At 34.1% G+C, this 57671-nt stretch carries 47 protein-coding genes (1 of these 47 running past the window's edge); 44 read left to right on the forward strand and 3 right to left on the reverse strand.

The window, feature by feature from the left end; all coding sequences use genetic code 11:
* Nucleotides 1-420: 420 nt before the first annotated feature.
* The 14 genes from ACTTG8_RS01590 (at nucleotide 421) to ACTTG8_RS01655 (ending at nucleotide 23052) form a co-directional block, all read left to right on the forward strand.
* Complete coding sequence (locus ACTTG8_RS01590) at nucleotides 421-5352, forward strand: sacsin N-terminal ATP-binding-like domain-containing protein (RefSeq protein WP_442560371.1); 4932 nt, start codon at nucleotides 421-423, stop codon at nucleotides 5350-5352.
* Complete coding sequence (locus tag ACTTG8_RS01595; RefSeq protein WP_442560372.1) at nucleotides 5343-7019, forward strand: hypothetical protein; 1677 nt, start codon at nucleotides 5343-5345, stop codon at nucleotides 7017-7019. Before ACTTG8_RS01590 ends, ACTTG8_RS01595 begins: the two co-directional genes overlap by 10 nt.
* Entirely contained in the window at nucleotides 7019-9163 is a 2145-nt protein-coding gene (locus tag ACTTG8_RS01600) for a DEAD/DEAH box helicase (RefSeq protein ID WP_442560373.1), read from the forward strand. Before ACTTG8_RS01595 ends, ACTTG8_RS01600 begins: the two co-directional genes overlap by 1 nt.
* Nucleotides 9164-9240: 77 nt before the next feature.
* A complete protein-coding gene (locus ACTTG8_RS01605; protein ID WP_442560374.1) occupies nucleotides 9241-9531 on the forward strand; it encodes a hypothetical protein in 291 nt (96 codons plus the stop codon).
* 16 nt (nucleotides 9532-9547) lie between these two features.
* The gene (locus ACTTG8_RS01610; protein WP_442560375.1) at nucleotides 9548-10243 is read left to right on the forward strand and encodes an HAD family hydrolase; all 696 of its coding nucleotides are present in this window, start codon (nucleotides 9548-9550) and stop codon (nucleotides 10241-10243) included.
* 6 nt (nucleotides 10244-10249) lie between these two features.
* Nucleotides 10250-10846 carry a histidine phosphatase family protein gene (locus tag ACTTG8_RS01615; RefSeq protein ID WP_442560376.1) on the forward strand — a complete coding sequence of 199 codons (597 nt, stop codon included), beginning with the start codon at nucleotides 10250-10252 and terminating at the stop codon, nucleotides 10844-10846.
* A gap of 18 nt (nucleotides 10847-10864) precedes the next feature.
* A complete protein-coding gene (locus ACTTG8_RS01620; RefSeq protein WP_442560377.1) occupies nucleotides 10865-13465 on the forward strand; it encodes a tetratricopeptide repeat protein in 2601 nt (866 codons plus the stop codon).
* Nucleotides 13458-14390, forward strand: a complete 933-nt coding sequence (locus ACTTG8_RS01625; RefSeq protein WP_442560378.1) for a 1-phosphofructokinase family hexose kinase — start codon at nucleotides 13458-13460, stop codon at nucleotides 14388-14390. Before ACTTG8_RS01620 ends, ACTTG8_RS01625 begins: the two co-directional genes overlap by 8 nt.
* Before the next feature lie 247 nt (nucleotides 14391-14637).
* On the forward strand, nucleotides 14638-15492 hold the full coding sequence (locus ACTTG8_RS01630) for a hypothetical protein (RefSeq protein WP_442560379.1): 855 nt from the start codon (nucleotides 14638-14640) through the stop codon (nucleotides 15490-15492).
* A gap of 82 nt (nucleotides 15493-15574) precedes the next feature.
* Nucleotides 15575-17254, forward strand: coding sequence for an AAA family ATPase (locus ACTTG8_RS01635; RefSeq protein ID WP_442560380.1), 1680 nt, complete (start codon nucleotides 15575-15577; stop codon nucleotides 17252-17254).
* A gap of 130 nt (nucleotides 17255-17384) precedes the next feature.
* Complete coding sequence (locus ACTTG8_RS01640; RefSeq protein ID WP_442560381.1) at nucleotides 17385-19139, forward strand: AAA family ATPase; 1755 nt, start codon at nucleotides 17385-17387, stop codon at nucleotides 19137-19139.
* 17 nt (nucleotides 19140-19156) lie between these two features.
* A complete protein-coding gene (locus tag ACTTG8_RS01645; RefSeq protein ID WP_442560382.1) occupies nucleotides 19157-19678 on the forward strand; it encodes a metallophosphoesterase in 522 nt (173 codons plus the stop codon).
* Nucleotides 19679-19692: 14 nt separating this feature from the next.
* The gene (locus ACTTG8_RS01650; RefSeq protein WP_442560383.1) at nucleotides 19693-21195 is read left to right on the forward strand and encodes a hypothetical protein; all 1503 of its coding nucleotides are present in this window, start codon (nucleotides 19693-19695) and stop codon (nucleotides 21193-21195) included.
* A gap of 21 nt (nucleotides 21196-21216) precedes the next feature.
* Nucleotides 21217-23052: a leucine-rich repeat protein gene (locus tag ACTTG8_RS01655; RefSeq protein ID WP_442560384.1), complete on the forward strand. Its 1836-nt coding sequence runs from the start codon at nucleotides 21217-21219 to the stop codon at nucleotides 23050-23052.
* Here ACTTG8_RS01655 and ACTTG8_RS01660 read toward each other — a convergent pair.
* The gene (locus tag ACTTG8_RS01660) at nucleotides 23037-24275 is read right to left on the reverse strand and encodes a helix-turn-helix transcriptional regulator (RefSeq protein ID WP_442560385.1); all 1239 of its coding nucleotides are present in this window, start codon (nucleotides 24273-24275) and stop codon (nucleotides 23037-23039) included. The two genes, ACTTG8_RS01655 and ACTTG8_RS01660, sit on opposite strands and share 16 nt — an antisense overlap.
* Before the next feature lie 84 nt (nucleotides 24276-24359).
* Between ACTTG8_RS01660 and ACTTG8_RS01665 the strand changes: the two genes are divergently transcribed.
* From ACTTG8_RS01665 to ACTTG8_RS01770, 22 genes are all read left to right on the forward strand, one after another.
* Complete coding sequence (locus tag ACTTG8_RS01665; RefSeq protein ID WP_442560386.1) at nucleotides 24360-24749, forward strand: hypothetical protein; 390 nt, start codon at nucleotides 24360-24362, stop codon at nucleotides 24747-24749.
* Nucleotides 24750-24820: 71 nt separating this feature from the next.
* Nucleotides 24821-25204, forward strand: a complete 384-nt coding sequence (locus ACTTG8_RS01670; protein WP_442560387.1) for a hypothetical protein — start codon at nucleotides 24821-24823, stop codon at nucleotides 25202-25204.
* Nucleotides 25205-25216: 12 nt separating this feature from the next.
* Nucleotides 25217-25843: a methylated-DNA--[protein]-cysteine S-methyltransferase gene (locus ACTTG8_RS01675; protein WP_442560388.1), complete on the forward strand. Its 627-nt coding sequence runs from the start codon at nucleotides 25217-25219 to the stop codon at nucleotides 25841-25843.
* 40 nt (nucleotides 25844-25883) lie between these two features.
* Nucleotides 25884-27041, forward strand: a complete 1158-nt coding sequence (locus tag ACTTG8_RS01680; RefSeq protein WP_442560389.1) for an exonuclease SbcCD subunit D — start codon at nucleotides 25884-25886, stop codon at nucleotides 27039-27041.
* Entirely contained in the window at nucleotides 27031-30201 is a 3171-nt protein-coding gene (locus ACTTG8_RS01685) for an AAA family ATPase (RefSeq protein WP_442560390.1), read from the forward strand. The genes ACTTG8_RS01680 and ACTTG8_RS01685 overlap by 11 nt, the downstream gene beginning before the upstream one ends.
* A 9-nt stretch (nucleotides 30202-30210) precedes the next feature.
* Entirely contained in the window at nucleotides 30211-31710 is a 1500-nt protein-coding gene (gene glpK / locus ACTTG8_RS01690) for a glycerol kinase GlpK (RefSeq protein WP_442560391.1), read from the forward strand.
* Between the two features lie 50 nt (nucleotides 31711-31760).
* On the forward strand, nucleotides 31761-32387 hold the full coding sequence (gene gmk, locus ACTTG8_RS01695) for a guanylate kinase (protein WP_442560392.1): 627 nt from the start codon (nucleotides 31761-31763) through the stop codon (nucleotides 32385-32387).
* Nucleotides 32388-32482: 95 nt separating this feature from the next.
* Nucleotides 32483-32734 (forward strand): DNA-directed RNA polymerase subunit omega, encoded by a 252-nt coding sequence (gene rpoZ / locus ACTTG8_RS01700; RefSeq protein ID WP_442553612.1) that lies wholly within the window; start codon nucleotides 32483-32485, stop codon nucleotides 32732-32734.
* A gap of 104 nt (nucleotides 32735-32838) precedes the next feature.
* Nucleotides 32839-35064: a replication restart helicase PriA gene (gene priA, locus ACTTG8_RS01705; RefSeq protein ID WP_442560393.1), complete on the forward strand. Its 2226-nt coding sequence runs from the start codon at nucleotides 32839-32841 to the stop codon at nucleotides 35062-35064.
* Between the two features lie 160 nt (nucleotides 35065-35224).
* Nucleotides 35225-35752: a peptide deformylase gene (def, locus tag ACTTG8_RS01710; RefSeq protein WP_442560434.1), complete on the forward strand. Its 528-nt coding sequence runs from the start codon at nucleotides 35225-35227 to the stop codon at nucleotides 35750-35752.
* The gene (gene fmt, locus ACTTG8_RS01715) at nucleotides 35752-36693 is read left to right on the forward strand and encodes a methionyl-tRNA formyltransferase (protein ID WP_442560394.1); all 942 of its coding nucleotides are present in this window, start codon (nucleotides 35752-35754) and stop codon (nucleotides 36691-36693) included. The genes def and fmt overlap by 1 nt, the downstream gene beginning before the upstream one ends.
* On the forward strand, nucleotides 36680-38047 hold the full coding sequence (rsmB, locus tag ACTTG8_RS01720) for a 16S rRNA (cytosine(967)-C(5))-methyltransferase RsmB (protein ID WP_442560395.1): 1368 nt from the start codon (nucleotides 36680-36682) through the stop codon (nucleotides 38045-38047). Before fmt ends, rsmB begins: the two co-directional genes overlap by 14 nt.
* A gap of 1 nt (nucleotide 38048) precedes the next feature.
* A complete protein-coding gene (gene rlmN / locus ACTTG8_RS01725) occupies nucleotides 38049-39092 on the forward strand; it encodes a 23S rRNA (adenine(2503)-C(2))-methyltransferase RlmN (RefSeq protein ID WP_442560396.1) in 1044 nt (347 codons plus the stop codon).
* 27 nt (nucleotides 39093-39119) lie between these two features.
* A complete protein-coding gene (locus ACTTG8_RS01730; protein ID WP_442560397.1) occupies nucleotides 39120-39842 on the forward strand; it encodes a Stp1/IreP family PP2C-type Ser/Thr phosphatase in 723 nt (240 codons plus the stop codon).
* A 1-nt stretch (nucleotide 39843) separates the two neighbouring features.
* Nucleotides 39844-41943 (forward strand): Stk1 family PASTA domain-containing Ser/Thr kinase, encoded by a 2100-nt coding sequence (gene pknB / locus ACTTG8_RS01735; RefSeq protein WP_442560398.1) that lies wholly within the window; start codon nucleotides 39844-39846, stop codon nucleotides 41941-41943.
* Nucleotides 41943-42815 carry a ribosome small subunit-dependent GTPase A gene (gene rsgA / locus ACTTG8_RS01740; RefSeq protein WP_442560399.1) on the forward strand — a complete coding sequence of 291 codons (873 nt, stop codon included), beginning with the start codon at nucleotides 41943-41945 and terminating at the stop codon, nucleotides 42813-42815. Before pknB ends, rsgA begins: the two co-directional genes overlap by 1 nt.
* Entirely contained in the window at nucleotides 42816-43490 is a 675-nt protein-coding gene (gene rpe / locus ACTTG8_RS01745; protein WP_442560400.1) for a ribulose-phosphate 3-epimerase, read from the forward strand.
* Complete coding sequence (locus ACTTG8_RS01750; RefSeq protein ID WP_442560401.1) at nucleotides 43453-44142, forward strand: thiamine diphosphokinase; 690 nt, start codon at nucleotides 43453-43455, stop codon at nucleotides 44140-44142. Before rpe ends, ACTTG8_RS01750 begins: the two co-directional genes overlap by 38 nt.
* Nucleotides 44143-44276: 134 nt before the next feature.
* Nucleotides 44277-46529: an ATP-dependent helicase gene (locus ACTTG8_RS01755; protein WP_442560402.1), complete on the forward strand. Its 2253-nt coding sequence runs from the start codon at nucleotides 44277-44279 to the stop codon at nucleotides 46527-46529.
* Nucleotides 46530-46592: 63 nt separating this feature from the next.
* Nucleotides 46593-46865: a DUF4366 domain-containing protein gene (locus ACTTG8_RS01760; RefSeq protein ID WP_442560403.1), complete on the forward strand. Its 273-nt coding sequence runs from the start codon at nucleotides 46593-46595 to the stop codon at nucleotides 46863-46865.
* Between the two features lie 6 nt (nucleotides 46866-46871).
* Complete coding sequence (locus ACTTG8_RS01765) at nucleotides 46872-47513, forward strand: DUF1836 domain-containing protein (RefSeq protein WP_442560404.1); 642 nt, start codon at nucleotides 46872-46874, stop codon at nucleotides 47511-47513.
* Complete coding sequence (locus tag ACTTG8_RS01770) at nucleotides 47510-48583, forward strand: endonuclease/exonuclease/phosphatase family protein (RefSeq protein ID WP_442560405.1); 1074 nt, start codon at nucleotides 47510-47512, stop codon at nucleotides 48581-48583. Before ACTTG8_RS01765 ends, ACTTG8_RS01770 begins: the two co-directional genes overlap by 4 nt.
* A 47-nt stretch (nucleotides 48584-48630) precedes the next feature.
* Here ACTTG8_RS01770 and aguB read toward each other — a convergent pair whose 3' ends face one another.
* Nucleotides 48631-49503, reverse strand: a complete 873-nt coding sequence (gene aguB, locus ACTTG8_RS01775) for an N-carbamoylputrescine amidase (RefSeq protein ID WP_442560406.1) — start codon at nucleotides 49501-49503, stop codon at nucleotides 48631-48633.
* Complete coding sequence (gene aguA, locus ACTTG8_RS01780) at nucleotides 49503-50639, reverse strand: agmatine deiminase (protein ID WP_442560407.1); 1137 nt, start codon at nucleotides 50637-50639, stop codon at nucleotides 49503-49505. Before aguA ends, aguB begins: the two co-directional genes overlap by 1 nt.
* A 157-nt stretch (nucleotides 50640-50796) precedes the next feature.
* On the opposite strand from aguA, the gene ACTTG8_RS01785 reads away from it, so the two are divergent.
* The 8 genes from ACTTG8_RS01785 to fumC all read left to right on the forward strand — a co-directional run.
* Nucleotides 50797-52146, forward strand: coding sequence for a DegT/DnrJ/EryC1/StrS family aminotransferase (locus ACTTG8_RS01785; RefSeq protein WP_442560408.1), 1350 nt, complete (start codon nucleotides 50797-50799; stop codon nucleotides 52144-52146).
* Nucleotides 52147-52417: 271 nt separating this feature from the next.
* On the forward strand, nucleotides 52418-52666 hold the full coding sequence (locus ACTTG8_RS01790; RefSeq protein WP_442560409.1) for a helix-turn-helix domain-containing protein: 249 nt from the start codon (nucleotides 52418-52420) through the stop codon (nucleotides 52664-52666).
* A gap of 108 nt (nucleotides 52667-52774) precedes the next feature.
* Nucleotides 52775-54211 (forward strand): ATP-dependent Clp protease ATP-binding subunit ClpX, encoded by a 1437-nt coding sequence (gene clpX, locus ACTTG8_RS01795; RefSeq protein WP_442560410.1) that lies wholly within the window; start codon nucleotides 52775-52777, stop codon nucleotides 54209-54211.
* An 11-nt stretch (nucleotides 54212-54222) separates the two neighbouring features.
* On the forward strand, nucleotides 54223-54699 hold the full coding sequence (locus ACTTG8_RS01800; RefSeq protein ID WP_442560411.1) for a hypothetical protein: 477 nt from the start codon (nucleotides 54223-54225) through the stop codon (nucleotides 54697-54699).
* Between the two features lie 85 nt (nucleotides 54700-54784).
* Entirely contained in the window at nucleotides 54785-54991 is a 207-nt protein-coding gene (gene rpmE, locus ACTTG8_RS01805) for a 50S ribosomal protein L31 (protein ID WP_442560412.1), read from the forward strand.
* 110 nt (nucleotides 54992-55101) lie between these two features.
* A complete protein-coding gene (locus ACTTG8_RS01810) occupies nucleotides 55102-56184 on the forward strand; it encodes a DUF1385 domain-containing protein (protein ID WP_442560413.1) in 1083 nt (360 codons plus the stop codon).
* Complete coding sequence (prmC, locus tag ACTTG8_RS01815; RefSeq protein ID WP_442560414.1) at nucleotides 56184-57032, forward strand: peptide chain release factor N(5)-glutamine methyltransferase; 849 nt, start codon at nucleotides 56184-56186, stop codon at nucleotides 57030-57032. Before ACTTG8_RS01810 ends, prmC begins: the two co-directional genes overlap by 1 nt.
* A gap of 15 nt (nucleotides 57033-57047) precedes the next feature.
* Nucleotides 57048-57671, forward strand: the beginning of a protein-coding gene (fumC, locus tag ACTTG8_RS01820; protein ID WP_442560415.1) for a class II fumarate hydratase. 741 nt of this gene lie beyond the right edge of the window; 624 of the gene's 1365 nt are visible here — the first part of the coding sequence; its start codon is at nucleotides 57048-57050; the stop codon falls past the right edge of the window.

Genomic DNA, 57671 nt, shown 5'->3' on the forward strand with positions numbered 1-57671 from the left:
AATAGGGTGTTATTAGGATCTAAGAGGATAGATATTTTGAGGGAAAAGTTGGCAGATGATGCTGATGCAATATTTGGAAGTAAATATGTTGCAAATAATGAAAAAAAGGTGAGAGTTGATATAGCAGTAGCTTAAATGACAGATGTGGTATGATAACCAGAGAAGAAGCCGTATCTTATGGACTTACATTTTTATCACGAAAATATAATTAAGTTTGCGAGTAAAATTCATCTGATGTCAAAGGATACTCTGCTGATGATTTGGTTTGAAGAACATAAACTATAAGGTTGAATCAAAGGGGGTGAGGTAGCGGATCAGAGGTGTATTCTTTAGCCTTGAAATTTAGATACTTTGTAATGAGTATAATGAAAAATATTAACTTGATATTTAAAAAGAAACTAGAGATTGGGGATGCTTGATATGGAACATTATGGTTGGTTAGCTGATGAGAAAGATGTTGAAGAATATAAAGACAACATAAGAAAGACTAAATCATCTGAACTACAATTAGATGATTTTGAAACTATTAAGAATGAGTTTATTAATAATCAATTTGAAATAACAAAAAAAATTAATGTAACTGATAGACCACAAGCATTTGTTGAAATATTGGCAAGAGCGTTCTTATGTGGAATTAATGGTGCTGCAATTACTCATATTTCAGGAGAGCTTACAAAAGAGTATTCACACGAAAGATGTTTTTGTGAGCTAATACAAAATATAGATGATTGCACTTATAGTGGAACGGATTGTCCCAAAGCGAATATCAAATTTGATAAAGAGAATAATACTATAACATTATCATATAATGAAAAGGGGTTTAATTTTACTGATGTAAATGGATTATGTCAATACAATGAAACTTCTAAAATGATATTTGAAAAAAAGGAAGAAAATTCTAATGTATACTATTTGTCTGTTAATCAAGCTGAAAAGAGTATTGAGCAAAGTAAAGAAGATTTGATTTTTTCATATTATCAGACAGGTGAAAAGGGCATTGGATTTAAAGCAATATACCAAATTACAAAGAGAGTTCATATAAAAAGTAATGATTTTGATTTTTATATTATTAATGAGCATTTTAATAATGAAAAAACAAAAAAAATACCTATTCCTATGTGGAATTATTCCAGTAATAATGACAAAAAGTGCGGAACTGAGATAACCTTATACTTAAAAGATACAATAAAGGATAAATTTGAAGAATTAAAGGACAATATTATCAATAAATATTTTTGTGGGAAAATATCTAAAGATGTAGGCAAAGTAAATTTACTCTCTAATAACAATATTTTGTTTACTAAGCAATTGAGTGAAGTGTGTGTTGATACTGATGAAGGGTATAAATATACCAAAAAAGAGGGTAAAATTGATAGTATTGATAATACTCAACTCGAACCTGATGAGGAATTAGATTACTGGGAAGGAATTTATGATGATAAGCAAAATAGATGTTCATATGCTGAACAGAAAGTAACATTTGAATATTCATCTAAAAATCAATCAGATGACAAAATTACTGAAATAGAGATAACAAAATTTCTTAGCACTGTAGAATTTGATGAGGATACGGTTAGGGCTAGGTATCAAGAAAAATTTGAATCTGATGGTTACAATGGAGAGTTATATGCTAGAAAGCAGACAAGAAATATTACTTTTGCTGTAGAAAAAGAAAATGACAAAATTGTGTTAGAGAAAGAGGGTGGTTTTTATACTACCCTCCCATTTGAGTGCAAAACTAATGCACCTTTTTCAGTTGATGCACCATTTATTTTAAACAAAAGCAGATCTAGAATATACTTTCCTAAAAATGATGAGGATGGGTATGCCCAAAATATATTAAAGTGGAATAAAGAAACTCTTAAGAAAGTAAGAGAAGTATATATAAAGTTTTTGCTACAGAACAGAGGAGATATTGAATTTATCAAGAATATGATTTATAAGAAAGGAATATCAGAAGAGGAAATAGATATATCAAAACATTCTGATATCGAACTTACAAAGTATTTAGAGGAAACCATTTGGAAAGTTCCTTATGATGAAGAGCTTATTAGGCTTTCCGGTAAGACTGAAGAGTATAAATCGATTAGAGATGTATATTTCTTCGATAATACTTATTATTATGAATTGCCTCAATATGAAGATTTGGCAAAAGAAATTGATGGTAATAGTCAAAACATTGCTGACAAAGTTTATATTGAGGGTTCTAATAATATATTAAAGTTTAATAATATATTAAAGCCTAATAATATAGAGGCATGGAATAGATATGTGAAAAATGTTATAAATAAAGGAAATTATTTGCAGTGTATAACTACAGAGTTAATTGAAGCATTAAAATCTTCAGGCATGAAATGTTGTTCAGAACTAAAAATATTTAAACTTGAATCTTCATTAGTTTCACAGGATGAGCTTGATGGAATTATTGTGTGGGAAAATGAAAAAAGTTCAGTCGGATGCGTACATACGACATATACGGTGTTACCTAATATTAGTATTGACAATGAGAATATCAAAGAATTTTTTAAAGATTCAGTTATAGATAAGGAACAAAAAGAGGCGTTACAAATCTATATTAAAAATAGTATTGACGAAAAAACTGAAGAGGAAGAAGTTATATGTAAGGGTTATAAATCAGTGCTTTTAGGAGCAAATGCGTTTGAGATTGATTTTTCTGAAATAGATTTTAAGTTTATTGATTACTTTGGTATAAATGATGAAAGTGACTGGTTTTCAAAGTATTTGTGGAAATTGGATTGGTATGAAAGAGAAGAAGAAATCCAGTCAAAATGGGATAATATGGTGATATCCTGCTGTGCCAATTGCAAAGACCGTTTGCCTGAGGTTGCATCACGAATATTTGCTGAAGTTAAACAGGATGATTTGAAAACAAAGATACTTTGTGCTTTATTACGTAAAGATGAAGTTAATAACGAGGGAAATAAAAGTCCCATACGATGCGATAGGGAGTCTATTAGTTTTATATTTGAAGCAATTGATAAGTATTTTGAAATCAATAAAAAATCGGATTTAGGCAGCACTTATAAGAAAATTGAAAATTATTTTCAATTTATGATTGATGATGAGAATCCAATAGAAGGAGACAAAGAATCAGAAGATTTAAAAAAATGTGCAGTTGCTATTTTGAAGGAACTGATTGAAGAAAATAATAAAGTGCAACTAAATGTATATAGTCGTTCCTTCAGGAATGAAAACTATAATTATGTAAAAATAAATGAAATGTTGATATGTAAAGAAAACAAATTCATTGATGGTATAAAAGACTACATTAGTGACTTTGAAGAAAAAGATAAATCTTTATATTTTCAAAATAGATTAGAACTGTTAAAAATGAAAGATAGCATTAGTAAATTCGAATCAGGAAAAGAAAAAGAGTTTATTGAGTCTTTACAGGAATATAGAAAAATACAGTGTGAATGTGGTTTTGATGTTGGTAATTTGCTTGAAGAATTACAGAATAATGGCAAGGTTTGGGCAGAAATATTACAGAATATTAATGATGCTAGAGAGACATTGCCAGATAAGAATACAACAGTAAACGTTGTTATAAATGAGAAAAATAGGACTTTGACAATTGAATATGATGAAAAGGGATTTGATTTTAAGGATATTAAAGGCATTACTGATTTAGGTAATGGTTCTAAAGCAAATTCATCACAAACAGGTGAAAAAGGAATCGGATTTAAATCGGTTTACCGTTGGGCTTATAGAGTAGAGATACATAGTAATGGATTTCATTTTGAAATTGGTCCGGAATCAGAGTTAAAGGATAATATTAGAGTAGAAAACTGCACAGTTCCAAGGTGGCTGGATGATTCAAAAACGGATATTTCCAAAACAAAAATGATTTTGTACTTAAAGAAAGAAACTGATTGTTCAAAGGTTGAAAATGAGATAGCTAACGAAGATGAGTATTTATGCGTAGACAATATAGGTAATTTTGATTTAAAGAAAGAAAGTTCTGAAGGTTCATTGTTTGTATGGAGCAGAGATAATGATGTAAAGAACAATTACTATTATTATGAAAAATTATTGAAGGACTGCGACTACTTTAAAAATGTTAAGTTTAGCGAGTGGATTAAAAGTCGTCAGAGATGGAAAGTACTGACGGATGAGGAAATCAATAATCTTGAAGCAAGTTTAAAAATACAGTATTATTTTAAAAAGGATATACCTAAAGAACCTAAAAAATATATTTGGAAGTATGCAACATTACCATTAATTAAGGAGAATGATAAATATCCTGCTATCATTGTTAATGCACCATTTGCAACTGATATTTCAAGAAATAATACGGAGGGTAGTGCCAAAAATAAAGAATATACTGAAGCTTTAGATTCAATTATAAAATCTCAGTTTGCTAATGCTGTAATGGAGGCATCCAACAAAGAGCAAAAGTATTTTAAGGAAAAAGAGGGAGGGATACTGTTTTATTTAATAGGACTTGATGAATATTTAGATGAGATAAAAGATAAGGAAATTTTCTCTTGTTATTGTAAGGATAATGAGAATCAGATAGTGGAGCTAAAAAAAGCGTTAATGGATATAACCGTAATCAATGATCATTTAATATACTCACTCCTAGAAAATCTGGAAAAAGACAAATTTATAACAGCAATAAATAAAATATGTAGTTATGATAATAATGTAGATAAAAAACAAATCAGGGATAGTTTTATTTTATCTATTATGAAAGATAAAGCAGTTTTGAAGAAAACGGATATGGTTAATTATGATGAAATTGATGAAATAGAAAACAAGATTAAGATTTATAACAAAGAAAATCAAAAGCTAAATACTTATAACCAAGAAAATCAAGAGCTAAATACTCAAAATTTGATTGAGTCTTTTATTAAAGAGCTGAAATTACCTGATGAATGGATCGAGGTAGGTGATGAAAATGAGTTTATGAAGTTTCTTAAAAGTATTTGGAAAAAAATCTATAAAGAATGGGGGGATTTTGACAGAACCTGCCCTATCTATCCTTTTATTGATAAAAATGATAATGGTGGGAAGGTTACAAAATTCGCTGAATTAAAAAAAGATTTTTGGTATTTTGACATAGAAATGAAACATTATTCTACTGATTACTATAAGATAATTGATTTGGACTGGCTATCTAAAAGGCAAAATGAATCAACTGATAGAAATGACGCATTAAAGGTTTTTGATACAACAAGAGATGAGGAAATAAAGAAGTATTCAAAAGAAGTCGAAAAGAAACATCTCGAGGAGCTTTTAGAGAAAGAACAAAAATATACTGATGAATTTTGGAAGATTCTAAAAAAAATTTATGACTTGAAGCAGGGAGGGGAATACGATTGGAAATAAATAATAATAGCTATAATTTGGTCAACTCATTGAAAGAGAAATTATTTTTAGAACCTAATTTTTTTGGAGCCGAAATCGAACTTGAAGAGAAATTAATATCAACAGGCATTGTTGAACTTGAAGGTAAACCTTCATCTTTTGTGGAAGTCGAAGATGACGATTTTTATTCATTTATTATGGGACGTGGAATTCCTACGAATTTTGTTGGTATTGAAGATAAAGACTTTAATATAAGAACTAAAGAACTTTTGGACAGGTTAAACGAGCTAGATGACGAAGAAGAACAAAAGCTATTTGCTCGATTGATTGAATATTTAATATATGACAAATACTGGTTGATACTTAATAGTGATGATGATAGAACAAATTTTTTAAATGTAATTAAAGAACACAAAAATGAGATTCCTATTAAGAATATGGGGGGAGAATACACTAAAAATAATGATGATTCTGTGATTCTATTTGATGAAAAAAATGAAGATAGAGGTGAGTTTAAAAAGTTTTTCATCGAACAAAAAGAAGATAAACATTATAATGAATATGTAGAGGCATTAGGAGTGAAGTCTCCTAAAGAATTTGTTCATAGTATTAAGTGGTTTGAGAAAATTAATATTAATTTCGTGAAATATTTGTACCGGCGATATAAAGGGGAAGTGGATGAGAATGAATTGTTATCATATTTGAAGATAAAACTTGACTCAAAACTTGACTCAGAAGAGCGGAAATATGTTTTAGATTTTATTTTTGATTATGCTCTTTTAGAGAAGAAGCATGAATGGGAAGTTTATCTTCTTCTTAGACCTGACGAACTTATTAATTATGGAGAGAAGATAAACGATTTATATAGAGATAATGACCACAACAAAAATTGTATTGAGTTAGTTGGTTATATTGATAAAAATGGATACAATGATATTATTTCAGAAATTATTAATGAAATTTTAGAGGAGTTAAAATTTGCTGATAATGAAAAAGTTGAAAGAATAAAGCATGACTTAAAAATAGAAAATATGGTTCTTTGTGTTTCAGAATCAAAACAGAAACCTGTTGGGTATACTGTATTGGCAGATGATAAAATATACTTATGGCATCAGTCAAACCACAGAAAATATAGAGAATGTATAATTAAGTATATTGTGGACAAATATGAAATTAAACTTGATACACGTTCATATTCTATGTCTGCAATCGATATGGATTCTTCTATAGAAGTAGCAGATGTAGACCAAAATGATCTTGATGAATTATTAGCTCACGAAATTGAATGGAATAAAGAGGAAATTGATGTAAAAAAACGAATATTGATGGAACCATATTATTTCAAGAAGAAATTTTATCCGGGGTATGCAAAAACCTGCCCACTATGTAATAAGTTGGTTGTGACTGAAATTACATCGATGAGAATTAAGTCTATTTATATAAAAGAAGAAGAAACAAAATACAAGTATGATTTTATTTGTTGTAATACCTGTGCAGATTTATTTTATTATTGTGAAAATCAACCGGTTATAAAGGGATTAGATGAGATTGGGAATTTTAATTCGGAGATTCAGCTGGAGTTTTATTTTGAACCACATTATCGGTACACTCCTTATGAAATCAGCTTTAAACCAAGACCAGTTCATAGAAATGTTTTATTACGACAGAAGAAAGGGAGTAAAACTTAATGAGAAGAGAAAAAGAGAAAATTCCATATGCCTTGTATAATTGTCCATTGAGATTTAATCCTTTCCAGTACGAGCCTTTTTGGTTATGGAATAAACAAGATGATAAAAAAAGGATGTATATAGCTGATGAAGTTGGACTTGGTAAAACGATTGAAGTAGGAATAATCATTAAAGAAGAATTGATGAGAAAAGAAAATTGTGGGAAGTTTTTAATTGTGGCACCACGCTTTTTGTGTGAGCAATGGAAAGAACAATTATACGAACTATTCAATATAAAAAGTATTATATATCCTTCTAAGAAGAAAAATGAGGATATGTATGATGTTATTGTATTACCAATATCGCGTTTGAAGGATTTTAAAGACAATAAAGAGGAAATGTTGAAATGTGTTAGTACAATAATAGTGGATGAAGCTCATTATTTTAGAAATTGTTCAGATACTGCAAGATATGAGAATCTCAGAAAAATTATTAACCAAATCAGCAATAGGGTATTTATGTCTGCAACACCTATAAATAATTATTCGACTGATTGGGAAAATCAAATAAAATTGTTGAGTCCAAACTCAAATAGTGAAGATTTTAACAATTTGACACATAGTAAAAAATCGGAAGCTTTTCCGTATTGTAAAATAAGAGAAATAAATACAATCTATTGTTCTTTGACTTACGAAGAGAAGGAATTTTATAATACTACTGATATGATTTCAGATACAGAGTTTGCAAAGACTATATTTAGGCATATAGGCGCCAGTAGTTTATATGCATTAGACTGTTGCTACAAAAATAATGGTTTTGATGAATTAGAGTGGGGAATGATAAAAGAATCATTTTCAGAAGATTTGAATTGTGACCTGAAAGAGATTGGAGAAATAGAGACGGATAAAAAAACACCGGATAAAGATAGTAAAGCGGAAAAACTTTATGATATCCTTAATAAAAAAATGCTAAACGAAGAGACCAACAATAAAACAGTAATTTTTGCTCATTATCTTGCTACCTGTGAATATTTGGTTGAATATCTGGCGGGAAAAGATGAATTTTATATTGACTCAAATAGGTCTTCTTGTAATGAAAAGATTAGAATATTTTCAATTAAAGGAAAGATGAGTCAAATAGAGCAACAAAGGATAGCAAAGCAGTTTAAGGAATATCCTGGGAAGGCTATCTTAATTTGTAGTGATGTTTGTAAGGAGGGTGTTAATCTCCAATGTGCCAACATATTAATTAATTATGATTTGCCGTTCAATCCGGCAATTATGGAACAAAGAATTGGTCGTGTGGATAGAGTAGGGCAATCTAAGGATATATATATTTATAATTTTGTAGTAGAGGACACATATGATATTACAGTATACTATCAATTTATTCTAGGCAAGTTGGATACTATACATTATTTTTCTGAAAAATTAGGGTTGAATGAACTTAAAATTACTAGTGAAGATAGTAAAGATGATGAAGATAAAATTATTGGAGACTCTATAAATAAAGCATATGAATTTGCAAAAAATTACAAGCGCAATGTAAACGATGGAGATATAGATTCAGAAAATAAAAAACTTAGTGAGTTAAAGGAATATCTAACTAATTACTTACTATCTGCAAAAAGTCTAAAACTTCAAGGGGTAGAAGAAAAACAAAGATATCTTTGTGAAAAGAAAAATCTGGAAGATAAAGAAATAATTGACAATATAGAATGGTGGATAACTGAAGTAATTAAAATTAAAAAAATTATGAAGACAGAGGAAAATATTGATTCATTTAACGATAAGCTTGCTTGGTTTAATGAAACATATGGAGAGCCGGATAACAGAGATTATGAAATTACTATTAGTAAAGATCAGATAATACAACTATTTCAGATAGGTGAAAATAGAAGATGGCTTAAGGGATTCTTAAATTTAGATGAGAAAAATGGTGGATTTGACGTATATAAATATCTTGAAAATACTCAGGATATTGACGGGGCAAAAGAAAAACTTGTGGTAAAAGAAAGTCCGGTGACAATATCTTATGACTATCTTGATCCTGAAATAAATAAAACAGGAATGTGTGATAAAGATTGGGATGAGTATTTAGAGCAGTTTGTGCCATATGAGATAAAGGATTTAATAGAAAACCGGCAAATAAATAGTAACTGCTAAGGCATTGTGATAGAGGATTATGACACCTATATCATAAATTATATAAAAGATAAAATAAATTTAGGAGGTATGAGATTATGTCAGAATATATGATAACAAAATCATCAATCATCAACCGCTGTAACAAAGACGGTAAACTTCATCTCCTTTTTACTGAAAGAGAGCGACCTTGTAGTGAAGCGTATTTAAAAGAGTTATATGACAACGATGGCAATAAATGTAGCAGATATTTTATTGATATTTCATCTATAGAAGAAGCTGATGAACTTGGTGATAAATATGATGTGGATGTTCTTATTACAAGAAATCTTGACTTTGATGGGATTATATCCTTAGTATTATATGATGAGGAGATAAAGCAGAATTAGGAATAGAGGTTCAACTATGATAAAAAAAAGACCGAAATGTATTTTATTTGATTTTGATAGGACAATGGTTTTTCTTTATAGTGATCGGAATTTATTGTCCGAATTAGGAAGGCTGATGACAGAATTCTATTGTGAGTATATTCCTCTAGAGTATGATTCTGTTAAAGATGGATATTTTGTTTGGCATGAAGCGCATAGAGAGGTTGAAAAAAAATATGATTCTGTTAAGGCATTGGAAATTAATAGAAAAGCAGAACAAATAGTAACAAGTTTCGAAATGAAATTGGTAAAAGAAAAGCAATTATTTGCAGATGTTGTTGATACGATAAAAAAAATGTATGATGAAGGTGTATGTCTAGGCATTGTTTCAAGTAATAGCACCAGTATTATAGAGGCAAAACTTCAATGCGAAGGAATTATAGATTGTTTTAAGGTGATATATGGAAGAGAGATTCCGTTTGATCCTGATAAATTAAAACCAAGTTCGTATCCACTTATTTCGGCAATAAATGAACTTGGATTCGACAAAACGGAAGTTTGGTATGTTGGGGATGATATTATTGATATTGATGCTGCAAGAAGAGCTGGAATATCAGTGGTTGGAATGGCAACAGGTAATTATACTATGGAAGAATTATGCGAAAGAGGGGCTGACATAACAGCTGATTCAATGAAATCACTATATAAATATTTTGAAATACTGGAGATATAATATAAAATGAATATTTATTTAATTAGACATGCACAGACTACAATGAATGCAAAGGGGAAAGTCTTTTCAGGAATATCAGATGTTTCTTTATCAACTAATGGGATAGAATGTACGCAAAAAATTGCAAATAGTGGATTGTGGGATGAAATAGAACATATATATATATCTCCATTAATTCGCACCAGACAAACAGCAGATATTTTATTTGGGACAAATAATACATATACAGTAGTTAATGAATTTGCTGAGATGGATTTTGGAGATTACGAAGGAAAAAGCATGCCTATTGATTATGTGTCAGACCCTATTTTCTTCAAATGGGTCAATGATCCCGAAAATTTGTCATTTCCTAATGGAGGAAATTTGAAAGTTCATGCAATGAACGCTTATAAAGCTTTGAAAAATATTGCTGAGAATAAAGAATATACTAATGTGGCGATTGTATCTCATGCTACGACAATACGGTTGATTTTATCAATAATATTAACTGATAGTATTTTAAATTTTAGGAAAATTCCTTGTGATAATATTGGTGTTTCACTTATTACAGTGGATCAAGGATGTGCAAAGGTAAAATATATTAATGCACCTATTGGTATTTAGAGGAGGATATAATATTTTATGGGAAAGAAAACAATTAGAAAGGATATTTTATCGATTGAGGAAGAACCCTTTTTTGACAGAGATGAGGCAAGAAAAGAATTTTGGAGATGTTATGACGAAGTTAAAGAAACTGGTAACTTTCAAGTAATTATGTACTATGGGCTTGGTGGAATGGGGAAAAGTTCTCTTTTGCATCAACTTGAAAAGGAAGTTAAAGAAAGGGATAAAAAGTCTGTATATGTATATTATGATTTTAATGATGGTCAAGATTCAGTAGTTGTATTGAGGAGAATTGCAAAAGATTTACAAGATAATTATAACATGAAATTTCCTATATTTTTATATGCAGTATATGCTTATATGGTTAAATGTGGTATAAATTCAGAACAAAATGAGATAAAAAGTGTGTTGGACGACATCCCTGTTTTGAGAGAGGCATTTGAAGTTATGAATTTTTTGCCAGGTATCAGTACTTTTTCGCAACCTATTGAATGGCTGGTGGATAAAGTGTGTGGTACTGTTCAAAAGGTAAAAAAGTTTAAAGCTAAGGAAATGATTGAAATAATTAATAATGCTTCGAAGGAAAAACTGCATGATATCATATCAGGATTATTTATTACTGAAATGAATGAGAATTTAAATGAATTAGGGAATCCTATCTTTGTATTAGTTTTGGATACATACGAGAGATTAGTTAATGAACTATCTGCAATAGGGACACCATTAGAAAATGATTTGTGGCTTCGTGATGATAATGACGGTATTTTATTACATATAGAGAACCTAGTTTGCGTATTAGCAGGACGTGAAGAATTAAAATGGAGAAATATAGATTCGGACTGGGATGATGAAGTTTTGTCGCAGATTGAGATTGATACACTTGATGAATATTACTCAGTTCAACTTCTGGAAAGACATAATATAAAAGAAGATAATATACAAAGAAAAATATTGGAGGTTACAAACGGTATGCCTCTATATTTGGATATTTGTGTCGATACTTATAAAAGTGTAAAGTCAAGAGAAGATAGTATAACTATTGATTTATTTGATAATAAAATTGAGAAAATGGCAAAGAGATTGCTTACATATATGTCAGATGAAGAAAAAGATGTGTTGTATTTATTATCTTGTCTAGGACGTTGGGATGACGATGAGTTTTTTAAAATAAATGATATATTATACAGAGATGCAGTTAATACAAGGATATATCAAAAGATATTAGAATTAACATTTGTACGTCAAGATCCTGATGGCTATTATATTCATCAAACAATGCAAGAAATAATGATTCAATATTGTGAATTGAAAAAAATCTATAAGTTTGTGCAAGCTATCTATAATTGTGCAGATTTAGTTACAACAGAAGGATACAAGTATATTTATTTAGTTTCAAAAATATGTGCCATAAGAAAAGATAAAGAGTTGATAACCTGGTGGATGAATAATATTATTCCTGTACTGGAGTTATATATAGATACATTTTATTTAAGCCAATTTATAACAATATATGAGTTGTTATTTGAGATTATAGATGATTATAGTTTGAATTCGTTATATTTGAATTATTTGTTAAAAAAAGGAGATTATGTTAATTCTAATACTTACATTGAAAAAAATAAGAGAATTTTAGAGAAAAATGATAATTTGAATTCATTACAATTTATGCTAACTGCATCATATTATTATTACATAAAAGGAAGAGATTCTGAGGCTATGGAGTTGAGACAATATGTTTATGATAAAAGAATGGAAACTTTGGGAGCTAGTCATCGAGATACTGTAAGGACAGGATTAGCATTAGCAGCATCTCTTTCTAGAGTTGGAAAATATAGTGAATCTATTGTATTGGGTAATAGTTGTAGAGAACTATTAAAAGATAGTAATGGTGGGTATGATTCGATCATTTCAGTTGCAAAGAATCAGCTGGGTGACTCCTATTTTCGTTTAGGTAAATTTGATGATGCATTAACTGTATATGAAGAAGTTTATAGGAATAGAAAAGAATGGCTAGGAAAAAAGAATAATTCTACTATGATAGCATATAATCACATTGCAGATTGTTATGTATGCATTGGTAAACATGATGAAGCACTCAGGATATATAATGAGGTATTGAGTGTTCGTATTTCTGAGCTTAATATTGAGGAAGCCTATGAGTATTTTGTAGATGGAACTGCTTATATGTCACATGACCATGCTGATACTGTAATTGTATATAATAATATGGCAGTATGCCTTATGTATTTAAATAAATGGAATGAAGCAAAAACAATTTTAAAAGAAGTTGTAGCCAAAAGAAGAGCTTTACTTGCTGACACTGCTCCTGCAACCTTGGGAGCTATGGAAAATTTAGCAATTTGTGAGTATTACTTAGGTGAATATGATAATGCTATTTTTCATATTCGATATGTAGTAGACTCCTTGAAAAATAGCATATCGGAAGACCATTATGACATGATTATAGCTAGGTATCATATGAGTTTGATAGAAAGTAATAATAAATGGGATTTTGAAAAAGAATTCGGAGAACATCTTTCATTTAATGTATTTTATAGTAAACTGATTAAAGAAGGCAGTTTTATCGGATACTTTAGTTTAGGGAGATATTATGAGTAAAATTATAACGCTTACGCTCAATAGTGCAATAGAGGAAGTTGCTTTTATAGATGATAGAGAGGGAAAAGAAAAAATTCTAGATATGAAAAAATATTATACAGGGAAAGCTGTAAATACTGGTTTAGCCCTCTCTAATGTAGGATGTAAATGTGAGATGGTCATAGTTTGTGGAGAAAATACATGTGAAGCATTTTCTGCTTTTTCTAATGTGACTAGATTGGTTTCAGTGTTTCCTGTTTTGGGGGACACAAGAATTAATAGAACTAATGTTTATATAGGTGATCGAGAAGAAAAAATCATTAATAAAGGCTATTGCATGAGTGATAATATTGCTCATAAAGTTTTTCAGTATGTTATTGAACATGCTGAAAAAGATGATTTAATAATGATTGCTGGTAGTTTACCTGAAGGGGTAACTGATTGTTGGTATTGTGAATTAATAGTTGCATTGAAGAAAATGGGAGCTAAAGTCCTTTTTGATGCAGCTGGTAGCACACTTGTGGCAGGAGTGAAGAATTCGCCATTTTATATTAAACCAAATGAAGAGGAAATAAGAGCGTTGATTGGGAACTACAAACAAGAGAATCTGACTGAGTGTATTAAAAATATTTCCAAGAAGAATAATATAGAAAATGTTATAGTGTCATTAGGTAAAAAAGGAGTTATGGGGTATAATTCTAAGTGTAATGAATTGTATCAGGTATTTTCTGAGCAAGAGTTTGGTTCAAATACCATGACGACAGGCTGCGGAGATTCATTCAATGCAGGTTTCATATATGGAACTGTATTAACAAAATCTTTTTTGCAATCGCTCATCTATGGAGTTGCTTTTGCCAGTGCCAATCTTATTGCTGGATTTCCTGAAAAAATAAGTATGGATATTGTCGAAGAGTGTGTTCAACATATAAAATATCAAATGATGTGATATCAGTCAACTCAACTGACAGAAATAAGAAGATGTAGTTGGTAGCAGGATGCTTAGCATACTAGGAGAAAATGAAACAGTCCCGCTATTTGTGGAATATATAATTAACTCAATCTGAAGAAAGCAACTTTCTTCAGATTTTTTATTTTCCCTCTCTATCTGTCAAAATTGACAGATGTTTTTCTTGAAACTATGTTAAACTAATTAAAATGAGAACGATGAATGAGCAGATAAGAGAGGTAAAAATATGGAAAAAGCAACGGTAAATATGAAAAACTGGAAACTTAGAACTAGAGGCGAAGATTATAACTTATCAGGGACTGCAGACAGCCATCCGAGGCTTGGCAATAATACATATATAGGCTGCACTTCATACTTAGTTAGCTATACATTAGAAGACGATATTTTAACTTATGAAACAAGAAATACTATTTATATCTGCCCATTAAAATATATGGTAGAAGCAGATGAAGGCTCTAAAGCCAGCATCTTAAAAGAGTACTATGAGAGTCCCGAGCTTACAGAACACCTTAATGAGCTTATGCTGATTGGCCAGAGAGAAAGAGAAGAAGAAAAGAAAAAGTACGAAGAGCATCTGCTAGAAGTCGCAAAAGGGTATGAGGACTGTATTTATATTGAAATGAAAAGAATTACAAATGGAGATATGCTTGCTTATAATATAGGAGGCAAGGCAGGACTTGTTGAGCCACATAAGCATATTAGTGACAGGCAGGATAGTATTTTGTATATGAGATATCAGGAAGATGATGAGGAAGCAAGCCTTGATTTTAGGTATTGGCCTATGGAAGATCCGGATGATATACCAGTGTTTGTGATGAACGATGAAGGTGAATTTGTTGAATTACCAAGAGAGCGTAAAGTGAAAGAAAAGCAAGAAGTTGTCACATATAGCTGGTCAGATAATATAAAAAGAGCAGTTATAAAAAATGACTCCCACATTCTTATAGAATTTAATGGCGTAGATATAGCTATTGGTGAGACAAAGGTATTTGGGGCAGACCGTCATGTAGAGGGATTACTTAGTCCGGACTGCTATAATGGGAAATCCTGCTTAACTCCGGGAGAAAAGAGAAATGATTGATTAAGAGAAATGAATTATGTATAATATATGTATAACGAAAGAATTTACATATATTTTCATTTAAGGCTCAAAGGAGAACTAAATGGCGGACATCAATCTTCCGGTCGGCAACTCAAACTTTGCTGACATTATAGAGAATAATTACTACTATGTGGACAAAACCGGGCTTATAGAGGAGATCCTGCGTGATAGAGGAGTCCAGGTAACTTTGATTACCAGACCTAGGCGCTTTGGGAAGACTCTTGCAATGACTATGCTTGCTGAATTTTTTGATATTACCAAAAGCAGCAAGTCTGTTTTTGATGGGCTTAATATCGCTAAAAACAGTGAGCTTATGGAAAAATGGCTGAATAAGTGGCCGGTGGTATATATTTCATTTAAAGATGTGGTAGGGATTGATTTTACAAAAAGTTATGGGATGCTAAAAAATACAATATCAGATTTATTTATAAAAAACTATTATCTCAAAGATAGCAGCAAAGTAAATGAAATAGATAAAAAAGTGTTTTTAGAAATAGCTGATAAAGTAGAGGGCAGGCCTACAGATGATCAGATTAAAACAAGTCTTGCACTGCTTATGAGGATGCTAAAAGCTCATTATGACAGGCCTGTAATTTTGCTTATAGATGAGTATGATGTTCCGCTTGCAAAGGCAAGCGAGGATAAGGAACACTATGAAAAAATGCTCGATATTGTAAAACCTATGCTTAGTTCTGCTATTAAGGACAATCAGGCATTGAAGCTGGGAGTGGTTACAGGCTGTCTTAGGATAGCTAAGGAAAGCATATTTACAGGAACCAATAATTTCGTTTCAGATACAATATCAGATATAAGGCTGAATGAGTATTTTGGGTTTACTCAAAATGAGGTTGACAAAATTTTAACAGAGTCAAAATTAGAATTTGCCGCTGGAGATATAAAAAAATGGTATGATGGATATCATTTTGGAGAAACCGATGTATATTGTCCTTGGAATGTTATGAATTATGTAAATAGCTTACAGAACAACCCTAAAGCGAAACCGGTAGGATATTGGAAAAACTCGAGTGACAATATGATAATTCGTTCATTCATTGATAGTGCAAAAGGAGCAATTACAGGGAAAATAGAGACTCTGCTTTCTGGAGGCAATATTATAGAGAATATCAATGAAGATTTGACATATCAGAATTTACACGAATCTGAAGACAATCTATGGAGCATACTATATCTTACAGGTTACTTGACTTTGGAAAAAAAAGAAGAGAGTTTTTGTGTATCTGAAAATGGTTTTAGCTTAAAAATACCTAATTTAGAGGTGAAAACTATATTCGAAGATACGATAAAAAAATGGTTTGAAGACAGTGCTAAGTCGTGGGATAGAAATAAGCTTTTTCATGCAGTCTGGAATGGCGATGACAGAGTGATTACCGATGAAATGACAAAGCTGCTTAGGAAGACTATCAGTTATCATGATTACAAAGAAGATTTTTATCATGCATTTTTGGCTGGAATATTTGCAGGAGCTGGATATGCAGTAGAGTCAAATAGGGAGCATGGAGAAGGCAGGAGTGATATTTTAATCAAAGATTTTGAAGAGAGTAAAGCTGTAATTTTTGAAGTAAAATGTTCAAAGCAGGTAAAAGACCTTGAGAGAGACTGTCAAAAGGCAAAAGAACAGATAGAAGATAAAAATTATGGAACAGAAATGGATGATGAAGGCATTGATGTAAAAGCATATGGAATATCATTTTGGAAAAAAAGATGTATGGTAATTATATAGCAAACTTAATCTGAAGAGAGACAAAACTTTCTTCAGATTTTTTATTTCTACCCAAATCTGTCAAATTTGACAGATGATTTCTTCTAAGCTATGTTAAACTTATTATGAGTAAATGATAAAAGGAGTAGCCATGTCTTATTGTAAGAAGTTTTTGCCCTATAGCAGGGACAATGTACCCTTTGTGATATTAAAAGAGCGAATAGAAAATGTATCAGGAAATGAATGTCTTATAAAGAGAGCCTGCCTTGCACTGTCAGCAGGAGGGATACTGAAAAGACCGCCTTATGAAGAAGACCTGTTTAATACATATGGTATAAGCTGCGATTATATTGATGAAGAGAGTATAGCTGAGATTTACGAAAATTGTCCTTTGATAGACAGAAACATCATCATAGTCACTGAGCAAGAGGAAGTAGGAGTAAAGGCAGGGGTACTTTTAGCAAATTATGTAAAAATACTGCAGAAAGTATATGTAGATGCAGAGCTTGAAGAAAATGGTTATGACATTTATGATGATGAAGATGAGGGAGAAGTCGAGGGTATACTTCATTATGACAACTTTGATGAAGGGTTTAGTGTGTTTAATTTTACTTCAAATAAAGGGCTGGTAGAAATTTGTGATGTGATAGACCTTTCATTTGTACCGGAAGATGTAAAGGGAGAGTATCATTATGGCGACAGATTTACAAAAAGCCTGACGCCTTTTGTAATTGTGACAGGGCTAAAGCCTGATAGATATCTTGAAGCAAGGCTCTCAGGCATAGCTACAAGCAGGAATGCGCTAAGAATAATGGTTATTAATCATGATACATATTTTAAGCACGAAATGCAAGTTTACCTTATGGATAAGGACTGCACTACTGTTGTAGTGGATGCTGTAGAAGATTCATACTACGAAGGCGTATTAAAAAGGCTTTTGGCATTGCAGGAGCTTAAAATAAAAGAAGAAAATATAAGCAGGTTCATATTTAGGACAAAGCGTATATTTGGAAAAAACTTTTCAGAAGAAATGCTTGTTAAAATTGTAACAGATGCTAAAAAATCTAAAGATAAAGCAAGAGATAAAGGCAATGGAGAGACAGATGAAAAATATTTTGGAAGATTTTTTGAAAAGGAAGACAGTGCGAGAGAAAAACTTAGCAAAATGAATGGCCTTACTGAATTCAAGGCTTTAGTTAAAGAATACTTGGCTGTCTTAAAAGCAGAGAGAGAAAATAAGAATCTTAAAACTATGCATAGAAACTTGATATTTACAGGAAGGCCGGGTACAGGCAAAACTACTTGTGCAAAGCTCCTTGCAGACATTTTATCTGAAGAAGGTATGACCAATGCTACATTTAATATGGTGAGCAGAGCTGACATCATAGGAAAGTATATAGGCCAGACTGCGCCTAAGATTACAGAGCTTTTCAATAATTCAAGGAATGGCATTATTTTTGTGGATGAGGCCGGATTTTTTGCAAATGATGCAGAAAGTGCCAATAGCTTTGTAAAAGAGGCAATTAAAGAGTTTGTAAGGTATATGGAACTTTATCCTGATGTGATAGTTATCTTTGCTTTATATGATAATGAACTGCAAGACTTTTTGAGATTGGATAAGGGGCTTGAATCAAGGATAAGGAAGACTATATATTTTAAGGATTATAGTGTACCTGAGCTGGTGAGGATTTTTGAAGAAAAGCTTGATGAAAATGGATATAGTATGGCGAAAAATTTGGGAGAAAAGCTTGAAGAAATTTTTGAAAATGAAATAAAGTCAGAGAATTTTGCTAATGCAAGGACTGTAAGAAAGCTTGTAGAGGAAGCAATTACAAAGTTTGGCATAAGGACTTTTAGGGAAGAAAACCCTGAAAGAGTGATAATTTTAGAAGATATATCAAGATAGGCATAAGGAGTGTGAGCATGATTTATTTTACATCAGATTTACATTTTTACCATAAAAATGTCATTAAGCATGCAAACAGGCCTTTTCAAAATGTGGAAGAGATGAATGAAAAGCTTATTAAAAACTGGAATAACCGGATAAAATCAGAGGATGAAGTTTATATTTTAGGAGACTTCACTATGAAAGGCACTGAGTATGCTGCAGAGATTTTAAGGAAACTTAAAGGAAAGAAATATCTGATTAAAGGAAATCATGATAACTTTGTAAATCAGGAAACTTTTGATAATTCGCTTTTTGAATGGGTAAAAGATTATTTCGAACTGCAACATAATAACCAGAGCTTTATCATGTTTCATTATCCTATAGAAGAGTGGAATCATTTTTTTAGGGGAGCAATCCACTTACATGGACATCAGCACAACAGCCCGGAATACAATATATTAAATGAAGAAAAGGGGCTTAAAAAGTATGATGTAGGAGTGGATGCCAATTATATGAAACCTGTGAGCATAGAGGAGATAATAAAGTTTTTTGGCTAGAGAAGGGAGAAAAAATGTTTTATAAGTTTGATGAGTGCATAGAATATATGAAGAAGGCGGGGCTAAAAGTAAAGTGGAGAGAAGAGGCTGAAGAAAGAGTAGACTTAGAAGAACTATCAGATATTCCAGGTTTTGAATGGATTGAAAAAGATAACTGTATTCATATGGAAAGAAATCCTTATTTTAGGATGAGAGGAAAGAGAGTTACAAAGGAGCAGGCATTTGACATAATAAGCAGAGAGAGTGAACACAAGAGAGACTTTATGATAGAGAGGACTGAAAAGATAATAGAAGAAAGACCAGCTCTCCAGTTTGGCGAAATAAGGCTGCACTATACCCATGGTCTTGACCAAATACAGTCTTGGATAGATCCGGATGGAGCAGTAGGAGAAAATAATTACTGTGCATGGAAGTACCCTGAAGGCCTGAAACTTATAGAAGAACATATGCTAAATGCCAAAAGGTATCCTTATCTTAAATATGTAATAATATATACCATACATGATGCAAGAATGCAGGATGACTTATATAATGCATATGGAATTTTTTATGACATTGAAGACAGGATGTTCTGGGGAGGGTTTGAGTATGCACTCTGGGTACATGATGGCGGAGTTGAAAGAGTGGATAAAGATAAAGCAAAAGAACTTTATGAAGAATATCAGTCAGAATATCCTTGTAACGAAATGTTTATGCGAGATGATTGGAATAAGTACATAAAGCCATATTTAGATGAAGAGTATGTTAAGAGATTAAGTAAAGCTTGGAAACAGACAGAAAAAGAAAAGGCTGATATGCTTTCATTAAATATATATGACCGTCCAACATCAGAAGTAAATTTTGAGAATTATTATGAATCACTTATTAGACATAAAGAATATTTAGAGATGGATTATTCAAAGGAATTTTGTGAAAAGGTTTACAGAGTTTTGGCGGCTGCTGCAAAGGAAGTTGAAAGATTTAGGGATGGAGAAGTAGAGCCAGGTGAATTAGACATGCAATTTTACTGGGATATTATGAGAGAGATTAGTAAAAATAAGGATGAACATACTATTGACGATGAGATTGAAACGACTGAGCTTGTGGTTAAAAGTTTTCTGGAAAAATTTTATGATGGAATGGAGATTGAGGCTTTAGTATATTTTAGGCTTGATGGAGAATACATGGCTAAGCTTAGGGATTATGTAGGAAGTGGTGAAATTCATTTTGATAAGATTACCAGATTTTTAAAGGAGGATGAGGGGGAGACTGATGAGTCTATAAAAAAGTTTCTTGATGATATAGAGTTATTTGGTGACGAGAACTTAAGGAAGATGGTGCTCTCTTATGTTGATTATAAGCAAAACGAACCAAACAAGCGTATACCTTGGGAAGACTTTGCAAAGGGATTAAAAGAATCATTGAAGAATACTGATATAAAAGTAGAGTGGAATGGCAAAAAGATATTTTTTATTAAGGGTGATTTAACTATATTTATTGAGAAAAAAGACATAAAGAAGTTCAATAGTGAAGATTAAGCTGCTAGGGAGGGTATCAGTATGAAGAAGTCAGAATATGAAAAAATTATGACAGAAGCAGAGGAGAAGGAAAGATTGGCAGAAATAGAAAGAAACAGACCAGTATTAGAAGAAGTTATAATTGGAGAAAATGTAAAGAGCCTTAAAGAAGTTCCAGAGGAGGTTTATGACAAAGCCAAAAAGATAATTGTTGCAGACAATATAAAAGAAATACCGGATGAGTTTTTTATGAATCATCACTACATGGAAGAAGTCTGCCTGCCTTTTGGACTTGAAAAAATTGGGGATAGGGCGTTTAGAGCGTGTGAGAAGCTTACATCCGTAAGGATACCGGATACAGTGACAAGTATAGGTAAATGGGTGTTTTCAGCTTGTGATAAACTTAACGAAATAATACTGCCTGATTCTCTTAGAGAAGCAGGAGACTATGCTTTTTATTGGAACAAAGTAAAGAAGATAAAGCTTCCTAAAACTGTAGAAAAGCTGGGAGCAAGATGTATAGCTTCAGATATTGAAGAAATAGAATTAGATGAAAATAATGAGAATTTTAAACTTGTAGGAAATACTATATTTAGCAGAGATGGCAAGAGCATAGTAATGGTGTTTAACAAAATTAAAAGGGAGAGAATATATGAGATACCTGAAGGTGTAGAACATATTGAAGAAGATGCTTTTGCTTTCTGCCGCTTTTCAAAGATTATTGTGCCAAAGAGCATGAAAAAAATAGGAAAAAGGGCATTTTATGAGGCTTTGGCTGATGAAATTGTACTTCCTGAAGGGCTGAAAGAAATAGGAGAATATGCATTTTCAAGGAGTGAACTTCTGCGAATCAAGATTCCTGAGAGCATAAAAGAAATTAAGAAAGGTACTTTTGATACAGCAGAGATAAGAGAGATAATTTTACCAGACAGCATAGAAACTTTGGGATATAGGGCATTTAACAGTATAAGCCAGACAGAAGAGATAAAACTGCCTAAGAATTTAAAAAGAATAGGAGCAACATGCTTTGAACACATTTATTTAAAAAAATTGGTAATTCCTGACAGCGTGGAGTTTATTGGAAGCTACGCAATAAGCAGCCTGGATCTTGAATATACCAATATTCCAAAGTCTTTAAGGGAAGTAGGAAACGAGGCTTATGGCTGGAAGAGAAAATATAAGGCAGATGAATTTCCAAAGAATCTTGAAGTAATTAAAAGTGATGCTTTTGATGCTTTTTCTTTTGGAAGGACAGCAACTTTTGGCAAAAAGCTTAGAGAAATAGGAGTATCATTACCAAAAGACATATATGATTTAACTCTTTATGACAATCTTTTAAAGGTAACAGGCAGAGCTTGGGATGAGAACGAGAAAAAGGAAATAGAATTAGAATTTGGTAATAACATTTTTAAGCTTCGTAATCATAGGGATGATGGACATGGAGTCATAATAAATGTAAAATCTGCCAAAACCGATGAACTCAGATATAGCATATATTTGCCTGAAAAACTAGATATTTCAGATACCTGGGGAGAAAACTTTGAACCAGATTTTGATGCTTATGACAGAGCTTTTGAAAAGTTAACAGAGGAAGATGAAAAGCTTATCATGGCTTTTTCAAGGCTCGATTGTCCTTACAAGCTAAGTGATGAAGCGAGGAAAAGATATGAAGATTGCTTAAAAAATGTAACAATGAGCATGTCAGGTACAGCTAAATTTATCAAGAACCTCATAGCTGCCAGAGGCATTCAGATAGTAGACAGGCTTAGTAAATACAACATTATTACTAAAAAGGTTCTTGACAAACTTATAGAAAGAGCAGAGATTATGGATGAAAAGGAAGAAGCTGAATATTTTAAAGCTTATAAGCTTTCATAATATGCTAATGTCTCTTTAAGCTTTGTCTTTATATCATCAACCAGTTCTTTAGGGGCAAGAGCAACAATCCTTGGAAATGGGCTAAAAACTGAGGTCTGCTGCTGTAAACAGAACATAAGTATGCTTTCGCGGCAGACTCTTTTAAGCTCTATCTTGCAAAATGATATGGATCTGCCATTAATTTCTGCCACTCTTTCAGAAGGATGAATTTTTACTTTATGGCCAAAGTAGTCTATGATTACTGAAAGAGAGGAAACAGGGCATTCTAACACCACATCAGTTAGAAAGTTCTGGCTGTCTGAGGCTGCTATCATCAAAGGAAAAATGGAGGCATATCTATCTGCATCAAACTCATTGTTTTTATAAAAAAGTTTGAGTGAGCCGGGAATAGGGTTTCTTTTTTCAGGGACTAAATTGCCATTTTTATCCTGAGTCTTATGAAAAACAGCTTTTTTAATTCTGTCTATGCGGTAGTGTGACGGATTTTCATAATCATTAGCTGTAGCGATCAGGTACTGGTGTCCGTTATTCCATAAAAGAGCATAAGGATTTATTATATAAGGACTTTCAGCATTTTTAACTTTTAATTTTGGCTTTATAGGTATCCTAGTGCGGTCTAAGGAATATTCGCCATAAGTAAGTTCAAGCTGATAGCCTTTTTTGATAGCCTCAAAAATAGTCTGTATGCTGTAGAACCAGTTGCTTACCTGATAAGGATTTGTTTTATCTATAGAAACCGGCCGCTCAAGGTTAGAGGCTTTAGTAAGCTCTCTGCCAGCCTGCACAGGGCAAAGCAAATCTTCTACAGAGGTAAGATAGTCCTTTTCTTTGTCTGAAAGGTATTTATCAGAAATTATGGAACCTTTAATCATATTTAGATCGCTTGGATTAATGAAAGGCTCAAAATAGTATTTTTTTGGTTTGCCATCTAGGACAATGAGCTTTCCGCCATAAACGGCAGATATTGTATCATAAACATTTTCTATATCTTTAATATCAAGTATGATGTCAGTGAGCCTTCTGGCCTGCTTTTGGAAAGGTATTATCTGAACCAATTCGTTTTCAATCTCAGTAGCAGTCAATGGACTCTCGGCAGAAGATTTGGTCTGAAGTATATAGACCATGAGGTTAAACCAGATAGGCTGTGATAATGGGTCTTCAGTATACACTTTGCCAGCAGGCAAAGAATTGTATTGGGACTTTGCAGTAGTTTCGGCAGACATAGGCCAGACCTCCAAAGAATAATATATAAGAACAGTTTAATGAGAATTTTGCAAAAATGCAAGCTATAATTAAAGGAGAAAACTATGACAGTAAAACAATTTATAAATACAGAACTTTATAAAGAACTAAATTTAGGCAATTATACCGTACTTGTTGCAGATCCGCATATCAATGAATTCATTAGAGACAGGAGTAAAATATTTGTAGGCATTGGCGTAGGCAGGGGTGGAATGGATATTGAGGCTGCAACAAAAACGGCATTAGAGAATGTGAAGAATCAAGTTGGCGGCAAAACTTTTGACAGAAGAATAGTTTTTATAAAAGGAAACATATTGAAGTCTGACTTATATGTGGCAAGCAGTGCTTCATGGGACAATAATTTATTCAGTGAAAATGGAGCGGAAACTCTGATGGGATTTGGATATACAGACAAAGATGAAGAGAAAATAGTTGTTTATGTAGCAGTTGTATAAAATATAAAAAAGTACAGAAAATGTCCGTTTGATGCGATATAATGATTATAAATTAAATCTAGGAGGGAATTATGAAGATAGAAGAATTTATGAAATCAGAGCTTTGCGCAAGGATATTAATGAAAGATAAAGATGTAGGGTTAGATAATCAAGACCTGGAAACTTTGTTTAGAGATAAGGAGGAGGTATCAGCATTTACCGGCATTGCTGACGGAGAAAGAAATGTGCAGCTTGCAGTAGAAGCGGTACTGGAAAATATCAAGTTTAATGGAAAAGAAAAGAAATTTGAAAGAGCTATTTTAATGATTGAGGGAGACCTTACGATGCAGGATGTTTCAGAAGGTCTTGATATAATGAGAGAAGAAATGGTAACATCTGATGCAGATTTGATATTTGGCAGTAAATATGTAGAAAATAGTGAGAAGAGAGTAAGGGTTGATGCAATTATGGTATAGTGTGGAGGGTGTGTGATAACTAGAGAAGAAGCTATTGATTATGGATTAGCATTTCAGGATGCATATCTGGATATGCCTTTTAAGGATACAAACTGGCAGTTAATCAGAGTAAAAGGCAGTAAAAAAGCCTTTCTTTGGGTATATGAAAGAGAGGGCTGTATAAATCTCAATGTAAAAGTCTCTCCGGAGTGGAGAGATTTTTGGCGAAAAGCCTTTAAGTCGGTTATAGCAGGCTGGCATCAGAATAAAGAGCATTGGAATACAATTATTTTAGATGGCTCTATTCCTGAAAAAGATATAAAAACTATGATAGCCGAGAGTTATAACTTAATTACAGATTCACCGACTAAGCGGATATATGAAGCTGTAAAGAAGATTCCTAAAGGTAAGGTTGCTACTTATGCACAGATTGCAGAAATGGCAGGAGATAGGAAGATGGCAAGAGCTGTAGGAAATGCTCTCCATAAGAATCCGGATCCTGAGAACATTCCATGTTTTAGGGTAGTAAATTCAAAAGGAGAATGCTCGGGTTCTTTCGCATTTGGAGGAAATGAAGAGCAGGCTAAGAGGTTGAGGAAAGATGGGATTGAGGTTATAGGCAATAAGGTTGATTTGTTAAAATATAGTATTAAGATTTAATTCTTACTAATAAGGGTTTGTACAAGTTAAAGGAGTTTACATGAAGTTTTTTCATATTTCAGATTTGCATATCGGCTTAAAACTTGAAAATAAAGATTTAAGTGAAGATCAGCGATACATACTAAATGAAATAGTAAGAGAGGCTGAATTAAAAAGACCGGATGCCTTAGTTATAGCAGGGGATATTTATGATAAATCATTGCCGTCAAATGATGCAATAGAGATTTTTGATGAATTTATATTAAAATTGTCAAAGGCTGTACCTAAGATGAATATTATGATTATTAGTGGTAATCATGACAGTGCGGTAAGGATTAACCAGTTTAGAAAATTACTTTCAAGAAACAACATATATCTAATAGGACAACCACCAAGGACGGTTGATGAGTTTATTGAAAAAATTGAATTTAATGATGAGTTTGGAAAGATAAATTTTTATCTTTTACCCTTTGTTAAGCCATCTTATGTAAGAAATACATTAGGACTTGCTGAGAATGAAAACAGCCTTTCTTATGATGAGACTTTGCACAGACTTATTGAGAGGGAAGATATAGATAAAAATGACAGGAATGTATTGGTGAGCCATCAATATTATGTTCCTGTGAATAAGAACCCTGAGGAAGTGGACAGGATGGAGTCAGAAATTATCTCGATAGGAAATATAGATATGGTAAGGGCAGATATACTCGAATACTTTGATTATTCTGCTCTTGGGCATATACATAAACCATGGAAGGTAATGGGAGAATGTCATAGATATTCAGGTACTCCTCTAGCCTGTTCTGTAAGCGAAGCAGGGCAGGAAAAGGGAATAGTTATGGTAGAAATGTTTGAAAAGGGGAGGATAAATACAGAGGTTATTCCGTTAAAATCTTTGAGGAAAATAAGGGTTGTAAAAGGTAGTATTACAGAAGTTTTGCAAGAGGGTTCTAAAGATTATGTGAAAATTATAGTTGTCGGTGAGCATGTGTCAGATATCGACCTTGCAGATAGGATTAGAGATAAGTTTCCTAATTACTTGGAGATTTGTAGGGAGAATTTTAGTAAAGGGGATGCTAACAGAGTGGCAGAAAGTTCAGATGAATTGAGTGAAATAGAAAATTGCAGACTATTTTTAAAAGAGTTAAGTGCTGAAGAGGAGGTGCTGTTGGCTAGCTTTATAAATGAGTTGAAAGAGAGGTTGGTAAATGAGGCCTAAAAAACTGGTTATGCAGGCGTTTGGCTCTTATAGTAAAAAAACTGAAATTGATTTTACAAAACCTAAGCAGAATTTATTTTTGGTTACAGGGGATACGGGTGCAGGAAAAACAACAATTTTTGATGCCATTGTATTTGCACTTTATGGTGAAGCTAGTTCGGAAAGTAATAAAAAGTCCGGACAGGAACTTCAAAGTCAGTTTTCGGACTATGGCGATGAACCTTTCGTAGAGCTTACATTTACAGAAATGGATGGAGCTATTGAAAAGGAATTCAGGGTTCGCAGAGTCCCTAGACATATCAGGCCTCTTAAGAGAGGAAGTGGATATAAGTCAGAGAATGAAAAAGTTTCTCTTTTTTTAGAGGACAATAGTGAATGGTCTCAGAATATAAAGGAAACTAATGCCAAAATAGAGGAATTAGTTAAACTTTCTAAAACTCAGTTTATGCAGGTATCAATGATAGCTCAGGGTGAGTTTATGAAGGTGCTTAAGGGAGATGATAAACAGGAGATTTTTAGAAAGTTATTTGGTACTGAGATATATCAGAAACTTATAGAAGGATTAAAAATTAAAAGTAGCCAAAAAAATGCTGAATTCAAAGACTTTGGTTTAAGATGTTTACAGTATATCAGAAGTATTAGAGTGTTAGAAGGTACAGAAAAAGACTATGGTTTTTCAGAGATAAAAAATGAGGCAGGTATAACAGAGATTGAAAAAACGGTAGTTGCCTTGGAAAACCTTTGTACAGAATTAAAAGAAAATATAAAGATAAAAGAGATAGAAAATAGTGAAATTTTAGTTAAACGAGATACGAAAAAAGGGGAGCTGGCTGAGGGAAAACTCCTTTTACAGTCGTTTGTAGAACTTGAAAAGTCTGAGGAAAAGTTAAGGTATCTTGAGTCGCAAAAAGAAGAAATAGAAAGTTTGACAAAATTAGTTAAAGATATTGAGCTGGCTTATGAATTAGAAACACTTTATAAGAATTTTTGTGAGGCAGGAGAAAGATTAAAAAAGAGTGAGCAGGAGTTAGAGGAAATTAAAACTAAAATTCCACAATATGCCTCAGCTTATGAAAAGTTTAGTAAAAAAGAGAGTGAAACAAGGGAAGAGTTTTCGTTAAAATCAGAGCAGTTTAATAAGATTTCTGAAAAAGTAGCTAAAGCATTAGAAAGTTTTTCCAAAATAAAAGCAAAGAAATCAGAACAGGTTATCAAAGAAGACGCTAGGGTAAGTGTTGCAAGAGATACTGATAATGCAAAAAGGGAACTTGAAAAATTTGAGGCAGATGAAAAAGAATGGAGAGAGACGGTAAAGGGGCTGTTGGTTCTTGAGAAGAAACAGATAGATGTAAAAAATCAAGTTCAGAACCTTAATAATATAGAAAATGAGCTTACTTTGTTGATGCAGACAGATAGAAAGCTAATTACTGAAAAAGAAGAATTAAAGAAGTTCACTATAACATTTAAGGATGATCTTGATAAGTTTAACTTCGTAGAAAAACTTGTTGCTGATAAAAGAAAAACTCTGTATGAGCAGAGAGCCGGTGTTCTTGCAAAAAATTTAGAAGAAGGAAAGCCTTGTCCTGTATGTGGCTCGACATCTCATCCGTCACCCTGCATGGCTGTAGATGGTGTGCAGGAAGTGACAGAAGAGGAAATAGAAGAACTTGCAGAAAAATCTAACAGGCTTAAAGTGAGTGTTGATGAGAAACTATATGAACTTGAAAGAAACAAGGCTATGTTATCAGAACGAGATAGGCATTTGGAAGAAAATAAGGGTAAATTACTCCAAGTTATAAAAGAAAATTTTTTTGAAATTGAAGATAGTGCAAATCTAGAAAGTATTACCGGGAAGATAACGTCGTTTTTAAGTGAAAAAAATATTGAATTAAATAAGATAAATAAAGAAATAAAAGAAGTTAGGGTGATAGAAAGTAAACTTTCTATTGCTGAAGAAAATGAGATTATATTAAGGAAGTTAGTTGAAGATGCTAAAGAAAAAGAACTGAAATTAGATAGAGAACTTTCAGGAATAAGCTCGGCAATAAAAGAACTGGAAGATGGACTTGAATATCTTACAGAAGAAGAGGCAAATAATGCTATAAGAGATGAAAAAAAGAAGAAAATAGAAGTAGAGGGGAGGTATGAGGAGGTTGTTAAAAATTGCAGAGAGGCAAAAAGCATCAAAGAACAGGCGGAGACCTTGATTTCAAGGCTAGAAGTAGACATACCTTTACTAAGAGCTGAAGAAGAGAATAAGAAAAATGAATATATGACTGCATTATCAGAAGATAGCTTTTATGAAGAAAATTGGAAAAAACTGGTACAATCATATAAAAAGTTTGAAAAAGATGAAAAACAGAGTATAATTAATAAGTATATATCTGATAAAAATACAGAAGAAAAAATTGTGGATAGATTAAAAGAAGTTACTAGAGAAAGACAGAAACCTGATATATCCTTATTACAGGAAGAGGTAAGAAAGTTTGAAGAATTATATTCAAGTCTGAATTTGGAATTAGAAAAATTAAAAACTGTTTATAGCATAGATGAAGATGTATTAAAAAACTTAAAGATAGAGCTGGCAGGCAGAGAAGAAAAAGCAAAAGAATATGCACTCATTACCGGACTTGCCAAAAAGATGTCCGGTACTACTACCGGTTTAAGAATGGATATTGAAACCTTTGTACAGAGGCAGTATCTAGAGAAAATACTTGTTTCAGCTAATAAGAGGTTTAATGATATGTCTGCAGGCCAGTTTGAGTTAAGGACTTATGAGCTTGATAAGGCAAGTGAAGGTAAAAATAGAGGATTATCACTTATGGTGTATTCTCATATTACGGGAAAAAGCAGGGATGTAGGTACACTTTCAGGTGGAGAATCGTTTATGGCAGCCTTATCATTGGCACTTGGTATGGCGGATCAAATTCAGGAAAAAAGTGGTGCTATAAATCTTGAAATGATGTTTGTAGACGAAGGTTTTGGCACGCTTGATGATAATTCCAGAAATAAGGCAATAAGAATATTAAAAACTATGGCAAATGGGTCAAAACTGATAGGAATTATTTCACATGTGAATGAGTTAAAGCAGGAAATAGATGAACAACTTATTGTAACTAAAGATGAGAACGGAAGCAAGGTGAGATGGCAGTTAAACTAAGGAGGTATTATGGGGAAATACTTAATGGCACTTGACCAGGGAACTACCAGTTCAAGGAGTATATTGTTTGATAAGAGTGGCAATATAATTTCCATGGCACAAAAGGAGTTTACACAGATTTACCCTGAGCCTGGTTTTGTAGAGCATAATCCAAGAGAGATATGGTCTTCACAATTTGCTACTGCGATAGAGGCGATGGCTAATATTGGGGCAGTTAGTGAGGATATAGAGGCAATAGGAATAACTAATCAAAGGGAGACAACTGTAGTTTGGGATAAATATACAGGTGAGCCTGTATACAATGCAATAGTATGGCAGTGCAGGCGTACAGCGCCTATGATAGATAAGCTAGTAGAAGAAGGGTATGGTGCTTATATTAGAGAAAACACAGGCTTGGTGCCGGATGCATATTTTTCGGCAAGTAAGATAGCTTGGATACTTGAGAATGTAGAAGGAGCTAGGAAAAAAGCCGAGGAAGGAAGGCTGCTTTTTGGAACAATAGATACTTGGCTTATATGGAATTTAACCGGAAGGGAAGTACATATAACAGATTATAGTAACGCATCAAGAACTATGCTTTTTAATATACATAAATTGGAATGGGATAAGAAGATACTTGAAATATTTAATATTCCGGAAAATATGTTACCGACAGTGAAACCTAGTTCTTATATATATGGAAAGACTAATCCGGTTCTTTTTGGCGGAAGTATACCTATAGCAGGTGCGGCAGGAGATCAGCAGGCTGCGCTTTTTGGACAATGCTGTTTTGATAAGGGTGATGTTAAAAATACCTTTGGAACAGGAAGTTTTATCTTGATGAATACTGGAATGGAGGCTATAAGTTCTACATCAGGTTTGCTTACTACTATTGCGGCAAGCGTAAGTGATGAGGTAGAGTATGCACTTGAAGGCAGTGTCTTTGTGGCTGGAGCATCTATTCAGTGGCTTAGAGACGGACTTAGAATAATAAGGTCTTCTGAACAATCTGAAAAATATGCAACAGCGGTAGAAGATGCAGGAGGAGTATATGTTGTCCCTGCATTTACAGGGCTTGGTGCGCCTTATTGGAATCAGCATGTACGAGGCTCCATTTTTGGAATTACAAGAGGAACTCAGAAGGAGCATATAATAAGGGCAACTCTTGAATCAGTAGCATATCAGTCATCAGATGTATTTAGGGCGATGGAACTAGATGCAGGTGTTGAGATAAAGGAGCTGAAAGTGGATGGTGGAGCGGCAGCCAATAATTTTCTTATGCAGTTTCAGGCAGACATAATGAATACCAATGTAAGACGTCCAAAATGTATAGAAACTACAGCTTTGGGAGTGGCTTATCTTGCAGGACTTGCAACAGGGTACTATAAAGATAAAGAAGAGATAAAAAAGAACTGGCAGTTGGGTAGGCTCTTTGAGCCTGATATGGAAGAGGAGGAGAGAAAGAAAAAAATTATGGGCTGGAAGAGGGCTGTAAAATCTGCACTTGACTGGACAAAGGAAGAGGTGTAAAATAAATATTTACGAATATATATTATTTTACAAAATAAGGAAATTAAGGTATGAAGAGATTAGGAGTGCTTACAGTAATATCGGGTTTTTCAGGGGTAGGTAAGGGAACTATTGTAAAAAAACTGGTAGCAGAACAGGGATATGCTTTATCTATTTCTGCTACTTCGAGGTCTCCGAGAGAGGGAGAAGTACATGGAAGAGAATATTTCTTTTTGACAAGGGATGAGTTTCATAGTATAATAGAGAGTAACGGTTTTATAGAGTGGGCTGAATATGTAAGTAATTTTTATGGTACTCCTAAATCATATGTGGAAGAAAGACTTGCAAAAGGGCAGGATGTAATACTTGAAATAGAGCCTCAGGGAGCATTGAAAGTGAAAGAACAATACCCTGAAGCAGTGCTTATCTTTGTTGTTCCTCCTACTGCAAAGGAGCTTAAAAATAGGCTTATAGGAAGGGGTACTGAAGAAATAGGAGTAATAGCTAAGAGACTTAAAAGGGCAGCAGAAGAGACGGAGTATATTAATAACTATGAATATATAGTAGTAAATGATGATTTGAATGATGCTATAAATGATATTCACTGCATTATTCAATCGTCTTCTCACAAGAGAGAAAGAACAGTGGATTTCTTGAATGTTTTGAAAGAGGATTTAAAAAATAGTTTTAATGAGTAATTTTATGATACAAGTGTTAAAAGTATAAAAATTCGATGCAAGCTTGCTTGTAAGAGAATCTATTTTATTTATAGAAAGGAAGAATAATAATTATGATGTTACATCCATCTTATTCAGACCTTATGAAAGTTGCCAATAAAGATGTGGAAGAGGGCGAAAACAAATTAGTTAATAGCCGTTATTCTATAGTGCTTGCTACGGCAAGAAGGGCAAGACAGATTATATCAGGTTCGGAGCCGTATGTGGCTGCCGATGAGAAGAGCAAACCGCTTTCGATAGCTGTTGAAGAACTTCATCGTGCAAGAGTAAAGATTGTTGGTGGAGAAGAGGCAGAAGCAGAAAAATAAGATTTAATGCAAAATAATTGCATACAATTAAGGGCTGTTGCAGAAAAGGATTATCCAAATGCGACTGCCCTTTACCTTTATATGGAGTTAGGAAGGAGCCTATAGTGTTTGCAGATGTCATAATTGGAATTTCAGTAGACAAATTAGATAGGACTTTTAGCTATAGGGTACCAGAAAGTTTAGAAGAGTTTGAGAGTCTTATAGGAACTGAAGTAATAGTGCCTTTTGGAAGAGGGAATCGAGAAACCAAAGCCTTTATAGTGGATTTAAAAGAGGAAGTCGGTGTAGATGAAAGTCTTATAAAAGATATTTTGAGAAAATCTGAAGATGGCATTAAGATGGAAACAGGCCTTATTGAACTTGCTTATTGGCTAAAAAGTAATTATGGAGGAACTGTGAATGAGGCTCTACGCTCTGTGTTGCAAGTACCAAAGAAAATAGAAAGGATTAAGGAAAGAACGGTATCTCTCATAATTGATAGAGAATTGGCATCAATAAAATTAGAAGAGTTTAAGAGAAAGAAATATGTGGCAAAGGCGAGAATTCTTGAAAAGGCGATAGAAGGGGAATTTAATTATGAAGCATTAATAAGGGATAAAACGGCATCATATGTTACCTTTAATTCGCTGGTAAAAGACGGAATTATTACAATAAAAGAGGAATTATTATATCGAAAACCTATCAAAACAAGTGAAAAAAACATAGAAAAGGTAGAGCTTAATGATGAGCAGAAAAATGCAGCAAGTAAAATTATAAATGATTATAATTCTGGAATTTTAGGAAGATACCTATTGTTTGGAGTAACTGGTAGTGGCAAGACAGAAGTGTATATGGAAATAATGGAAGAGATTATTAGATCAGGTAGGCAGGTAATCTTCCTTATTCCTGAGATTGCGCTTAGTTTTCAAATGGTGGAGAGGCTGTCTGCGAGATTTGGTGAAAGAATATCAATTATGAATTCAAGGATGTCACAAGGAGAAAGGTATGATCAGTATCTTAGGGCGAAAAATGGTGATATTGATATAATTGTAGGGCCAAGATCTGCACTTTTCACTCCATTTAGCAATTTAGGGCTTATAATAGTAGATGAGGAGCATGAGGGAAGTTATAAAAGTTCTAAAACACCGAGGTATCATGCCAGGGAAGTGGCGATGTACAGAGCAGAGAAGGAAAATGCCTCTTTAATACTGGGTTCTGCGACACCGAGCCTTGAAGCCGTAAAAATGGCAGCAGATAAGAAACTTGAGGTGCTTATGCTGACTGCAAGACCTGCTGGAGCTATGCCGCCGAATATAGAGGTGGTAGATCTTAGGAAAGAGCTTAAAAATGGAAATAAATCTATCATAAGTATCAGGCTGGCTGAACTTATAAAGGACAGGCTTAATAAAAAGGAGCAGATTATCCTTTTTATTAATAGAAGAGGGTATGCAGGTTTTATTTCTTGCAGGAGCTGTGGGGAGGTTGTGAAATGTCCACACTGTGATGTTACATTAACTTTTCACAAACCGGACAGGCTTATTTGTCATTATTGTGGTTATGAAAAAACAATGATGGAGAACTGCCCTAAGTGTAGTTCACCCTACATAGGTAAGTTTGGACTTGGAACTGAAAAGGTAGAGGAAGTAGTAAAGACATCCTTTCCGACTGCAAGGGTGCTTAGGATGGATGGGGACACGACTGCGAAGAAACATAGTCATGAGGAGATTCTTGAGCAATTTAAGAGGGAAGAAGCAGATATACTTATAGGTACCCAGATGATAGTTAAGGGACATGACTTTGAAAAAGTAACTTTAGTCGGAATTTTGGCAGCTGATTTGTCACTTTTTATGGGAGACTTTAGGGCGACAGAAACCACATACGAACTTTTGGTACAGGCAGCAGGGAGGGCAGGACGAGGACGGTATAGAGGTGATGTAATTATTCAAACCTATAAGCCTGAGCATTATGTGATAAAGGCAGTAGAAACAGGTAATTATAAGGACTTTTACACTAAAGAAATACGGTATAGGAAGTTGGCACAATACCCTCCGTATAAACATCTGCTTGGAATAATTTTGCTGTCATTAAAGGAGTCGGAAGTAAATAAGGGAAGTGAACTGGTATATAATTTTCTTGCTGAAAACAACGAAAATAACTTTTATCTAAGTCGCCCGATTTGGGCAGTTATTCCAAAGATAAAAGATACATATAGGAAGATTATATACTTAAAGTCAGAAGATAGGGAAGCGCTTGTGAGGGCAAAAGATTTGGTAGAAAAATATATAAAGGAGAGTACGGAATTTAGTAAAGTAGGTTTACAATTTGATTTTGAGCCACATGGTAATCCATAAACTTTACAGAGGCTATGCTTGATGGTATAATATTAAGTATATGAAAAATAGAGTATGTACAGTATGTATAGGCTGATTTTGATATTTTAAAAGAATTTTAATAAATTTTTTAAGTTTAGTTGAAAGTAAAATAATAAATTTAAGATATAATGGAGGAATGATGGCACTTAGAAATATTAGAACTGTTGGGGATGATATACTTAATAAAAGAGCTAGAGAGATAAAGGAAAATTCAGATAAAATACAGACATTAATAGATGATATGCTTGAAACTATGTACGATGCTGATGGAGTAGGGCTTGCAGCACCTCAGGTAGGAGTGCTTAAAAGGATTTTTGTAATTGACTGCTCAGAAGAGAGAAACGAGCCTTTTGTTTTTATTAATCCTGAAATTCTTGAAACAAAGGGAGAGCAGACGGGAAGTGAAGGCTGTTTGAGCGTTCCTGGAAAAGCAGGGATAGTTACAAGGCCTGATTATGTTAAAATGAAGGCGTTAAACAGAAACTTTGAAGAGTTTATAGTTGAGGGCGAGGGACTTTTTGCAAGAGCTATGATACATGAGAATGAGCATTTGGATGGACATATATATACAGAAAAAGTCATAGGAAACACATACAATGTAGGAGATGATGAGGCGGAAAGAGCTGCGGAGATAGCAGCAGGGCTTGCAGTAGAAGAGGAGAAATAATGAAAATAATTTTTATGGGTACGCCCGATTTTGCAGAGACTTCTCTTGCAGCACTTATTAGCTCAGAACATGAAGTACTTGCTGTTGTAACTCAGCCTGATAAGCCAAAGGGAAGGAAGGGTGAGCTTACACCCTCTCCGGTTAAGGTTTTGGCAATGAAACATAACTTAACGGTTCATCAGCCTGTAAAGGTTAGAGAACCTGAGTTTGTAGAAATGCTTAAGGAATATAATCCAGATGTAATAGTAGTAGTTGCATTTGGACAGATTATACCTGAAAGTATACTTAAGATACCTAAATATGGTTGTGTGAACATACATGGCTCTTTACTTCCTAAGTATAGAGGGGCAGCTCCTATTCAGTGGGCGGTGCTTGATGGTGAAAAAGAAACAGGCATTACATCTATGCTGATGGATAAAGGGCTTGATACAGGAGATATACTTCTTAAAAAGGTCATTCCTATTGCAGAAGATGAAACTTCAGGTAGCCTTTTTGAAAAGATGATGTGTTTGGGAGCAGATACTCTTTTAGAAACCCTTAACGGTATTGAAAAAGGTGAGATAAAGCCTGAAAAACAGGGAGAGAGTCCTACTGAATATGCGAAAATGCTTACTAAGAGCATGGGACTTATAGATTTTACAAAGTCGGCTTTTGAACTTGACTGCTTTGTAAGGGGAATGAATCCTTGGCCAAGTGCATACACTATATTTGAGGGGAAAACACTAAAAATTTGGAAAGCAAAAGTTGTAGAGGAAAAAGGAAAGGCAGGAAGTATAGCGAGAGTTAATAAGGACAGCTTTATGGTATATTGTGGCAGAGATGCCCTTGAAGTTTTTGAAGTACAGCTTGAAGGTAAGAAGAGAATGTCTGCCGGTGACTTCCTTAAAGGAACACATCTTGAAGTAGGGCAGGAATTTGGAGGCGAATTTGGCGGTAAATGAAAGAGAAATTGTGCTTGATATGTTTCTCATGTTAGCAGAGGGCAAGCCGGGACATCTTGTACTTAAGGATGTACTGGATGGATATTTGTATCTGGAAAAGTCTTCAAGAGGCTTTATTACGAGGCTGTATGAAGGGACAATAGAAAAAAGGATATACCTTGATTATATTATTGACAGTTTTTCTAAAACTCCGGTTACGAAGATGAAACCCATTATTAAGATATTGATTGAGAACGCAGTGTATCAGCTGTTTTTTATGGATAGAGTTCCGGACAGTGCAGCTATAAATGAGGCAGTGAAGTTGGCTAAGAAAAGAGGGCTTTCAGGGCTTTCGGGTTTTGTAAATGGAGTGCTTAGAAATATAGCCAGAAATAAAGACAGCATAAGCTTACCGAATAAAGATGAGGATTTAGTTAAATATTTTGAGATAAAATATTCTATGCCGACTGAACTTGTTAAACATTTCATAGGGGAATATGGTGAGGTTAAGGCGGTAGAAATATTTGAAACATTCGAGAAAAAGCAGCCTATAACAGCAAGGGTGAATATTTATAAAAATTCAAGAGAAGAGATTGTTAAAAAACTAACAAAAGAAGAAGTTAAGGTAAGCACAGATACAGTTTTTCCGGAAAGCATTAAGATACTTGAACTTGACAGCTTGAGTTTTTTGGAAAGCTTTGAAGATGGGGACTTTGTTATTCAGGATGAAAGTTCGCAGTTTATAGGTAAGATAGGTGAACTTTCTGATAATGCCTCAGTACTTGACCTTTGTGCAGCTCCGGGAGGAAAAAGCCTTTTAATTGCTGAACAATCTGAATCAAAAGAAGTTATATCTTGTGATTTGTCAGAGGAAAAAATAGCTCTAATAGAAGATAATATAAATCGTACAAAAGCAGGTAAGATTAAGACTGTAATAAATGATGCAACAGTATTTAATCCTGATTTTAAGGAGGGGTTTGATTTGGTTATCTGTGACCTGCCTTGTTCAGGACTGGGAGTTATTGGCAGAAAGAGGGATATAAAATACAATATTACAAGAGAGAAGATGATAGCGCTTGCAAAATTACAGAGAAGTATTTTAGAAAATGCAAGGCAGTATGTGAAAAAGGGTGGCTATCTGATATTTTCTACCTGTACTATGAGTAAGATAGAAAATGAGGAAAATTTTAAATTTATTTCAGAATTTGATGGCTTTTCACCGATGGATTTTTCAGATAAAATAAGAGAGTATATAGCAAGATACAAAGTTTGTGACAGGCTTTTGGAAGAGGCTAAGAGAGGTTATATAAGGTTGATTCCAGGTGAACTGGGAACAGATGGTTTTTTTATTTCAGAATTTATGAGGGAAGAATAAGTTGACTAATGCAAGAGATGATATTGTAAGCCTGAATTTTCAAGAAGTTAAAGACTTGATAAAGGAACTTGGAGAGCCTGCATTTAGGGCAAAGCAAATTTATGAGTGGATACATAAAAAGCTGGTAAGAGACTATGATGAGATGACAAATGTTCCACAGAAACTTAAGGCTATGCTTATGGAGAGATTGCCTTTTCCTGAAATTGAGGAAGTGGCAAGAAGAGATTCAGCTTCAGGAGATACCTCTAAGTTTGTATTCAAACTTTATGATGGCTATGTGATTGAAAGTGTACTCATGAAATACAGATATGGTAATTCAGTCTGTATCTCCTCGCAGGTGGGTTGTAGGATGGGATGTACATTTTGTGCATCAACCCTTATGGGACTTTCAAGACAGCTTGCACCCTCCGAAATGCTTTCTCAGATATATACTATACAAAGGGAAACAGGTGAACGGGTAAGCAATGTAGTAGTTATGGGTACAGGAGAACCGCTTGATAATTTTGATAATCTTATAAAATTTATAGAACTTTTGACAGATGAAAATGGGTTAAATATAAGTCAGAGGAACATTACGGTTTCTACCTGTGGGCTTACAGAAAATATAAAAAAATTGGCTGATAAAAAATTGGGAATTACATTGGCAATTTCTTTACACGCACCTACGGATGATGAAAGAAAGAGAATAATGCCGATAGCTAACAAATATACTATATCTGAAATTTTGGAGGCGACAGATTATTATTTTGAAAAGACAGGAAGAAGAATTTCTTATGAATATGGCTTGATTGATGGAGAAAATGACAGTACAATTAATGCAGAAAAGCTGTCAGCTTTATTAAAGGGAAAAAACTGCCATGTGAATTTAATTCCAATCAACCCTATAAAAGAGAGAACTTATAAAAGTTCAACTCCTAAAGGAGTAATAAGATTTAAAAAAGTACTTGAAAATAAGGGGATAAATGTTACTATTAGGGAAGAGATGGGACGTGATATAGATGCTGCATGTGGGCAGCTACGCAAGGAATATATGGATAGGCAGTAATAAATGTATAGAAGGGAGAGCACATAGATGAAAACATTTTCTGAAACTAGGGCTGGAATAAACAGAAAAGTGAATCAGGATTGTTTTTTATGTGAAGAAGAGGCAGTAGGTGACTTGCCAAATCTGTTCATAGTGGCAGATGGAATGGGGGGCTACAATGGGGGAGACTTTGCCTCAAAATTTTGCATAGAAAATGTAAAAAATCATATTGTTAATGGTAAGGGAAATTCTATAATTTCTTCTATTAGGTCAGCTATAAAGGCTGCAAATGAAGGAATTAGAGAAAAAAGTAGGATGGATGAAGGGCTTAGAGGATGTGGTACTACAGCTGTACTGGCTACCATTAAAGATGATATTTTATATATTGCAAATGTAGGAGATTCAAGACTGTATGTACTTCAAAAGGGCAGATTATCTCAGATTACGGAAGATCATTCTGTAGTTGAGGAGATGATTAAGAGAGGGATATTAAGAAGAGAAGAGGCAAGATTTAATTCTAATAAGAATAAGGTGACAAGGGCGCTTGGTGCAGAACCTGAAATTGAAATAGACTTTTTTGAGGTTAAGCTTGAAAAAGGAGACAGAGTAATGCTGTGTTCTGATGGAGTTTCTAATATGATGGATGAAAGGACTCTGGAAGAGATAATAGGTGATGACAAGGAATTGTCAGAAATTTGTAGGATACTAATAGAAACTGCTGTGAATAATGGTGGCAAAGATGATGCAACAGTAGTGATGATAGAGGTGTGATATGTTAAATAAAGGCAGACTGATAGGTGAAAGATATGAGATAATCAGCATAGTTGGTTCAGGTGGTATGGCTGATGTTTATAATGCTACAGACAACAGGTTGAACAGGCAGGTAGCAATAAAAGTTCTTAAAGAGGAGTATGGCTCAGATAAGAATTTCGTGCTAAAGTTTATGGCTGAAGCACAGTCGGCAGCAGGACTTTCCCATCCTAACATTGTAAATGTGTATGATGTAGGAGAAGATGAAGGACTTCATTATATTGTAATGGAATTGGTTGAGGGTATAACTCTTAAGAAATTCATAGAGAGAAAGGGTAAGCTGGAGCTTAAAGAAGCGGTAGGAATAGCCATTCAAATAGCACAGGGAATGGAAGCTGCTCATGCAAACCATATTATTCATAGGGATATAAAACCACAGAACATTATTATTTCAAAAGAAGGTAAGGTAAAGGTTACTGATTTTGGAATAGCTAAAGCGGCTACTTCAAATACCATAGCGGCCGGACAGGCAGTAGGCTCAGTTCATTATATTTCTCCGGAGCAGGCAAGGGGGGGCTATTCAGATGAAAAGAGTGATATATATTCGCTTGGAGTTACTCTTTATGAGATGATATCCGGTAAGATGCCATTTGCAGCTGATAATATGGTTTCGGTTGCACTTTTACATATAAACGAAGAAGCTGTCCCTTTGAGGGAGATAGATGCTGATATTCCTGTAAGCATCGAGAAAATAGTTCAGAAGTGTATGCAGAAAAAACCTGAGCGAAGATATATGACTGCTACAGAACTAATATCAGATTTACGAAAGGCAGTGGCTGAGCCGGAAGGAGATTATGTAAGCTTTAATCAAGCAGTTGTTACTGATTCACCTACGATTAATATTTCTGGAGAGGAGTTGGAGGCTATTAGAAAAGGAAGATTTAATAGTGAAAATAATAAGATGAAAGAAAATGTAAAAAAACATGAGCCTCGTGAAATTAGAGAACTTCCAGAGGATGAAGAAGAGGCAATGGATCCTAAAATTGAAAAGCTGATTCTTTTTGGAGGAATAGCTGCTATAGTAATACTTGCCGCTGTGGTTATAGCACTTTTAGTAAAAGGATTTAACTTGTTTGGTAAGAGTGATGACAGTTCAAAACTTCCATCTAGTTCAGTGGTGTCAAGCAAAATTATATCAGGTTCATCAGTGGTGTCTGAAGTTCCATCTAAGTCCTCTGTGATAGTTGTGCCTGCAGTTAAGGGTCATACTCTTGCTGAGGCAATTACAATGCTTTCTGAGGCAGGCATTACTAATTATAGATTTGAATATAAGAATTCAAGAGAATTTAAGAAAGAAGATGTAATGGATGTAATTCCGGCAGAAGGTTCTGAAATCAGTAGAGATGATGAGGTTGTAGTATCTGTAAGTAAGGGCGATGATAGTCAAGTTGTTCCTGAAATAAGAAATACTTCTAAGGAAACTGCTGTTGCAACTCTTGAAGGAATGAAGTTTGTAGTAAAGACGCAGGAAAAGCCAAGTGATACGGTGGAAGAAGGCAAGGTTATTGAAACTATTCCTGCTATCGGAACTGAGGTTAAGGAAGGAGATACCATAACAGTGGTAGTAAGTACAGGTCCGGAGAACAAGAATAAGTTGGTTCCAAATGTGATTGAGAAAACTGAAGAGGAAGCAACAAAAGCTCTTAATGAAGCCGGATTTAAGGTATCTATTGCTTATAAAGAAGACGATAGGATAGAAAAGGGAAAGGTTATAAGCCAAAGTATAGCAGGTGGTAATGAGGCTGAAACAGGAAAAACGATAGTTTTAAGTATAAGTAAAGGGCCTAAGCCTGTAACTTACACATACTCTACATCGCTCACCATAGATGAGAATCCATTTGCAGACAGTGATGAGAGTGGAGATATAGAAGTGAAAATGGATCAGGATGGCAAAACAAAGACGATTTACTCAGATAATTTAACTTATGATGATTTTCCACTTCATATTGACGACATAACAGGGACAAGTGATAGTGAGGCTGTATGCTACATGGTAGTGGATGGTCAGGTTTATGATGGAAAAGTATGGCGTATAACCAATTGGAATAAGGCTGAAAATTGATGAGAGGCAGAATAATAAAGGCAATTGCAGGTTTCTATTATGTACATAATGAAGCCGGCATCTATGAATGTAGAGCCAGGGGAATATTTCGTAATAAAGGAATAAAGCCCCTGGTAGGTGATATTGTTGAAATTGAAGTTTTGGACGATGAGAATAAGAAAGGAAATCTTGTAGGTATAGTAGATAGAAAGTCTTTTCTCATCCGTCCTGCTGTTGCCAATCCTGATCAGGTACTCATAGTATTTGCGGGAGCAAAGCCGGAGCCGAACCTTAATTTACTTGATAAATTTTTAGCAATGATGGAAATTAAGGGAGTACCGGTTGCCATTGCCATAAGTAAAAGTGATATTACAGCTGAAGAGAAATTAGAAGAGTTAAAAAGGATATATTCAAAGCATTATAAGCTCATTGAAATAAGTACTAAAGAAGAAAAAGGGTTGAATGAACTTAAAAAATATTTAGAAGGTAAGTTTACTGTACTTGCAGGACCTTCAGGAGTTGGTAAGTCAACCCTTACCAATTACCTTGCTCCCGATGCCAATATGGAAACAGGTGAAATAAGCCGAAAGATTGAGAGAGGTAAGCAGACCACAAGGCATACAGAACTTTTTTATATAGGAGAGGGTGGATATATCTGTGATACTCCCGGTTTTGGAAGCCTTGAGCTGTTTGATGTAGATAAAAGAGAGCTTAAGGATTATTTTCCGGAATTTATAGAATATACTAAAAATTGTAAATTCAATGGTTGTATCCACTTGGGTGAAAGAGAGTGTGGTGTGAAGAAGGCTTTAGAAAATGGTGAAATTTCTGAAAGCAGATATAGAAATTATCAGTTAATTTATGAGGAATTAGCAAGTAAGAGGGAATACTAAATGGAATATATACTTTCGCCGTCAATACTGGCGGCAGACTTTGGAATATTAGCTAATCAAATAAAGATTACAGAAGAAAGCGGTGCAAAATATCTTCACTTGGATGTGATGGATGGGAGTTTTGTACCAAGTATTTCTTTTGGAATGCCGGTTATTAAGAGTTTAAGGAAATATAGCAAGCAGGTTTTTGATGTACATCTTATGATAGATGCTCCTGAGAGATACTTGGAAGATTTCAAAGAGGCAGGGGCGGATATAATTACAGTCCATGTAGAATCAACTAAGCATTTACATAGAACTGTTACTAAGATTAAAGAATTGGGACTTAAGGCAGGAGTATCACTTAATCCTGCCACACCGCTTTCATCTCTTGAATGGATACTGCCGGAGCTTGATATGGTGCTTATAATGAGTGTGAATCCCGGATTTGGAGGACAGAAGTTCATACCGTTTTCTTTGGAAAAAATTAAAAAATTACGAGAGCTTGCTCCTGATCTTGATATAGAAGTGGATGGAGGAGTAAATAAAGAGAATATTGGTGAACTGATAAGAGCAGGTGCTAATATTTTAGTTGCAGGTACTGCAGTATTTGGTGGAAATATAGCAGAAAATACAAGACAGCTGTTGGAGAAAATGTATGAAGAAGGTACTGATTATAACAGGCGGACAGACTGATATAGATTTTGCAGAAGAAGTTTACAAAGAATATAGACCAAACTTAGTGATTACAGCAGATAGTGGGCTTTTGACGGCGAATAAACTTGGTATAATTCCTGACTATGCAGTTGGAGATTTTGACAGTAGTGATACAGCTGCCGTAGAAAATCTTAAATCTAAGTTTGAAATCTATGGTAAACCGATAATAAGGAAATTTAATCCTGAAAAGGATGAAACGGATACAGAAATTGCTATATCACTTTCACTTTCACTTAATCCTACCGAAATAGTGATATTAGGAGCGACAGGTACAAGGCTTGACCATACTATGGCGAATATAGGTCTTTTATACAAGATTATGCAAAGTGGAATAAAGGCAAGGATTATGGATAAGCATAATGTGATAAGTCTTCATGATAAAGATATTGTACTCAAAAAAGATGAGGCTTTTGGAGAGTATTTTTCTTTGTTGCCTTTTACGGAAGATGTAACTGGACTTAAAATAAAGGGAGCTAAGTATGAACTTGATGGCTATGTTTTAAAAGCAGGCAGCAGTCTTGGAATAAGTAATGAGATTGTGGAAAGTAAAGTTTTTATCGGTTTTGATAAAGGAATTCTGCTGGTGTATCAGACTAGCGATGTAGGAATTGCACTTGATGGAAAAATGTAAAGGGAGGGATTATGAAGAACTTTTGTTTGCAATAGCGAGGCAGATGGTCGTAGAACATACTTCTACATTGGAAGTATGCATGGGGATAAGATAACAAGGATAGAAGTGATTAAGTCAGTGTAAAGGGAAAAAATATGAATATTTTAGATAATTTAAACCCTGAACAAAGAAAAGCAGTGGTGCATGAAAATGGGCCACTGCTCATTTTAGCAGGGGCAGGTTCCGGTAAAACTAGGGTACTTACAAGGAGGATAGCATACCTTATTAAAGAATATGGAGTGAATCCATGGAATATTTTGGCACTTACCTTTACCAATAAGGCTGCTAAGGAAATGAGAGAGAGGGTAAATCAACTCTTGGATGAAGAGGCGGAAGATATCTGGGTTTCAACCTTTCATTCAGCCTGTGTCAAGATTTTGAGGAGGTTTATAGATAAGATAGGATATGACAGGAAATTTAACATATATGATACTGATGATACCAAGGCAGTAATAAAACAAGTGCTTAAATCACTCAATATTGATAGTAAGAAGTTTTCTGAAAAGACCTGTCTAAATATCATATCCAATGCAAAAAATGACTTTATAGATGCTGAAAAATTTGCAGCAAACTCTTCATTTGGAGCAGATAAGGATATTTTTGCAAGGGTTTATTTGGAATATGAAAAGAGGATGAAAAATAACAATGCCTTAGATTTTGATGATATTTTGGTGAAGACGGTAGAGCTTTTTCAAACAGATGTGGAAACCTTAGAATATTATCAGAGAAGATTCCGTTATATCCTTGTAGATGAGTATCAGGATACTAACATTGTTCAGTTTAAATTATTAAAAATGCTTGCCAACTTTGTGAATGAAGATGGTGAAATAGAAAATAATCTCTGTGTAGTAGGAGATGATGATCAGTCAATCTATAAATTTAGAGGAGCGGATATAAGAAATATATTGAATTTTGAAAAAATATATCCGTCTTGCCTAGTTATTAAGTTGGAAGAAAATTACCGTTCAACAGGTAATATTCTTGAAGCTGCAAATGGAGTGATTAGCAATAATACTATGAGAAAGGATAAGAAGTTATGGACAAATAAAGAAGGTGGAGCATCTATTTCTTATAAAACTTATGATACAGGTGATAGAGAGGCAGAGGGAGTAACAAATATTATAAGGCGTACTGTTGAGGCAGGAAAAGTAGATTATTCAGATATTGCAGTTTTATATCGTACAAATGCACAGTCTCGTGCAGTAGAAGAAAAACTTGTATATGATAATATTCCGTACAAGCTCTATGGAGGGACAAACTTTTACAGCAGAAGAGAAATAAAAGATATATTGGCATATTTAAAGGTAATAAATAATCCTAAAGATGATACTCAGGTAAGGAGGATACTTAATGTACCCAAAAGAGGTATAGGAAGTACAACAGAAGATAGGATTGCTGATTATGCGATAGAAAAAGATATTTCATTCTTTGAGGCTTGTATGAGGGTAAGTGCAATACCGGGACTTAGCAGGGCAGTGGCAAAAGTAGAGAAGTTTGTAGCTTATGTTGAAGCTAAAATAAGGGAATTTAATGATGCTAAAAATTTAAAAAATGAGATAGAGATACTTATAGAAGAAATTGAATATATTGAAGGATTAAGGCTTGAAAATACTGATGAGGCAAGGGGAAGAATTGACAATATTTATGAACTTATAAATAAAGTTGCAGTGTTTGAGCTTGGAAAACAGGATGAGGGTAGTGCAAAATTGGCAGATTTTCTTGCAGAAGTATCTCTTTTAACTGATGCAGACAATAAGGACAGTGATAATAAAGATAAAGTTACCCTTATGACACTTCATTCGGCAAAGGGACTTGAGTTTAAGATAGTATTTATTGTAGGTATGGAGGAAGGACTTTTTCCGGGGCGAATGAGTTTGTATGCAGAGGATGAGAGTGAACTTGAGGAAGAAAGAAGGCTATGTTATGTAGGAATTACAAGAGCTATGGAAAAGTTATATCTCTCTAATGCAAAGATGAGGATGATTAGGGGAGATAGGCAGTGGAACAGGCCATCTAGGTTTATAAGTGAAATTCCAGAGCACCTTTTGTCAAGGGCGAAACTTCAAAATAATGAGGGGCTTGTAAGTATTTTTAGGGAGGCATCATCAGAATCTGAAAAACATGGACTTTTTGCTGAAAATCCATATATCAGCAAGGGATTTAAGCAGGTACCTAGTAAATCGGATGCAGTAGGAATTGGAGATATGGTAAGCCATGTTAAGTTTGGAGAAGGAGAGATAATAGATATATCTAATGAAGTTGGAATAGTGTCTGTAAGATTTAAAAATGATACTTATGGAGTGAGAAAATTAAAATTAGGTATGGCAGGATTAAAAAAAATAAACTGATAATAGTATTATTAAACAAAGTGTGTTATACTAATTTTATTAAATTTAATAAAGGAGTAGACTATGGATAAGAAAATTGAAGAGTTATTGAATGTAGCAAAAATGAATTCACTACTTCATCCTATAAAGGAGAGTGAATCTAAAAAGGACAATCCTTATGTAGTTGCCCTTGTTATAGTGGGAGCAATTGCACTTATTGCAGGTATCGCTTACGCTGTATACTACTTTTTTGTTCCGGATAAGCTTGTGGATTTTGAGGATGATTTTGATGATGTTTATGGAGATGAAGTATTTGCCGAGCCAGAAGTAGAAGAAATAGTAGAGGAAACCAAATAACCTACAATGGATAAGGAAAACAAGAAAGAATTTGTGGAGGAAGTAGCTGATAGGATAAGGTCTCTTGATTATATTAAAATTGATGAGATTCCTGATATTGAGCTATATATGGATCAGGTTATTAAGTTTATGGATGATCATTTTGCATCTCTTAAAAGATATGAGGGGGACAAAATGCTAACTAAGGCCATGATTAATAATTATACTAAGAATAAGCTACTTCCTTCGCCTGAAAAGAAAAAGTATGGCAAGGATCATATGCTACTTTTGATTTTCATATATTATTTTAAGAATGTATTGTCAATAAAAGATATTAATAGCATTCTGACTCCGCTTACGGAGAATTTTTTTGGTAAAAATGAAGATGATTTTTCATTGGGCAATATTTATGATGAGATTTTTGAGACTTGCAAGAGTGCAACCACTGATATTTCAAGGTCAGTTTTGAAAGCATTTAATAGATCGAAAGAAAGCTTTGAAGATGAAGAAGACGAGAAGAAGAAAAAATATCTCAATAACTTTGCTTTTATAGCATCATTATGTTTTGATGTCCATGTGAAGAAAACTATAGTTGAAAATATGATAGACAGAGGTCTGTTAGATTTTAAGGATGATGTTATTAAAGGGAGTAGGAAAGATAAAAGATGAGTAGAACTGCTAAAATTTGTATAAAAGGATTTCTGTGGACAATACTGGCTCTTGTAGTGGGGGCTGGAGTATTGATTACAGTATTGACAGTTACAGAATATAAGCCAGGTAATGTTGAGAAACTATTATTAACAGGACAGGCTATGGATGAGGCAGGTTTTTCTAAAGAAATTAAGCTTATAAGCTGGAATATTGGATATTGTAATCTAGGGGCTACAGCAGATTTTTTTATGGATGGTGGTAAAAAAGTTGTAAGCCAAACTGAGGAAGAGCTGGATAATAATATTAAAAATATAGTTGAAAAATTAAATGAATTTGATGCTGACATATATTTTTTACAGGAAGTAGACAGAAAATCTTATCGCAGTTATAATGCTAATGAGGAAAAAATAATTTCTAATCAATTTTCTGATAGGCTTTCAGCTTTTGCAATTAATTTTAAATCCTTATTTGTACCTTTTCCCTTTCCACCATTAAGAAATGTGGAGGCAGGAATAATGTCTTTAAGTAGGTTTAAAGTGGAAAGTGCTGAAAGAGTGAGTCTTCCGGTGCCGTTTACGTGGCCGGTTAGTACCTGCAATCTAAAAAGATGCCTATTAGTGGATAAAATTCCGATAAGTGGAAGTGACAAGAAACTTGTAGCTATTAATCTCCATTTGGAGGCATATGATTCCGGTGCAGGTAAGATAGCTCAGACTCAGGCTTTGCTTGATGAAATGAAGAAAGAGTATGAAGCCGGAAACTATGTAATAGCAGGTGGAGATTTTAACCAAGTATTTTCTACTGAAGATGTATCAAAGTTTGAAGTTGGAAATATCGGCTTATGGAAACCGGGAAAACTGGATGCAGAGCCTTTTTTAAAGAATTTTAACCTTTATATGGATGAAACTGTACCTACTTGTCGCTCGCTTGATAGGGCTTATGATAAAAATGATAGTAAGTTTCAATACTATGTAATTGATGGTTTCATTGTATCGAAAAACATTGAGGTGCTTTCACAAAGGACAATCGGACTTGATTTTGAGAATTCAGACCATAATCCTGTTGAGATGATAATTAAATTAAAGTAAAGATAAAACCACAGAAAGCTGTTAATTCAGTATTCTGTGGTTCTTATTTATTTTATAATATCCTTATAACACTCCGGACGCCTGTCTCTCATAAGCCCCCATTCAAGTCTTGCAGAGTTGATTTCATCTAAATCAAAGGTATGAGTAAGAATAATTTCTTCAGTTCTTCCAGCCTGTTCAATGATGTCTCCTGTCATATCGGTAATAAAAGAAGAACCATAGAAAGTAAGTGATGAAGACTGATTGTTATTTTTTTCACAAGGATCTACAGCCTCAGTGCCAATTCGGTTAGCAGCCACTACAGGTATAATATTAGCTGCCGAATGTCCCTGCATAGTTCTCTGCCAATGTCCACAGCTATCGGTATTTAACACAGGTTCAGAGCCTATTGCTGTAGGATAAAGCAATATCTCTGCACCGTTAATAGCAAGACTTCTTGCTGTTTCAGGAAACCACTGATCCCAGCAGATGCCTATGCCGACTTTACCAACACTGGTGTCCCATACTTTAAATCCGGTATTTCCGGGAGTGAAATAGAATTTTTCTTGGTAAAAATGGTCATCAGGTATATGAGTTTTTCTATATATGCCAAGAAAATTTCCACAGTCTAATACGGCAGCCGAATTATAAAGTACATTTCCATCTTTCTCATAAAAACTGATAGGGATTACGGTTTCCGTTTTTCTGCTTACTTCAATAAAATGCTTAACAGCATCATTTTCTAATGCCGGTTTTGCAAAAGAATAATAATCATATCTTCGTTCTTGACAAAAGTACTGTCTTTCAAAAAGTTCTGGAAGTAAAATTAACTTTGCACCTTTATTTACAGCTTGAAGTAGAAGGCTTTCAGCTTTTTCTATACTTTCCTTTGGATTAGGAAAGCAGTTCATCTGAATTGCACTAACTGTTATGTTTCTCATTATTTTTCCTTTCTTTCACCGGTGAGGGGGACTTGGCCTGTAATACAGTGAATGTTTCCACCACCTGCCAAGATGCTCCTAGACCTTATTTGTACAACTTCTCTTTCAGGAAATAGCTTAGAAAGAATATTCATAGCAATTTCATCATTTTCGTCATCAAAAGCAGGCACAATTACACTTCCGTTTGTAATATAAAAATTTATATAGCTTGCAGCAAGGCGTTCTCCGACATCACGCATGGCCTCACCCTCTTCAAAGTTATATCCGTTCAGGTCTTCATCTGTTACTAAAATTGGTTTCTTAGGTATAGGGAGCTTATGGATGATAAAGTTTCTACCCAGTGCATCTGTTTCGTTTTGGAGTAATTGTAAGTCAGCAAGGCTCATTTTATATTGAGGGTCGGTTTCGCCATCAGTCCAAGCCAGTACAACTTCGCCAGGTTTTACAAAGGTACATACATTATCTATATGCTCGTTAGTTTCATCATTATATATGCCGTATGGAAGCCAGATTATTTTTTTTGCACCGAGATAATTAAGCAAAACATCCTCTATTTCCTTTTTGGAAAGCTGAGGATTTCTTCCTTTACTTAATAAGCAGGATTCAGTAACAAGTATTGTACCTTCACCATCAGAATGGATAGAGCCTCCCTCCAGTACAAATCCTGTTTTATGCAGGTCATAATAGTCATACCCGTATTTATTACAAAAAGTAGAGGCTAACATATCGTCATTTTCGTAGGTTGGAAACAATCCGTCAACTTCTCCTCCCCAAGCATTGAAAACCCAGTCAATGCCCCTTACCTCGTATTTGTTTGTGACAAAGGTTGGTGAGGTATCTCTAGCCCAGGCATCATCTGTTTCAGCTATGACTAACTCAATATTTCCGTTTGGTGTAAAGTCGGTATCAGTAAAATATGTAGTAAGTTCTTCTTTATTGTTTTCATCACAGACTAAAAATAATTTTTCATACTTGATAATATTTTTTATGATTTGAGCAAAAGCAGGCTTTGCATCTTTTCCGTTATAAGGAAAACTTCCAGGGCGAGTTGGCCAGACCATGATAGTTCCGAGGTGAGGTTCAAATTCTCCCGGCATATAAAAGCCATCAGAAGATGGTAGACTTGATAGTATCATAAACACTCCTTAAGTTTGGTTGAATTTTAGAAATATTTTAACACCTAAGTGGTATTATTTCTAGCCCAAATGGATAAGAAATTTTGTAGAAATACTTGAATAATATTGATTTTAAGTGTATATTTATTAGCAATAGCTGTGTTATGGAGGCGGCAAAATGGAATTTAAAAAGTTCGAGAAACGGATATGGCTTTCTTCACCGACAATGCATGGAGATGAACAGGAGTTTGTGAAGGAGGCGTTTGATACAAACTGGGTCTCTACCATTGGAAAGAACTTGGATGAACTTGAAAGTGGAGTCTGTAAGTATCTTGGAGGTGGACTTCATAGTGTGGGACTTGCATCCGGAACTGCTGCTTTGCATTTGGCATATAAGTTGGCAGGTATTAAAGAGGGGGACAGGGTATTTTGCTCTGATTTAACCTTTGATGCGACAGTGAACCCTGTGTCTTATGAAAAAGGAGAACAGGTATTTATTGACAGTGAGTATGAAAGCTGGAATATTAGTCCTAAGGCACTTAGAGAGGCGTTTATTAAATATCCCGATACAAAATGTGTAGTAGCAGTTAATCTTTATGGAATACCGGCAAAACTGGATGAAATAAGGGCTATTTGTGATGAGCATCAGGCTGTGCTTATAGAGGATGCAGCAGAGTCATTTGGAGCATCATATAAAGGGAAGAAGACAGGAACTTTTGGTCATTACAATGTAATTAGTTTTAATGGAAATAAAATAATAACAACCTCAGGTGGAGGAATGTTAATTTCAGAAGATGGTAAGGCAATAGATAAGGCTAAGTTTTGGGCTACTCAGGCGAGAGAACCTTATCCTTGGTATCAGCATGAGGAACTTGGTTATAACTACAGGTTGTCAAATATACTTGCCGGCATAGGTAGGGGACAGCTATTACATTTGGATGAGCATAAGGCAAGGAAGAGAGAAATATATGAGCGGTATAGAGAGGGATTTAAAAATCTTCCACTTAAAATGAATCCTATACTTCCTGAGGCAGACCCTAATTATTGGCTTTCCTGCATTATAATAGATAAGGATGCTATGGCTCCTCAGGACAGAAGTCGATTTATACCAAATTATGAAGGAGATAAGACGGGGGGGACAAATTTCTTTGCGGTGAGAGATAAAAAAATTATTGATAAGGCATTAAGCCCTATTGAAATTTTTAAGAGAGAAAAGTATAATAATCTAAATTTTAGTGATAGACTTTATATAAGTGAATGTGGAAAGACATCACCGGAGGAAATAAGGGAGGTGCTTGCAAGGCATAATGTAGAAAGTAGGCCAATATGGAAACCTATGCATTTACAGCCGTATTTCAGAGATAAAGACTTTATTACTGAAAAAGGAAGTATAAGAGAACTTGAAGAAAATTTTGTTGATACCGGTTCTGATATCTTTGACAGGGGGTTGTGCCTGCCGAGTGATATTAAAATGATCAAAGAGGAACAGGACATAATTATAGAGCTGATAAAGAGCTGTTTTATCTAAAGAAAATCATTTAAGAATAAGGCCAAGTTGGTATTTGCTTGTTGCCATAATTGCACTGTTGTATATTATGACGAATAAAGTGATAAATAAAGTGCAATTAATAAGTAAGATTAATATTGACTTTATAAGAATTAATGATAATCTAAAGCTAGATATATGTACTCGGATCTAATTCTTTAAAATTAACTTAATCTAAAATACCTATTAGCAGACAGTATTTCTAAGTATAGGAAATATGGGCAACTTTGAAACCTAAGATTAAGTAAAAGAGGTGATTATTATAATTAGTTATGATGGATTTTGGGAGGTTTTAAAGGAGAGAGGGATTTCGCAGTACAAACTGATAATGCAATATGGAGTTAGTAACTCACAGCTTAACCACATAAGAAAAGGCGGACATATAACCACTGCAACAATAAATAAGTTATGTAAGCTATTGGATTGTGAAATAAGTGATATTGTAGCCTACATTCCTGATGGGGATGAAAGGGAACTTGATAATAAACAGGGGATGGAATAAAACCATCCCTTGTTTTCTTTATAAAATAGTACTCTTGAAATCTATTATTCAAAGAGTTATACTATTTATATTTAAAGTAGAACCTATTATTGAAGAAGAGGATTTAAAATGGCAGAAGAAATTTGTTATATATGTAGAAGGACTGAAAGTAAGGTGGGTAGTATGCTCCATTTACCACCAAACATAACTATATGTAATGACTGTATGCAGAAAACACTTAATGCGTTTAATACATCTCCTATGTCGGATTATTTTAATATGAACGGATTTCAACCGGACAATCAGAAAACAGAAAAACCTGTACAGAAAGAGCAGGAGAAAGAAGACGCTGAAGATAAGGAAAAGGAAGAAAAAGATACAAAGGCAGAAAGCAGTAGACAGAATCCGCCTATGTTTAGTTTTGGATTTTTGCCGGAGATGTTTCAAGGGCAGAGTAATTTAAAAAAGAAGAATAAGAAGAAAAAGAAAAAGGCGGAAATAGATTTTAATAATATTCCTGCGCCACATATAATAAAGGAAAAACTTGATGAGTATGTTATAGGTCAGGAAGTAGCTAAGAAACAGATGGCTGTTGCTGTTTACAACCATTACAAGAGGGTGGCTGCTGAAAAGGAAAGAAAAGAAGAGGATATAGAAATAGAGAAGTCCAATATGCTTATGCTTGGCCCTACAGGAAGTGGCAAAACTTATTTAGTTAAAAATCTTGCCAGACTCTTGCAAGTGCCTATTGCGATTACAGATGCTACAACTCTTACAGAGGCAGGATATATAGGTGATGATGTAGAAAGTGTACTTAGCAAGCTGCTTGCAGATGCAGATAATGATGTGGAGGCTGCAGAGCATGGCATAGTATTTATAGATGAAATAGATAAGATTGCGAAGAAGAAGAATACACATAGCAGGGACGTGAGTGGTGAGGCGGTACAGCAGGGACTTCTTAAGCTTTTGGAAGGTTCGGAGGTAGAGATACCTGTAGGGGCGACAAGTAAAAATGCTATGGTGCCTATGGCTACTATAAATACAAGAAATATACTCTTTATATGCGGAGGAGCTTTTCCGGATCTAAGTGATATAGTGAAAAGGAGACTGAATAATCAAGCTGCAATAGGGTTTAAGGCCGACCTTAAGGATAAGTATGATAATGATAAGAATATACTCAGTAAGACGAGTACGGAAGATTTGAGGAAGTATGGCATGATTCCTGAGTTTTTAGGAAGACTTCCTATAGTGTTTGCAGTAGAGGAACTTGATAAAGATATGCTTATTAGAGTACTTTCAGAGCCTAAGAATGCAATTTTAAAACAGTATGAAAAATTGTTGGAACTAGATGAAGTTAAACTGGAATTTTCAGAAGATGCTAAAGATATTATTGCTGAGAGGGCTCTTGAGAGGAAGACAGGAGCAAGGGCTCTTAGGGCAATAATAGAGGAATTTATGTTGGATATAATGTATGAAATACCTAAAGACAATAATATAGGTAAAGTAATAATTACTAGGGATTATATAGAAGGCAAGGGGAGTCCTATAATAGAATTAAGAATTTAATGGAGGAGTTTATGAGAGATATTAGTACGAAAAAGATATATATTTCGGAAGAGTTTAGAACAAGTGTAATAGCAGTTGATGATTATAGTAGTGCAGATTTTTCGGGAAAACTTTATAATCCCTTTTATACTCAGTGTGTTCAGATAAGGAGTTTTCAACAACTCATAAAAGAACTGGATTCACTTATGGATGAAATAGGTTGTCCAATGAGTGGAATGGAAAAAAGAAGTTTTACAAAATATTCACATGCCGATTCCAGAGCTATATTTTTTACAGATAAAGATCATGCATCTAAAGGAAAGGTAGCCACTTTTGCAATAAGAATACAATATAGAAATAATGCGAGCTGGCAGGGAACGGTTAAATGGATTGAAGGAGATGCAGAGGAATATTTTAGGAGTGTGCTTGAACTTTTTTGGCTGATTGATAGTGCAATGAGTGCTGACTGCAGTAGACGTTCTGAGTTAGAAGTAGTATCTTGCAAATAAGAGGTATCTGTGTTATAATGATAAAGTTGTTTATATTAAATAGATTGGCAAAATCCAATCAGACTAGTGAGGAAGGTGAATAATTATGAGAGAAGGAATCCATCCAGAGTATCATGAGTGCAAGGTAGTATGTAACTGCGGTAATGAATTTACTACAGGTTCAACAAAAGATTCAATTCATGTTGAAGTATGCTCAAAGTGCCATCCATTTTACACAGGACAGCAGAGAGCTGCATCAGCTCGTGGTGCTATTGACAAGTTCAATCGTAGATACGGAATCAAGCAGGACTAATACAGGAAAAGAGAGACTGTCGCAGGAAGACGAGAGCGTCAACATAGCAGAAATTGTTATGAAAAGACGGAATCACCAATGCGATGGTCTTATTTTTTTAGGAGGACTTTATGGGAACTTTTGGGATGAGCGGACAGGCTGTTCTTGAAGGTGTACTGATGAAAAATGCAGATAAATATGCAGTAGCAGTTCGCAAACCTGATAATGACATCGAAGTGACAGTAGAGAGACTTAATAATGTTTTAAAAGAAAAAGGATTTTTAGCAATGCCTTTTATAAGAGGTATTGTGAGTTTTATAGAGGAATTATATCTTGGGATAAAAAATTTTTCTGTTCTTGGTAAATTTTATGAAGAACAGGAAAATAAGGAAAAGATTGCTGAAAAAAAAGGTACTCTACAGCTATTGATTGCAATAACATTAATCTCACTTGCAATAGGACTTTTCGTTGTTTTGCCTTATGGAATCAATGCTATTTGTGGAAGTATAATGGGAACAGGTTTTGTTCGGATATTCATTGAGGGGATAATAAGGCTAGTATTGTTAATTTTATATGTAATTTTAATTTCGATATTTCCCGAAATTAAAAGAATGTATATGTATCTTGGAGCAGGGCATAAGGCTTTAAATTGCTTTAAGAAAGGAATTCCACTGACAGTTTCTAATGTAAGGAGAATGAGCAGGAATTACTATAGATGTGGTACTGTATATGTTTTTACGGTAATTATTGTAAGTTTAATCTTGTTTATGTTTGTAAGGGTTGAAAATAATCTGCTTAGAATTTTGATAAGACTGTGTATTATTCCTTTTGTAGCTGCTGCTGTTTATGAAAGCAGGGAAATCTTATTAAATGATAGAAATATTGTTTCAGTTTTTCTTAATATTCCTCTTCTGTTAGTACATGGGATAGTTTCCAGTGAACCTGGGGAGGAGATGATAGAAGTTGCTATAAGGGCAGCAACAGTTCTTGATAATAAACAGGAGATTGAAAAAGAAGAAACAGAAAAAGTAGCAACAAAAGAGAATGAAGATAAGTGGTATAAGAATAATAAGCCTTTGCTTGTTGAAACAAGTGTGAAGAATGATAAAGACAGTAGAATACAAAACTCATCTGAAGATGACGAAATAATGAATGCATTTAATCATTTTTTTAACAGTAAAACGGGTAGTAAAAATAAAGGTAAACGAAAATAATGGATGCTGAAAAATTTAGTTATAGAGAACTTTTAAAAACTGGAACTGATAAACTAAAAGGAGCGAATATAGAGGAGGCAGAAATAGATGCTTGGTATTTGCTTGAAGTAGTTTCAGGACTTAGTAGAGCAGAGTATTTTTTGCATCCTGAATATGTAGCAGATATTGATAAGGCAGAGGAATTCTTAAGGCTTATAGAAAGAAGGAGCAAGAGAATCCCTCTTTCTTATGTACTTGGAAATAGAGATTTTATGGGGTTTAGCTTTAAGGTGAATGAAAATGTGCTGATACCGGAACAGGAAACTGAACTTTTGGTTGAAGAAGTGTTGAAGTGGTGTGATGGTAAAAGTGTACTGGACTTATGTACAGGCTCAGGATGTATTGCTATTTCAATAAGCTTGCTAGGTAAGCCGGGTAAAGTAGTTGGGGCAGATATTTCTAAGAGAGCTTTAGAGGTAGCAAAGGAAAATGCCTTGCTGTTAAAAGCCCAAAATGTGAAGTTCTTGCAGAGTGATTTATTTGATAAGATAAATGAAAAATTTGATATAATAGTTTCCAATCCTCCATATATAGAAACAGAGGTGATTGAGAAACTCCAGCCTGAAGTTCGGGAGTATATTCCAAGACTTGCTTTAGATGGTGATAAAGACGGATTGAAATTTTATAGAAAAATTACTGAATATGCTCCTAAATATTTAAATAAAAATGCTGTAATTTTCTATGAAATAGGATATAATCAAGGCAGTGAAGTTTCTGATATTTTATATGGCAATGGGTTTACGGATATTAGGATAATTAAGGACTACTCAGGTTTAGACAGGATAGTTATGGCGAATTTTAAGGGATGAAAATAGGAGGATGCCATGAGGTATAGGATTGAAAGAGATTCTATGGGAGAAGTAAATGTTCCTGAAAAAGCTTTATGGGGAGCACAGACAGAACGCTCACATATTAATTTTAATATAGGGACAGAACTAATGCCGTTGCCGGTGATTAAGGCTTTTGCAATTTTGAAGAAAGCATCTGCAGAGGTTAACCTTGAACTGGGGAGACTTTCAGAAGAAAAATATTTACTTATTAAAAAAGTTTGTGACGAGATTTATAAAGGAGAACTTGATAAAGAATTTCCATTAAAAGTATGGCAGACAGGCTCAGGAACTCAGAGCAACATGAATGTGAATGAAGTAATTTCAGGTAGGGGAAATATGCTTTCAGGGAAAAGACTGCTTCACCCAAATGATGATGTCAATATGTCACAGAGTTCAAATGACACTTTTCCGACAGCAATGCATATAGCGGCAGTAATGGAAATAAAAGCACTACTTTTACCCGCAATAGAAAAGTTAATTTATACATTTGAAAGACTTGAAAAAGAAAATGATGATATAGTTAAGAGTGGAAGAACCCATCTTCAGGATGCTACACCTATTAAGTTTTCTCAGGAGATAAGCGGATGGAGATTTATGCTTATTAACAGTCTTGAAGAA

Origin of the sequence: Catonella sp. (genome assembly GCF_052173895.1) — a bacterium.
GTDB lineage: Bacteria > Bacillota > Clostridia > Lachnospirales > Lachnospiraceae > Catonella.

Coding starts and splice junctions, on each gene's coding strand:
- ACTTG8_RS01590 (WP_442560371.1), top strand. CDS start 421: ATGGAACATTATGGTTGGTTAGCTGATGAGAAAGATGTTGAAGAATAT.
- ACTTG8_RS01600 (WP_442560373.1), top strand. CDS start 7,019: ATGAGAAGAGAAAAAGAGAAAATTCCATATGCCTTGTATAATTGTCCA.
- ACTTG8_RS01605 (WP_442560374.1), top strand. CDS start 9,241: ATGTCAGAATATATGATAACAAAATCATCAATCATCAACCGCTGTAAC.
- ACTTG8_RS01610 (WP_442560375.1), top strand. CDS start 9,548: ATGATAAAAAAAAGACCGAAATGTATTTTATTTGATTTTGATAGGACA.
- ACTTG8_RS01615 (WP_442560376.1), top strand. CDS start 10,250: ATGAATATTTATTTAATTAGACATGCACAGACTACAATGAATGCAAAG.
- ACTTG8_RS01620 (WP_442560377.1), top strand. CDS start 10,865: ATGGGAAAGAAAACAATTAGAAAGGATATTTTATCGATTGAGGAAGAA.
- ACTTG8_RS01625 (WP_442560378.1), top strand. CDS start 13,458: ATGAGTAAAATTATAACGCTTACGCTCAATAGTGCAATAGAGGAAGTT.
- ACTTG8_RS01630 (WP_442560379.1), top strand. CDS start 14,638: ATGGAAAAAGCAACGGTAAATATGAAAAACTGGAAACTTAGAACTAGA.
- ACTTG8_RS01635 (WP_442560380.1), top strand. CDS start 15,575: ATGGCGGACATCAATCTTCCGGTCGGCAACTCAAACTTTGCTGACATT.
- ACTTG8_RS01640 (WP_442560381.1), top strand. CDS start 17,385: ATGTCTTATTGTAAGAAGTTTTTGCCCTATAGCAGGGACAATGTACCC.
- ACTTG8_RS01645 (WP_442560382.1), top strand. CDS start 19,157: ATGATTTATTTTACATCAGATTTACATTTTTACCATAAAAATGTCATT.
- ACTTG8_RS01650 (WP_442560383.1), top strand. CDS start 19,693: ATGTTTTATAAGTTTGATGAGTGCATAGAATATATGAAGAAGGCGGGG.
- ACTTG8_RS01655 (WP_442560384.1), top strand. CDS start 21,217: ATGAAGAAGTCAGAATATGAAAAAATTATGACAGAAGCAGAGGAGAAG.
- ACTTG8_RS01660 (WP_442560385.1), bottom strand. CDS start 24,275: ATGTCTGCCGAAACTACTGCAAAGTCCCAATACAATTCTTTGCCTGCT.
- ACTTG8_RS01665 (WP_442560386.1), top strand. CDS start 24,360: ATGACAGTAAAACAATTTATAAATACAGAACTTTATAAAGAACTAAAT.
- ACTTG8_RS01670 (WP_442560387.1), top strand. CDS start 24,821: ATGAAGATAGAAGAATTTATGAAATCAGAGCTTTGCGCAAGGATATTA.
- ACTTG8_RS01680 (WP_442560389.1), top strand. CDS start 25,884: ATGAAGTTTTTTCATATTTCAGATTTGCATATCGGCTTAAAACTTGAA.
- ACTTG8_RS01685 (WP_442560390.1), top strand. CDS start 27,031: ATGAGGCCTAAAAAACTGGTTATGCAGGCGTTTGGCTCTTATAGTAAA.
- glpK (WP_442560391.1), top strand. CDS start 30,211: ATGGGGAAATACTTAATGGCACTTGACCAGGGAACTACCAGTTCAAGG.
- gmk (WP_442560392.1), top strand. CDS start 31,761: ATGAAGAGATTAGGAGTGCTTACAGTAATATCGGGTTTTTCAGGGGTA.
- rpoZ (WP_442553612.1), top strand. CDS start 32,483: ATGTTACATCCATCTTATTCAGACCTTATGAAAGTTGCCAATAAAGAT.
- def (WP_442560434.1), top strand. CDS start 35,225: ATGGCACTTAGAAATATTAGAACTGTTGGGGATGATATACTTAATAAA.
- fmt (WP_442560394.1), top strand. CDS start 35,752: ATGAAAATAATTTTTATGGGTACGCCCGATTTTGCAGAGACTTCTCTT.
- ACTTG8_RS01730 (WP_442560397.1), top strand. CDS start 39,120: ATGAAAACATTTTCTGAAACTAGGGCTGGAATAAACAGAAAAGTGAAT.
- pknB (WP_442560398.1), top strand. CDS start 39,844: ATGTTAAATAAAGGCAGACTGATAGGTGAAAGATATGAGATAATCAGC.
- rsgA (WP_442560399.1), top strand. CDS start 41,943: ATGAGAGGCAGAATAATAAAGGCAATTGCAGGTTTCTATTATGTACAT.
- rpe (WP_442560400.1), top strand. CDS start 42,816: ATGGAATATATACTTTCGCCGTCAATACTGGCGGCAGACTTTGGAATA.
- ACTTG8_RS01750 (WP_442560401.1), top strand. CDS start 43,453: ATGAAGAAGGTACTGATTATAACAGGCGGACAGACTGATATAGATTTT.
- ACTTG8_RS01755 (WP_442560402.1), top strand. CDS start 44,277: ATGAATATTTTAGATAATTTAAACCCTGAACAAAGAAAAGCAGTGGTG.
- ACTTG8_RS01760 (WP_442560403.1), top strand. CDS start 46,593: ATGGATAAGAAAATTGAAGAGTTATTGAATGTAGCAAAAATGAATTCA.
- ACTTG8_RS01765 (WP_442560404.1), top strand. CDS start 46,872: ATGGATAAGGAAAACAAGAAAGAATTTGTGGAGGAAGTAGCTGATAGG.
- ACTTG8_RS01770 (WP_442560405.1), top strand. CDS start 47,510: ATGAGTAGAACTGCTAAAATTTGTATAAAAGGATTTCTGTGGACAATA.
- aguB (WP_442560406.1), bottom strand. CDS start 49,503: ATGAGAAACATAACAGTTAGTGCAATTCAGATGAACTGCTTTCCTAAT.
- aguA (WP_442560407.1), bottom strand. CDS start 50,639: ATGATACTATCAAGTCTACCATCTTCTGATGGCTTTTATATGCCGGGA.
- ACTTG8_RS01785 (WP_442560408.1), top strand. CDS start 50,797: ATGGAATTTAAAAAGTTCGAGAAACGGATATGGCTTTCTTCACCGACA.
- clpX (WP_442560410.1), top strand. CDS start 52,775: ATGGCAGAAGAAATTTGTTATATATGTAGAAGGACTGAAAGTAAGGTG.
- ACTTG8_RS01800 (WP_442560411.1), top strand. CDS start 54,223: ATGAGAGATATTAGTACGAAAAAGATATATATTTCGGAAGAGTTTAGA.
- rpmE (WP_442560412.1), top strand. CDS start 54,785: ATGAGAGAAGGAATCCATCCAGAGTATCATGAGTGCAAGGTAGTATGT.
- ACTTG8_RS01810 (WP_442560413.1), top strand. CDS start 55,102: ATGGGAACTTTTGGGATGAGCGGACAGGCTGTTCTTGAAGGTGTACTG.
- prmC (WP_442560414.1), top strand. CDS start 56,184: ATGGATGCTGAAAAATTTAGTTATAGAGAACTTTTAAAAACTGGAACT.